This window comes from Treponema bryantii (assembly GCF_900111035.1).
Classification (GTDB): domain Bacteria; phylum Spirochaetota; class Spirochaetia; order Treponematales; family Treponemataceae; genus Treponema_D; species Treponema_D bryantii_C.
In genome coordinates, this window is record NZ_FOFU01000002.1 from 458,274 (window position 1) to 510,403 (window position 52,130).

At 39.6% G+C, this 52,130-nt stretch carries 76 protein-coding genes and 2 pseudogenes (2 of these 78 cut by a window edge); 31 read left to right on the top strand and 47 right to left on the bottom strand.

Annotated elements, in window-relative coordinates; translation table 11 throughout:
- The 9 genes from BMY21_RS05440 to BMY21_RS05480 all read left to right on the top strand — a co-directional run.
- Positions 1-54 carry the 3' portion of a 1-deoxy-D-xylulose-5-phosphate synthase gene (locus BMY21_RS05440; RefSeq protein ID WP_074641614.1) on the top strand. Its footprint begins 1,704 nt before the window's first position, so 54 of the gene's 1,758 nt are visible here — the last part of the coding sequence; the start codon falls outside the window, past its left edge; the stop codon is at positions 52-54.
- A 35-nt stretch (positions 55-89) separates the two neighbouring features.
- Positions 90-1,103 carry a DUF362 domain-containing protein gene (locus BMY21_RS05445; protein WP_074641616.1) on the top strand — a complete coding sequence of 338 codons (1,014 nt, stop codon included), beginning with the start codon at positions 90-92 and terminating at the stop codon, positions 1,101-1,103.
- Between the two features lie 26 nt (positions 1,104-1,129).
- Positions 1,130-1,657, top strand: coding sequence for a flavodoxin (locus BMY21_RS05450; protein WP_074641618.1), 528 nt, complete (start codon positions 1,130-1,132; stop codon positions 1,655-1,657).
- 19 nt (positions 1,658-1,676) lie between these two features.
- The gene (locus tag BMY21_RS05455; protein WP_074641620.1) at positions 1,677-2,324 is read left to right on the top strand and encodes a DUF4405 domain-containing protein; all 648 of its coding nucleotides are present in this window, start codon (positions 1,677-1,679) and stop codon (positions 2,322-2,324) included.
- Between the two features lie 15 nt (positions 2,325-2,339).
- Positions 2,340-3,185 carry a DUF3737 family protein gene (locus BMY21_RS05460; RefSeq protein WP_074641621.1) on the top strand — a complete coding sequence of 282 codons (846 nt, stop codon included), beginning with the start codon at positions 2,340-2,342 and terminating at the stop codon, positions 3,183-3,185.
- 18 nt (positions 3,186-3,203) lie between these two features.
- Positions 3,204-3,557 carry a putative quinol monooxygenase gene (locus tag BMY21_RS05465; RefSeq protein WP_074641622.1) on the top strand — a complete coding sequence of 118 codons (354 nt, stop codon included), beginning with the start codon at positions 3,204-3,206 and terminating at the stop codon, positions 3,555-3,557.
- Between the two features lie 32 nt (positions 3,558-3,589).
- Positions 3,590-4,018 carry an EamA family transporter gene (locus BMY21_RS05470; protein WP_074641961.1) on the top strand — a complete coding sequence of 143 codons (429 nt, stop codon included), beginning with the start codon at positions 3,590-3,592 and terminating at the stop codon, positions 4,016-4,018.
- A gap of 10 nt (positions 4,019-4,028) precedes the next feature.
- Entirely contained in the window at positions 4,029-4,505 is a 477-nt protein-coding gene (locus tag BMY21_RS05475) for a pyridoxamine 5'-phosphate oxidase family protein (protein WP_074641624.1), read from the top strand.
- Between the two features lie 160 nt (positions 4,506-4,665).
- Positions 4,666-6,657 (top strand): hypothetical protein, encoded by a 1,992-nt coding sequence (locus tag BMY21_RS05480; RefSeq protein ID WP_074641625.1) that lies wholly within the window; start codon positions 4,666-4,668, stop codon positions 6,655-6,657.
- Between the two features lie 65 nt (positions 6,658-6,722).
- Here BMY21_RS05480 and BMY21_RS05485 read toward each other — a convergent pair whose 3' ends face one another.
- Both BMY21_RS05485 and BMY21_RS05490 read right to left on the bottom strand, forming a co-directional pair.
- The gene (locus tag BMY21_RS05485; RefSeq protein WP_074641627.1) at positions 6,723-7,736 is read right to left on the bottom strand and encodes a serine hydrolase domain-containing protein; all 1,014 of its coding nucleotides are present in this window, start codon (positions 7,734-7,736) and stop codon (positions 6,723-6,725) included.
- A gap of 12 nt (positions 7,737-7,748) precedes the next feature.
- Positions 7,749-8,309, bottom strand: a complete 561-nt coding sequence (locus BMY21_RS05490) for a TetR/AcrR family transcriptional regulator (RefSeq protein ID WP_074641629.1) — start codon at positions 8,307-8,309, stop codon at positions 7,749-7,751.
- A 133-nt stretch (positions 8,310-8,442) separates the two neighbouring features.
- Between BMY21_RS05490 and BMY21_RS05495 the strand changes: the two genes are divergently transcribed.
- Together BMY21_RS05495 and BMY21_RS05500 are read left to right on the top strand one after the other, a co-directional pair.
- Entirely contained in the window at positions 8,443-9,027 is a 585-nt protein-coding gene (locus tag BMY21_RS05495) for a DapH/DapD/GlmU-related protein (protein WP_074641630.1), read from the top strand.
- A 9-nt stretch (positions 9,028-9,036) separates the two neighbouring features.
- Entirely contained in the window at positions 9,037-9,651 is a 615-nt protein-coding gene (locus BMY21_RS05500; protein ID WP_074641632.1) for a flavodoxin, read from the top strand.
- Here BMY21_RS05500 and BMY21_RS05505 read toward each other — a convergent pair.
- Complete coding sequence (locus tag BMY21_RS05505; RefSeq protein WP_083379707.1) at positions 9,621-9,749, bottom strand: DUF1848 family protein; 129 nt, start codon at positions 9,747-9,749, stop codon at positions 9,621-9,623. The genes BMY21_RS05500 and BMY21_RS05505 overlap by 31 nt on opposite strands.
- 12 nt (positions 9,750-9,761) lie before the next feature.
- The gene (locus BMY21_RS05510; RefSeq protein ID WP_083379709.1) at positions 9,762-10,580 is read right to left on the bottom strand and encodes a helix-turn-helix domain-containing protein; all 819 of its coding nucleotides are present in this window, start codon (positions 10,578-10,580) and stop codon (positions 9,762-9,764) included.
- Positions 10,581-10,700: 120 nt separating this feature from the next.
- Between BMY21_RS05510 and BMY21_RS05515 the strand changes: the two genes are divergently transcribed.
- Genes BMY21_RS05515 through BMY21_RS16035 form a run of 3 tightly spaced genes read left to right on the top strand, consistent with a single transcriptional unit; the run spans position 10,701 to position 13,781 of the window.
- Complete coding sequence (locus tag BMY21_RS05515) at positions 10,701-12,272, top strand: glycoside hydrolase family 43 protein (RefSeq protein WP_218141028.1); 1,572 nt, start codon at positions 10,701-10,703, stop codon at positions 12,270-12,272.
- Between the two features lie 41 nt (positions 12,273-12,313).
- Positions 12,314-13,657 carry a glycoside hydrolase family 5 protein gene (locus BMY21_RS05520; RefSeq protein ID WP_074641633.1) on the top strand — a complete coding sequence of 448 codons (1,344 nt, stop codon included), beginning with the start codon at positions 12,314-12,316 and terminating at the stop codon, positions 13,655-13,657.
- Positions 13,650-13,781, top strand: a complete 132-nt coding sequence (locus BMY21_RS16035) for a hypothetical protein (RefSeq protein ID WP_256210274.1) — start codon at positions 13,650-13,652, stop codon at positions 13,779-13,781. Before BMY21_RS05520 ends, BMY21_RS16035 begins: the two co-directional genes overlap by 8 nt.
- Positions 13,782-13,794: 13 nt before the next feature.
- Here the strand turns inward: BMY21_RS16035 and BMY21_RS05530 are convergent, their stop codons facing one another.
- The 4 genes from BMY21_RS05530 to BMY21_RS05545 are packed head-to-tail and all read right to left on the bottom strand — an operon-like array spanning position 13,795 to position 16,801.
- Entirely contained in the window at positions 13,795-14,643 is an 849-nt protein-coding gene (locus BMY21_RS05530) for a protein-ADP-ribose hydrolase (protein ID WP_074641635.1), read from the bottom strand.
- Entirely contained in the window at positions 14,640-15,512 is an 873-nt protein-coding gene (locus tag BMY21_RS05535) for an SIR2 family NAD-dependent protein deacylase (RefSeq protein ID WP_074641636.1), read from the bottom strand. Before BMY21_RS05535 ends, BMY21_RS05530 begins: the two co-directional genes overlap by 4 nt.
- Before the next feature lie 9 nt (positions 15,513-15,521).
- Complete coding sequence (locus tag BMY21_RS05540; RefSeq protein ID WP_074641638.1) at positions 15,522-15,980, bottom strand: pyridoxamine 5'-phosphate oxidase family protein; 459 nt, start codon at positions 15,978-15,980, stop codon at positions 15,522-15,524.
- A 17-nt stretch (positions 15,981-15,997) separates the two neighbouring features.
- The gene (locus BMY21_RS05545) at positions 15,998-16,801 is read right to left on the bottom strand and encodes a hypothetical protein (RefSeq protein WP_074641639.1); all 804 of its coding nucleotides are present in this window, start codon (positions 16,799-16,801) and stop codon (positions 15,998-16,000) included.
- A gap of 185 nt (positions 16,802-16,986) precedes the next feature.
- On the opposite strand from BMY21_RS05545, the gene BMY21_RS05550 reads away from it, so the two are divergent.
- Complete coding sequence (locus BMY21_RS05550) at positions 16,987-17,409, top strand: Rrf2 family transcriptional regulator (protein WP_074641641.1); 423 nt, start codon at positions 16,987-16,989, stop codon at positions 17,407-17,409.
- Positions 17,410-17,455: 46 nt separating this feature from the next.
- Positions 17,456-17,929, top strand: coding sequence for a YbaK/EbsC family protein (locus BMY21_RS05555; protein ID WP_074641643.1), 474 nt, complete (start codon positions 17,456-17,458; stop codon positions 17,927-17,929).
- Between the two features lie 16 nt (positions 17,930-17,945).
- Here BMY21_RS05555 and BMY21_RS05560 read toward each other — a convergent pair whose 3' ends face one another.
- Genes BMY21_RS05560 through BMY21_RS05570 form a run of 3 tightly spaced genes read right to left on the bottom strand, consistent with a single transcriptional unit; the run spans position 17,946 to position 19,773 of the window.
- Positions 17,946-18,485, bottom strand: a complete 540-nt coding sequence (locus BMY21_RS05560) for a DUF1697 domain-containing protein (protein ID WP_074641644.1) — start codon at positions 18,483-18,485, stop codon at positions 17,946-17,948.
- 39 nt (positions 18,486-18,524) lie between these two features.
- Complete coding sequence (locus BMY21_RS05565; RefSeq protein WP_074641646.1) at positions 18,525-19,304, bottom strand: hypothetical protein; 780 nt, start codon at positions 19,302-19,304, stop codon at positions 18,525-18,527.
- 1 nt (position 19,305) lies between these two features.
- Entirely contained in the window at positions 19,306-19,773 is a 468-nt protein-coding gene (locus tag BMY21_RS05570; RefSeq protein ID WP_177177717.1) for an RNA polymerase sigma factor, read from the bottom strand.
- 288 nt (positions 19,774-20,061) lie between these two features.
- Here BMY21_RS05570 and BMY21_RS05575 point away from each other — a divergent pair, with 288 nt between their 5' ends.
- The gene (locus BMY21_RS05575; protein ID WP_074641649.1) at positions 20,062-20,451 is read left to right on the top strand and encodes a ferritin family protein; all 390 of its coding nucleotides are present in this window, start codon (positions 20,062-20,064) and stop codon (positions 20,449-20,451) included.
- Between the two features lie 8 nt (positions 20,452-20,459).
- Here BMY21_RS05575 and BMY21_RS05580 read toward each other — a convergent pair whose 3' ends face one another.
- The 3 genes from BMY21_RS05580 to BMY21_RS05590 form a co-directional block, all read right to left on the bottom strand.
- Positions 20,460-20,774 carry a TfoX/Sxy family protein gene (locus BMY21_RS05580; protein ID WP_256210276.1) on the bottom strand — a complete coding sequence of 105 codons (315 nt, stop codon included), beginning with the start codon at positions 20,772-20,774 and terminating at the stop codon, positions 20,460-20,462.
- Positions 20,775-20,829: 55 nt separating this feature from the next.
- The gene (locus tag BMY21_RS05585; RefSeq protein WP_074641651.1) at positions 20,830-21,375 is read right to left on the bottom strand and encodes a TetR/AcrR family transcriptional regulator; all 546 of its coding nucleotides are present in this window, start codon (positions 21,373-21,375) and stop codon (positions 20,830-20,832) included.
- An 88-nt stretch (positions 21,376-21,463) separates the two neighbouring features.
- Positions 21,464-23,377 carry a heavy metal translocating P-type ATPase gene (locus BMY21_RS05590; protein ID WP_074641653.1) on the bottom strand — a complete coding sequence of 638 codons (1,914 nt, stop codon included), beginning with the start codon at positions 23,375-23,377 and terminating at the stop codon, positions 21,464-21,466.
- 207 nt (positions 23,378-23,584) lie between these two features.
- Between BMY21_RS05590 and tnpA the strand changes: the two genes are divergently transcribed.
- The 3 genes and pseudogenes from tnpA to BMY21_RS16045 all read left to right on the top strand — a co-directional run bounded on the left by tnpA (position 23,585) and on the right by BMY21_RS16045 (position 24,271).
- The gene (gene tnpA, locus BMY21_RS05595; RefSeq protein WP_074641654.1) at positions 23,585-23,800 is read left to right on the top strand and encodes an IS66 family insertion sequence element accessory protein TnpA; all 216 of its coding nucleotides are present in this window, start codon (positions 23,585-23,587) and stop codon (positions 23,798-23,800) included.
- Positions 23,801-23,878: 78 nt separating this feature from the next.
- Positions 23,879-24,079, top strand: a pseudogene (locus tag BMY21_RS16040) (IS66 family transposase); the annotation flags it as partial.
- Between the two features lie 27 nt (positions 24,080-24,106).
- Entirely contained in the window at positions 24,107-24,271 is a 165-nt protein-coding gene (locus BMY21_RS16045; protein ID WP_256210295.1) for a transposase domain-containing protein, read from the top strand.
- An 876-nt stretch (positions 24,272-25,147) separates the two neighbouring features.
- Here BMY21_RS16045 and BMY21_RS05610 read toward each other — a convergent pair.
- Positions 25,148-25,345, bottom strand: a complete 198-nt coding sequence (locus BMY21_RS05610; RefSeq protein ID WP_074641659.1) for a hypothetical protein — start codon at positions 25,343-25,345, stop codon at positions 25,148-25,150.
- Positions 25,346-25,386: 41 nt separating this feature from the next.
- Between BMY21_RS05610 and BMY21_RS05615 the strand changes: the two genes are divergently transcribed.
- Entirely contained in the window at positions 25,387-25,941 is a 555-nt protein-coding gene (locus tag BMY21_RS05615) for a 2'-5' RNA ligase family protein (protein ID WP_074641661.1), read from the top strand.
- Here BMY21_RS05615 and BMY21_RS05620 read toward each other — a convergent pair whose 3' ends face one another.
- The 4 genes from BMY21_RS05620 to BMY21_RS05635 are packed head-to-tail and all read right to left on the bottom strand — an operon-like array spanning position 25,942 to position 28,300.
- Positions 25,942-26,313 carry an FMN-binding protein gene (locus BMY21_RS05620; RefSeq protein WP_074641663.1) on the bottom strand — a complete coding sequence of 124 codons (372 nt, stop codon included), beginning with the start codon at positions 26,311-26,313 and terminating at the stop codon, positions 25,942-25,944.
- Positions 26,313-26,837 (bottom strand): flavodoxin domain-containing protein, encoded by a 525-nt coding sequence (locus BMY21_RS05625; protein ID WP_074641665.1) that lies wholly within the window; start codon positions 26,835-26,837, stop codon positions 26,313-26,315. The genes BMY21_RS05620 and BMY21_RS05625 overlap by 1 nt, the downstream gene beginning before the upstream one ends.
- A gap of 11 nt (positions 26,838-26,848) precedes the next feature.
- A complete protein-coding gene (locus tag BMY21_RS05630; protein WP_074641968.1) occupies positions 26,849-27,343 on the bottom strand; it encodes a MarR family winged helix-turn-helix transcriptional regulator in 495 nt (164 codons plus the stop codon).
- Positions 27,344-27,382: 39 nt separating this feature from the next.
- Positions 27,383-28,300, bottom strand: a complete 918-nt coding sequence (locus tag BMY21_RS05635) for a ketopantoate reductase family protein (RefSeq protein ID WP_074641667.1) — start codon at positions 28,298-28,300, stop codon at positions 27,383-27,385.
- A gap of 199 nt (positions 28,301-28,499) precedes the next feature.
- Between BMY21_RS05635 and BMY21_RS05640 the strand changes: the two genes are divergently transcribed.
- Positions 28,500-29,048 (top strand): TetR/AcrR family transcriptional regulator, encoded by a 549-nt coding sequence (locus BMY21_RS05640; protein ID WP_074641669.1) that lies wholly within the window; start codon positions 28,500-28,502, stop codon positions 29,046-29,048.
- On the opposite strand, the pseudogene BMY21_RS05645 reads toward BMY21_RS05640, so the two are convergent.
- The 9 genes and pseudogenes from BMY21_RS05645 to BMY21_RS05680 all read right to left on the bottom strand — a co-directional run.
- Positions 29,027-29,470: pseudogene (locus tag BMY21_RS05645) on the bottom strand (GNAT family N-acetyltransferase); the annotation flags it as partial. The gene BMY21_RS05640 and the pseudogene BMY21_RS05645 sit on opposite strands and share 22 nt — an antisense overlap.
- Before the next feature lie 90 nt (positions 29,471-29,560).
- The gene (locus BMY21_RS05650; protein WP_074641673.1) at positions 29,561-30,076 is read right to left on the bottom strand and encodes a GNAT family N-acetyltransferase; all 516 of its coding nucleotides are present in this window, start codon (positions 30,074-30,076) and stop codon (positions 29,561-29,563) included.
- Entirely contained in the window at positions 30,069-30,986 is a 918-nt protein-coding gene (locus BMY21_RS05655; RefSeq protein ID WP_074641675.1) for a helix-turn-helix domain-containing protein, read from the bottom strand. The genes BMY21_RS05650 and BMY21_RS05655 overlap by 8 nt, the downstream gene beginning before the upstream one ends.
- A 90-nt stretch (positions 30,987-31,076) precedes the next feature.
- Positions 31,077-31,250, bottom strand: a complete 174-nt coding sequence (locus tag BMY21_RS15665; RefSeq protein WP_143064165.1) for a nucleotidyltransferase domain-containing protein — start codon at positions 31,248-31,250, stop codon at positions 31,077-31,079.
- 115 nt (positions 31,251-31,365) lie between these two features.
- Positions 31,366-32,904 (bottom strand): alpha-amylase family glycosyl hydrolase, encoded by a 1,539-nt coding sequence (locus BMY21_RS05660; protein WP_074641676.1) that lies wholly within the window; start codon positions 32,902-32,904, stop codon positions 31,366-31,368.
- A gap of 218 nt (positions 32,905-33,122) precedes the next feature.
- A complete protein-coding gene (locus tag BMY21_RS05665) occupies positions 33,123-33,278 on the bottom strand; it encodes an NUDIX hydrolase (RefSeq protein WP_143064166.1) in 156 nt (51 codons plus the stop codon).
- 12 nt (positions 33,279-33,290) lie between these two features.
- Positions 33,291-34,076 (bottom strand): aminoglycoside 6-adenylyltransferase, encoded by a 786-nt coding sequence (locus BMY21_RS05670; protein ID WP_074641678.1) that lies wholly within the window; start codon positions 34,074-34,076, stop codon positions 33,291-33,293.
- 81 nt (positions 34,077-34,157) lie between these two features.
- On the bottom strand, positions 34,158-34,979 hold the full coding sequence (locus BMY21_RS05675) for a GNAT family N-acetyltransferase (RefSeq protein WP_143064167.1): 822 nt from the start codon (positions 34,977-34,979) through the stop codon (positions 34,158-34,160).
- A complete protein-coding gene (locus tag BMY21_RS05680; RefSeq protein ID WP_074641682.1) occupies positions 34,976-35,890 on the bottom strand; it encodes an alpha/beta hydrolase in 915 nt (304 codons plus the stop codon). Before BMY21_RS05680 ends, BMY21_RS05675 begins: the two co-directional genes overlap by 4 nt.
- 186 nt (positions 35,891-36,076) lie before the next feature.
- Here BMY21_RS05680 and BMY21_RS05685 point away from each other — a divergent pair, with 186 nt between their 5' ends.
- From BMY21_RS05685 to BMY21_RS05695, 3 genes are read left to right on the top strand one after another with little or no spacing between them, the layout of a single operon-like run.
- Positions 36,077-36,265, top strand: coding sequence for a hypothetical protein (locus tag BMY21_RS05685; RefSeq protein ID WP_074641684.1), 189 nt, complete (start codon positions 36,077-36,079; stop codon positions 36,263-36,265).
- Positions 36,249-36,686 (top strand): LytTR family DNA-binding domain-containing protein, encoded by a 438-nt coding sequence (locus BMY21_RS05690; RefSeq protein ID WP_074641686.1) that lies wholly within the window; start codon positions 36,249-36,251, stop codon positions 36,684-36,686. The genes BMY21_RS05685 and BMY21_RS05690 overlap by 17 nt, the downstream gene beginning before the upstream one ends.
- Before the next feature lies 1 nt (position 36,687).
- Positions 36,688-37,140, top strand: a complete 453-nt coding sequence (locus BMY21_RS05695) for a DUF3021 family protein (RefSeq protein ID WP_074641688.1) — start codon at positions 36,688-36,690, stop codon at positions 37,138-37,140.
- On the opposite strand, the gene BMY21_RS15675 is transcribed toward BMY21_RS05695, so the two are convergent.
- Positions 37,133-38,602 (bottom strand): alpha/beta fold hydrolase, encoded by a 1,470-nt coding sequence (locus BMY21_RS15675; protein WP_143064168.1) that lies wholly within the window; start codon positions 38,600-38,602, stop codon positions 37,133-37,135. The two genes, BMY21_RS05695 and BMY21_RS15675, sit on opposite strands and share 8 nt — an antisense overlap.
- 16 nt (positions 38,603-38,618) lie before the next feature.
- Entirely contained in the window at positions 38,619-39,284 is a 666-nt protein-coding gene (locus BMY21_RS05710; RefSeq protein WP_074641690.1) for a nucleotidyltransferase domain-containing protein, read from the bottom strand.
- 85 nt (positions 39,285-39,369) lie between these two features.
- Here BMY21_RS05710 and BMY21_RS05715 point away from each other — a divergent pair, with 85 nt between their 5' ends.
- Complete coding sequence (locus tag BMY21_RS05715; RefSeq protein WP_177177718.1) at positions 39,370-39,861, top strand: AAA family ATPase; 492 nt, start codon at positions 39,370-39,372, stop codon at positions 39,859-39,861.
- Positions 39,862-39,893: 32 nt separating this feature from the next.
- On the opposite strand, the gene BMY21_RS05720 is transcribed toward BMY21_RS05715, so the two are convergent.
- Positions 39,894-40,271, bottom strand: coding sequence for a VOC family protein (locus BMY21_RS05720; protein ID WP_074641694.1), 378 nt, complete (start codon positions 40,269-40,271; stop codon positions 39,894-39,896).
- A 148-nt stretch (positions 40,272-40,419) separates the two neighbouring features.
- Here BMY21_RS05720 and BMY21_RS05725 point away from each other — a divergent pair, with 148 nt between their 5' ends.
- On the top strand, positions 40,420-40,914 hold the full coding sequence (locus tag BMY21_RS05725; protein ID WP_074641696.1) for an NUDIX domain-containing protein: 495 nt from the start codon (positions 40,420-40,422) through the stop codon (positions 40,912-40,914).
- A 7-nt stretch (positions 40,915-40,921) separates the two neighbouring features.
- Here the strand turns inward: BMY21_RS05725 and BMY21_RS05730 are convergent, their stop codons facing one another.
- The 3 genes from BMY21_RS05730 to BMY21_RS05740 are packed head-to-tail and all read right to left on the bottom strand — an operon-like array spanning position 40,922 to position 42,467.
- Entirely contained in the window at positions 40,922-41,257 is a 336-nt protein-coding gene (locus tag BMY21_RS05730; protein WP_083379717.1) for a GNAT family N-acetyltransferase, read from the bottom strand.
- A gap of 3 nt (positions 41,258-41,260) precedes the next feature.
- Positions 41,261-41,818: a GNAT family N-acetyltransferase gene (locus BMY21_RS05735; RefSeq protein ID WP_074641698.1), complete on the bottom strand. Its 558-nt coding sequence runs from the start codon at positions 41,816-41,818 to the stop codon at positions 41,261-41,263.
- 10 nt (positions 41,819-41,828) lie between these two features.
- Positions 41,829-42,467, bottom strand: coding sequence for a CatB-related O-acetyltransferase (locus tag BMY21_RS05740; protein WP_074641700.1), 639 nt, complete (start codon positions 42,465-42,467; stop codon positions 41,829-41,831).
- Positions 42,468-42,657: 190 nt separating this feature from the next.
- Between BMY21_RS05740 and BMY21_RS15940 the strand changes: the two genes are divergently transcribed.
- Both BMY21_RS15940 and BMY21_RS16050 read left to right on the top strand, forming a co-directional pair.
- Positions 42,658-42,807, top strand: a complete 150-nt coding sequence (locus tag BMY21_RS15940; RefSeq protein WP_218141030.1) for a ferritin family protein — start codon at positions 42,658-42,660, stop codon at positions 42,805-42,807.
- 3 nt (positions 42,808-42,810) lie between these two features.
- Positions 42,811-43,038, top strand: a complete 228-nt coding sequence (locus BMY21_RS16050) for a hypothetical protein (RefSeq protein ID WP_074641702.1) — start codon at positions 42,811-42,813, stop codon at positions 43,036-43,038.
- 181 nt (positions 43,039-43,219) lie between these two features.
- Here BMY21_RS16050 and BMY21_RS05750 read toward each other — a convergent pair whose 3' ends face one another.
- The 9 genes from BMY21_RS05750 to BMY21_RS05790 all read right to left on the bottom strand — a co-directional run bounded on the left by BMY21_RS05750 (position 43,220) and on the right by BMY21_RS05790 (position 49,481).
- Positions 43,220-44,338, bottom strand: coding sequence for an acyltransferase family protein (locus BMY21_RS05750; RefSeq protein WP_074641704.1), 1,119 nt, complete (start codon positions 44,336-44,338; stop codon positions 43,220-43,222).
- 237 nt (positions 44,339-44,575) lie between these two features.
- Positions 44,576-45,412: an MBL fold metallo-hydrolase gene (locus BMY21_RS05755; RefSeq protein WP_074641707.1), complete on the bottom strand. Its 837-nt coding sequence runs from the start codon at positions 45,410-45,412 to the stop codon at positions 44,576-44,578.
- An 8-nt stretch (positions 45,413-45,420) separates the two neighbouring features.
- Complete coding sequence (locus tag BMY21_RS05760) at positions 45,421-46,008, bottom strand: GNAT family N-acetyltransferase (protein WP_074641708.1); 588 nt, start codon at positions 46,006-46,008, stop codon at positions 45,421-45,423.
- Between the two features lie 11 nt (positions 46,009-46,019).
- On the bottom strand, positions 46,020-46,403 hold the full coding sequence (locus tag BMY21_RS05765; protein WP_074641710.1) for a VOC family protein: 384 nt from the start codon (positions 46,401-46,403) through the stop codon (positions 46,020-46,022).
- 3 nt (positions 46,404-46,406) lie between these two features.
- Positions 46,407-46,946, bottom strand: coding sequence for a DUF1697 domain-containing protein (locus BMY21_RS05770; protein ID WP_074641712.1), 540 nt, complete (start codon positions 46,944-46,946; stop codon positions 46,407-46,409).
- 163 nt (positions 46,947-47,109) lie between these two features.
- On the bottom strand, positions 47,110-47,571 hold the full coding sequence (locus tag BMY21_RS05775; protein WP_074641713.1) for a GNAT family N-acetyltransferase: 462 nt from the start codon (positions 47,569-47,571) through the stop codon (positions 47,110-47,112).
- Positions 47,572-47,579: 8 nt separating this feature from the next.
- Entirely contained in the window at positions 47,580-48,467 is an 888-nt protein-coding gene (locus BMY21_RS05780) for a class I SAM-dependent methyltransferase (protein ID WP_074641715.1), read from the bottom strand.
- A gap of 10 nt (positions 48,468-48,477) precedes the next feature.
- Positions 48,478-48,993: a GNAT family N-acetyltransferase gene (locus BMY21_RS05785; protein WP_074641717.1), complete on the bottom strand. Its 516-nt coding sequence runs from the start codon at positions 48,991-48,993 to the stop codon at positions 48,478-48,480.
- 11 nt (positions 48,994-49,004) lie between these two features.
- On the bottom strand, positions 49,005-49,481 hold the full coding sequence (locus BMY21_RS05790; RefSeq protein ID WP_074641718.1) for an ASCH domain-containing protein: 477 nt from the start codon (positions 49,479-49,481) through the stop codon (positions 49,005-49,007).
- A 128-nt stretch (positions 49,482-49,609) separates the two neighbouring features.
- Here BMY21_RS05790 and BMY21_RS05795 point away from each other — a divergent pair, with 128 nt between their 5' ends.
- Positions 49,610-49,801 (top strand): GNAT family N-acetyltransferase, encoded by a 192-nt coding sequence (locus BMY21_RS05795; protein WP_074641720.1) that lies wholly within the window; start codon positions 49,610-49,612, stop codon positions 49,799-49,801.
- 21 nt (positions 49,802-49,822) lie between these two features.
- On the opposite strand, the gene BMY21_RS05800 is transcribed toward BMY21_RS05795, so the two are convergent.
- Positions 49,823-50,194: a nuclear transport factor 2-like protein gene (locus BMY21_RS05800; RefSeq protein ID WP_074641722.1), complete on the bottom strand. Its 372-nt coding sequence runs from the start codon at positions 50,192-50,194 to the stop codon at positions 49,823-49,825.
- A gap of 137 nt (positions 50,195-50,331) precedes the next feature.
- Here BMY21_RS05800 and BMY21_RS05805 point away from each other — a divergent pair, with 137 nt between their 5' ends.
- Positions 50,332-50,619, top strand: a complete 288-nt coding sequence (locus BMY21_RS05805) for a DUF5680 domain-containing protein (RefSeq protein ID WP_177177719.1) — start codon at positions 50,332-50,334, stop codon at positions 50,617-50,619.
- On the opposite strand, the gene BMY21_RS05810 is transcribed toward BMY21_RS05805, so the two are convergent.
- The 3 genes in view from BMY21_RS05810 to BMY21_RS05820 are tightly spaced (at most 24 nt apart) and all read right to left on the bottom strand, a layout consistent with a single transcriptional unit that may run on beyond the window.
- Complete coding sequence (locus BMY21_RS05810) at positions 50,620-51,021, bottom strand: GNAT family N-acetyltransferase (protein WP_074641723.1); 402 nt, start codon at positions 51,019-51,021, stop codon at positions 50,620-50,622.
- 23 nt (positions 51,022-51,044) lie between these two features.
- Positions 51,045-52,010, bottom strand: coding sequence for a serine hydrolase domain-containing protein (locus BMY21_RS05815; RefSeq protein WP_074641725.1), 966 nt, complete (start codon positions 52,008-52,010; stop codon positions 51,045-51,047).
- Between the two features lie 24 nt (positions 52,011-52,034).
- Positions 52,035-52,130: the final stretch of an excinuclease ABC subunit UvrA gene (locus BMY21_RS05820; RefSeq protein WP_074641727.1), read on the bottom strand. The gene runs 2,277 nt beyond the window's last position; 96 of the gene's 2,373 nt are visible here — the last part of the coding sequence; its start codon lies off the right edge, out of view; the stop codon is at positions 52,035-52,037.

Genomic DNA, 52,130 nt, shown 5'->3' on the forward strand with positions numbered 1-52,130 from the left:
TGTGGAATGACGACCGAGCAGATTGTGGAAGATATAAAAGCTTTATTGAAGTAAATGGCGGTTGTGCCCTAAATATTCAGGAGGAATTTATGAAAACAAGAAGATTTGTATTTTTTGCTACACTTTTGCTTGTATCGGCAATCAGCGGTCTTTTTGCAAAGCCAAACCCAAAGGCAGCAAGCTACAAAACACACGAAGCAGCGGCAGGCGACAAGTCCGCTCCTTTAGTTTATTTTATCCGCGACATCAGCCCGGAATCTCTGGTAAAAGTTTATCAGGCAACCGGCTACAAGACCAGCGGCAAAACAGGTGTAAAGGTGAGCACTGGCGAAAGCGAAAATTCAAATTACCTCCGTCCTACCCTCATCAAAAATCTTGTAAAGGATGAATTGAATGCGACCATTGTAGAATGCAACACTGCTTATGGCGGAAACAGAAGCAACAACATTGATCACATGAAAATAGCCCGTGACCACGGTTTTCTGGATGTTGCAAACGGCTTTGACCTGCAGGACGCAGAGGGCTACATGACAATCCCTGTAAAAGGTGGTGTATGTCTCAAGGAAAATTATGTCGGAACTCATTTTAAGGATTACGACACCTATCTGATTCTTTCTCACTTCAAAGGTCATGCAATGGGTGGCTTTGGTGGGGCAATCAAAAATCTTTCAATTGGATTTGCTTCAGGAATGAGCTGCAAGAAATCTGGAAAGCTCAACATTCACTCTGCAGGCCGTAGTGTTACAAGATGGACCAGCTGTCCTCAGGATGAATTCCTTGAATCAATGGCAGAGGCAGCAAAATCAGTCTGCGATTACATGCAAGATGGAAAAGGCATTGTCTGCGTAAATGTGATGAACCGACTTTCTGTAGACTGCGACTGCGATTCAAATCCTGCAGAGCCAGACATGCACGACATTGGAATTCTTGCAAGCCTGGACCCGGTAGCACTGGACCAAGCCTGCGTGGATTTAGTCTACAAGGCAAAAGATTCAGGAAGCCTTATTGAACGCATTGAAAGCCGTAACGGAATCCACACGCTGGATCATGCGGAAAAAATCGGTTTTGGTTCCAGAAATTACCGTCTGGTAGAAATCAAATAACTAAAAATATATTCAGGAGAAACAAAATGAAAAAACTTATTCTTACACTTTTAATTGGAGGCTTTATTATGACAGGAGCATTTGCAAAGACAGCATTCGTTTACTTCAGTGCGACAGGAACAACAGAACGCATGGCAAAAAATGCCGCTAAAGAAATGGGAGCTGATATTTTTGAAATCCAGCCGGTGCATAAATATACCGACGCTGACTTAGACTGGCATGACAAAAAATCACTTTCTTCGATTGAATGCAACGACCCAAAAAGCCGTCCTGCAATTGCAAATAAACTCGATATCTCAGGCTACGACACAGTTGTGGTTTGTTACCCTATCTGGTGGGCTTATGCTCCAAAAATTGTTTACACCTTTGTAGAAAGCCAGAACTGGTCGGGCAAAAAAATGATTACTCTTTGTACCAGTGGCGGCAGCGGCCTTGGTCGCAGCGGCACAGATTTGTCTAAGTTTGCAAAGGGCGTAGACTTCAAAGGCGGAAAAGATTTTACCCGAGGCTCTGCTGCAGACGTTAAGAAATATATTGAAGGTTTGTTGAAATAGGAAAAATAGGAGTAAAATAATGACAAAACCCCAGCGCTTAAGAATGACTATCGACATTACAATGACAATTCTTTCCATCATACTCATGGGCGGAAACTATTTGTTTCCGGCAGACATCGTGCACGAAATCTTAGGCGTGGGGCTTTTTGTCCTGTGGGCTGTCCATATTATTTTGAACCGTCGCTGGTACGGAGCTATCTTCAAAGGGAAATATAACCCCTACCGCGTAATGCAGACCATCATCAATTGCTGCATTTTGATTTGTACAATCTTCCTTATGATAAGCGGAATCATCCTTTCAAATCACATCTTCACATTCTTGAACATTCAGGGAGGTCTTGGCTTTGCCCGCATTGCGCATCTGCTTGCCAGCCACTGGTATTATCTGTTTATGTCGCTGCATATCGGACTGCATGTTGGACGCCTCTTTCAAAATGTTACGGCAAAAATCATTCCGCGTATTATTCTTGCCCTGGTCTGCGCTTACGGCATTTATGCATTCATCGCCCGCGGAGTATGGAAATATCTTATCCTCCAGCAGCAGTTTTTCTTCTTCGACCTGGAACGCGGCTACATCCTTTTTGCTATTGATTATATTTCCATTATCATTTTGTTTGCAACACTCTCGCACCTTTTGGCAAAGAGTTTGAAAAAAAGTAAACTGTAATTCAGAGGTATTTTTGTGATTATCGAAAATCAGACTTTTGATGAAGAGAGAGCTTTGTACGGCCTTAAGGACCTTACTGTAAAAAACTGCCGCTTTGATGGTCCTGCTGACGGTGAATCCGCTTTTAAGGAATGCCGTAACATCGACGTGGCCGGCTGTTTTATGAATCTTCGATATCCCTTCTGGCATGTAGAAAAAGCAAAAATCACCGATACAAACTTTACAGAAAACTGCCGGGCTGCCCTCTGGTATGATAAAGATATTTTGATTGAAAACAGCAGACTCGGCGGAATTAAGGCAATTCGTGAATGCGAAAATATCAGCCTGAAAAACTGCAGCATTAATTCTCCAGAGTTTGCCTGGAAAAGTCAAAAGCTGACAATTGAAAATGTCACAATCGAAGAATCTGAATATCCCTTTTTTGAAATCCGTGATGCAAAAATTACTGGTTTAAAAATGAAGGGAAAATATTCTTTTCAGTATGATGTAAACATCGAAATTACAGATTCAGAGCTGAATACAAAAGATGCCTTCTGGCACACAAAAAATGTCACCGTTAAAAACAGCATTGTAAAAAGCGAATACCTGGGCTGGTATTCAGAAAATCTCACTCTTATAAACTGCCGCATTATTGGAACTCAGCCTTTCTGCTACTGCAAAAATCTCGTGCTCAAAAACTGTACAATGGAAGATTGCGATCTTGCTTTCGAACGCAGCACCATTGATGTAGAAGTAAGCGGAAAAATCGACAGCATAAAAAATCCTCTTGCAGGAAAAATCACAGCAGACTCAATCGGCCAGATAATTCTGGAAGAAGAAATCTGCGATAAATCAAAAACGCAAATTATCTGCAAAGAATAAAATATCAGGAGAAATAAAATGGCAATTACAGTAAATCTTCGTTACACAGGAAAAAAGGGAGCGGCTCAGGCCTTTGCACGCGAAATGATTTCCAGCGGCACCGTCGAAAAAATTCGCGCAGAGAAGGGAAATCTTCGCTATGAATATTATCTACCTTTTGAGGAAGAAAAAGCCGGCAGCAATGACAGCAGCGAAACCATCCTCTTAATCGACTCCTGGGAAAATCAGGAAGCAATTGATTTGCACCACGCAACACCAATGATGAAAACAATTGCCGAGCTTCGCGAAAAATATGACCTTCATATGACAATTGAGCGTTTTGTTTCTGATGATAAAATTCCTGAGCAGGATAAAGCTTTTATAAGAAGTTGATGTTAAAAAACTGTTTACGCTATAATCATCATATGTTTAATTACATCTGGCCGCTTTTAATCATTGTTTTTTCTAATACACTTTATCAAATCTGTGCTAAGGGCATTCCCCAGCAGATGAACACTTATGCAAGCATGACAATCACATATGCTGTGGCAACACTTTTTTCGGCTGCTGCTTTTTTTGTTACCACAAAGGGCGGAAACATCCTAAAAGAATTTTCCCACACCAACTGGGCTACAATCGTTCTTGGAATTGTAATTACAGGACTTGAAGTGGGCTTTATTTTTGCTTACAAAGCAGGCTGGAAAGTAAATACCCTTTCCGTTACAACAAACGCAATTCTTGCCATTGTGCTGATTGTTGTAGGCCTTATCAGTTATCATGAAGTAATCAGCTGGAGCAAAGTTCTGGGTGTTGCAATCTGCCTTGTGGGATTGTATTTTATTAATAAGAAATAGGAGTACGCAAATGTTCAGGCCAATGAGAAGATTCAAGCAGCAGATTTCGGATAGCGAATGCAAAGAGATTTTGAAAAATGAAAAACGCGGAGTTCTTTCCCTGCTCGGCGATGATGGCTATCCTTACGGACTTCCTCTTTCTCATCTTTACAGCGAAGAAGACAATAAAATTTATTTTCACTGTGCAAAGGAAGGCCACAAAATTGATGCCATAAAAAACTACAATAAGGCAAGCTTCTGCGTTTATGACCAGGGTTACCGAAAGGAAGGCGAATGGGCACTGAACATCAACAGTGTAATAGTCTTTGGAAAAATCCGCCTTGTAACAGACCCGGACCTTACCCGCCAGATCTGCATAAAACTGGTTTATAAATTCACAGACGACCAGGCCTATCTTGAAAAAGAACTCACCAATGCCCTGCCGCGTGTTCAGTGCCTTGAACTTGAAATCGAACACATGACTGGCAAGCTGGTGAATGAGTCGTAAAGCAGAGTTCTTTGCAAAAGGAGAACTCAAGCCAAACTTTGAGGCTAAGTGTAACCATCATTGTGAGAACCACAATTAGATAATCGTCTTTCATAACAAATGGAAATATTTGTATAGATTTATTCTTTTTTTTAAACTGTTTTAATATTACCATTATATCATGGTTGAGTTTCTTAAATTATCTGCAGTTTCAAAAAAACGACATCTCGAATTAGTTGAAGAAAAATCTGATATTTATGATTCCCCTGAAGTCTACGGTTTGAACTATCAGGAAAAGATTCTCGGAGGAAACGGTTCATCAGCTTCTCCTTATAAAATTGAAGTAAGCATTCAAAATACCAGCGGAATTGATTTCGAAGGAATTATGCGCCTTGAAATTGAGGCAGACGGTAAAGCTGATTTTTATCTCCCGGGCTTTATGTATGGTTCAAACAGAGGAGACAAGCCCTGGAAAGTAGACTGTAAATTTCCCCGGCTTAATTCTGCTTTCACAAATCCTTCAGATTCTGATTGTCCGCTTTCTTCATTTTATATGGTAAGGGGAGACAGACTTTCTCACCCATGTGCCTTGATGTACATAAATGGAAACTCTCCAAAGATTCGTGGCTTTCACACTTCTCCATATTATTGCGAGAAAGATTTTGTACAGTATGGCGGCTTTACCTGTAATTCCAAAAGGCAAACTGTCGGCTATACCTTCGGTTATGAAAATGCACCCTGGCTTTTTATTCAGTCACATACAATTCTTCCAAGACAAACTTCGAAAAACTATTTTACTTTGCAGACAAATCAAAAAATTACACAAATCTTTGATGTTTATGATTTTGATGCAGCTTCGGTAACAGATATTCACAAGGTTATCAGAAATGTTTATGAGGCATATCACGAAGCTCCACGCCAATCGGCATCTCTGGAAGAAGCAATAAAAGATTTATCACTGGCGGTCTGCGATTATGCTTGGCTTCCCTCTCAAAAATGTTATTCGGGTTTTGTAAGAGAAGCAGGATTTGATCAGAAGGGCAAGGAAAGTTTTTCTTATAATGTAATTCCTTCTATTTCCTGGACCAATGGAATTGTTGTTGCCTACCCGCAGCTTGTTGCCTCTGCTCGTCTAAATAATAAGAAAATGAGGGAACAAGCTCTTGAATGTATTCAAAATATTGTTGATAACTCCCTGAACAAAGCATCATCGCTTCCGTATGAAACTTTCGACGGACAAAACTGGACCTGTCACGGCTGGTGGTATGGCGGAATGCACAGCGGAGGACACTCGGCTTATCTCGACGGTCAGTTTACTTATTATCTTTTGAAGGCTTACCAATTTGAAAAAGAAAATGGAAGGATTCACGATGACTGGCTCACCTTCTCTAAAACTGTAGTTCATGCTCTTGAACGAGAGATTAACCGTGTGGGTGAATATCCTTTTGTTTACTCCGAGACTGATGGAACTGGTATTGAATATGATTCTCTTGGAAGCTCATGGGCACTGGCCGCAAGCATTCTCTTTGCCTTGATTACAAATGAAACAAAGAATCTTCCTCTCTTTGAAAAATCTCTAACACATTATTACGAGACTTTTATTGCAAAGCTTGAATGCTATGGAAGCCCACTTGATACAGACAAGGCACCAGATAACGAAGGCGTGCTTGCTTTTATAAGGGCAGCAAAGCTTTTTCATCAGCTTACAAAAAAACAACTTTATCTTGATTATATAGAAACAGCCTTGGACCAGGAATTCTCTTACAAGTTCTGTTATAACGGCCGTATCGAGGTTCCGCCTCTAAGTAAACTCAAATGGAATTCCTGTGGTGGCAGCATTACTTCAGTCTGTAATCCTCATATACATCCTATGTCTTCATCAATTATTAGTGAGATGGCTTACTTTATTGAGCATGCAAAAAAAGATTCCCGCACAATTGAATATATCAAAAATCGCATGAAGGATACAATTTTATGGGGCTGCCAGACTTATAATCATTTTGATGGAGAATTTGATTACGGCAAAAAAGGCTGGATATCGGAACGCTTCTGTTACAGTCAGGGCCTCGTTGTCGAAAAATATAAAGACGGAAGTCCTTCTTCAACCTGGTTTGCTTTAATGCCTTGGGCAAGCAGCAGCGTGCTGGAAGGGTTACTGTATCAGCAGCTTTAGCAGTTGAAAGGCTCTTCCTCTTATTTTTTCACGCCAGCCGCGAGTACCTCGAAAAGTCTTACTATTTATTCCTGAACCAGCCCAAAATACTTTTCAAAGACTTCACTGCACTTTTTCTGTTCATCGTTAAGGCAGATTGTAAGCGAGCGCTTTGTATCTCGGTTGTAAAAGCTGAAAAACTGCACGCCAGGATCAAAGCCCTCAAGAAAAACGATGTGCGGATTTTCTTTGCGCAGCCAAAATCCAAGCCCATATAGTCCGTCATCACCTTCAATACAAGGGGACCAGGCATCTTCAATAAAAGGAGAAAGGGTGCTTTCCGGATTCAGCTCAGGATCAAGATTATGCCAGAATTGTGCCATGTCTGCAATTGTAGTAAACGCGCCGCCGTCTCCGCCACCAGTTACGGGAATTCCGTAAATGTTACTGCGGCCGTTTTGCTGATAGCCGGTTGCGCATACAATTCCATCAGGGGATGTCTCATCAAGCCTAAAAAAGCCCGTACTTTTCATGCCAAATTTTGTAAAAATATGCTGCTTTACAAATGACGGAAAACTCATGCCAGAGACAGCCTCAACAACAGCCGCAAGAAGCACAAAGCCGCCATTAGAATACTTGAAGACACCGGCAGAAGAATAGGGTGCCTGTTGTTTTTTCCACATATTTTCAATCAGAGGAAAAAAATCTTCCGGTTTTTCGTAGTGATAGTTTGCATTTCCACACAGGGCTTCTTCAAAATCATCTACAAAATCTTCATCAAAATAATCCGGCACACCTGAAGTGTGATTCAAAAGACTGCGCACCGTCACTTTTTCAGAAAGCCAATCGAGCGAACCGTATTTCCCGGCTTTTGCGGTCAAAAGTTTTTTCACGCTGTCATCAAGATTGAGCTTATTTTCTGCGGCAAGAGTCAGAATTGAAACAGCCGTAAAGCCTTTTGTGCCAGAAGCCGTGCCATAGCAAAAGCTTGTGCTATTCTGTATGCGGAAGTTTTTGTTTGCAAAACCATAGGCGCCGTATTCGTAAAGCTTAGTTCCTTCGTATACACCAAAAACACCTGAAAAATTTGTAAAACTCATAATACCTTTTCCTTATTTAGCGTATCCCTTCATCCCTTTTTCCAGAAGAGTCGTCGCAAGCTCAATCATTTCTTCTATAGGAATCTTACGGCCGTCGGCGACCCACTGGCGGTAAAGCAAAACTACGCAGTTATTAAAGGTCAAAAGGATGTTGCACACACTCTGGTCCAGACCTTTGAGAGGACGAGATTCTGCAGCCTGCTTTGTAACCCGATTCTGCATTCTTTCGCGGATATAATCAAAACGGCTGTCGCAGGTCACACGCTTGAAAAAATCATCCTGAGCTTCCATGTATTCAAAAAAGGCCCGCACAAGTTTTCCGGTTTCCTTGAGCTGATTAATTCCCGAAACAATCGCGCTGTATTCGCTGGAATGCTTAGCCTGGATCTCTGCAAGCACATCATCCACACAATTATAATGAAGATAAAAAGTATTGCGGTTGATTCTGGCCACCTGGGTGATTGCCTTTACTGTAATTTTTTCATAAGGCATTTCGCAAACCATCTGCTTAAAAACACTCTGAATTGCTTCCTTTGTTCGGACAATGCGCGGGTCGAGTTTTTCTTCAGCCATTTTTACCTCCAGAAAAAATGTTTTATAGGCATTATTGCAACATCTGTCGTTTAAACGACATTATACCATAACCTGTTCTTAATAAAAAGACATGTGTCGCTTATAATTAAGATGTAAAACCAAGGAGGAAGCTATGGACTACACCCCAGGCTATGTTTATGAACTTATGGAAAAAGGCGGACCAACAGATGTTCGTGAGCCTTATTTTAAGGAAGCTGTCAGTGAGATGATGCGGGCCAGGAAACTCTGCGCAATTGCAAATGCAAAGATGCCCGATGACGAAAGTTACGTTTCTGACCTGGAAGAACTTTTTGGCCGCAAGTTGGATGATGTTCGCATTCTCACACCTTTTATCTGCGATTTTGGAAACCGCGTAAAGTTCGGGAAAAATGTCTTCATTAATCACTCTGCCATTTTATCGGCATCCGGTGGAATAGAGTTTGGCGACGGAGTTTGCATTGCGCCTGGTCTTCGCATTGCTACAATAAATCACGACTTTAATGAGCGACACACAAAATACACCTACGGTAAAGTCACAATCAAAAAGAATGCCTGGCTTGGAATGAATGTTACAGTTTGTCCCGGCGTTACAATCGGCGAATATGCAGTGGTTGCAGCAGGAGCTGTAGTCACAAAAGATGTTCCGGATTTTGCGGTAGTCGGTGGGGTGCCTGCAAAAGTTATTAAAATGCTTGATCCTTCAGAACAGAAGGAATAGGAGGGACAGATGAATCTGAAAAAAACACTTATCGGCTTGGGAATAGCAGCTTGCCTTGCAGGTTCGCTATTCGCACAAAACAAAACTTCAAAGGAGACTAAAATGGGAAAATCACTGGTAGTTTATTTTTCGCTCGCAGGCGATCAGTATAACGTTGGAATTATAAAAGAAGGAAACACTTCAATCATCGCAAAGTTCATTGCAGAAGAAACAGGCTCAGAGCTTTTTGAACTTGAAACTCAAAAGCCTTATCCGACCGACAGCTACAGCCGCCTGACTCAGATTGCAAAAGATGAGCAGAACAAAAAAGCCCGCCCAGCCCTCAAAGCTGATATCGACATCACCGCATACGACACAATCTACATCGGATACCCGAACTGGTGGGGAGACATACCAATGCCGGTTTACACATTCTTAGAAGCCCACGACTGGAAGGGAAAAACAATCATTCCTTTCTGCACCCATGAAGGAAGCGGACTTAGCGGAACAGAAAGCCGAATCCGTTCAACCTGCAAAGGCGCAACCATAGAAAAAGGCCTTGCCGTTCAGGGAAAGGTAGCCCAGACTAACAGAAGTGTTGCTAAAAAAGCTGTTCAGGATTGGCTTGCAAAATTGGGAAAATAAGGATTTCTTACAAGAACAAAACCTTCCTTAATTCTATTTGCAAGCCACTCGGGAAAGAAAGCCGGAATGTCTGTGCGCTGACCGGTAGTTAAAATCATAGCATTTCCCTTTTATCTGCTTTTTTCAATTTGTATCCAGCTGGAGCTTCGACGAAACTCGGTTGGAGTTAAGCCCGTTTCTTTTTTAAACTGCCTCATAAAATGAAACTCGCTTTTATAACCGCATTTATTAGAAATTTCTGTAATAGAAAAATTGCTTTTAGAAAGAAATGATTTTGCTTTTTCAATCCTTCCTTTTATAACATCATGAATTACGCTTACTCCAAAAGTATGGGAATATAGGTGCTGAAAACCTGAACGGCTTAAGTTCATATAAGCTGCCATTTCATCTATACCTGAGAAAAGAGCAGGCTCTTCAAAGAGTCTGGTTCTTAAATAGGTGAGTCTGTCATTCTTACCGGCAAGAACATCTGGAGGTTGTATGATTTTTGATTTAGCCTGTTGTGCAGTTTTTAGGAAAAGAACAGAAGTAAGAAGAATTTTTATTTCTTCATGATAAATATCAGCAGAAAAATGATTATAAGAAATTTGATGAATTAAAGAGGAGATTTCTTCAGTACTGCCAAGAAAAACAGGAGAGTCAAATACAATCCCTCTTTCAAGAAGTTCTGTCTTATCCTCTTCTGTCATATTAAAGAAAAACCAGTCATCTTGATAGTTTTCTTTAGCTCCTTGATACATGCAGGGAGTCTTTGGCTGTAAAAGTACATAGGAATGTTTTTTTACAAGGTTTCGCTTTCCGTTTATATAGAAGATTGCATCAGATTTTACCAGCAGAAAAAGCCAGGCGCCAGGACCTTCGGGTCTATCCATTCTAAAATCTTCTTCGTGAGTATAATTATAGCCTATTGCACCGATATTTATATTCATACCAAAATTATACACTAAAATGCAAATTCTGCACAAAATGTTATAAAAAATAGATTAAAATGCAATTGTTTTAACAAGTTTTGACCTTATTATGTTGATTATGCAAGGAGGTCGAAAATTATGACAAAAATCTATAAATATCTTTTTTCTGTGATAATATTAGTTCCTCTTTCTTTTGGCTGTTCCTGCAAATCGCATGTTACTTCTGGGAATGAAAATCAAAAGGAATCTGACAATACTGACCAAGGAGAGCTTACTGTGAAAATAAGCAAAAATAACTTGAAATTGACAACAACAGCAAATCCTATTTCTGCAAATGTATTTTGCGCAGATCCTACAGCTGTAGAATATGAAGGTCGACTTTATGTTTATGGCACAAATGACCATGAACAGTATTTGAATGCAGAAAAAAATACCTACGAAAAAATCAAGTCACTGGTATGTTTTTCAACTGTTGATATGGTCAACTGGACTTACCATGGAGAAATCAATGTAGGAAAAATAGCACCCTGGATTACGAACTCATGGGCACCTTCAATCTGCTCAAGAGAAGAGGATGACGGGCTAACCCACTTTTACATGTACTTTTCCAACAACGGCCTTGGTTCCGGCGTTATTACAGCAACATCACCTCTAGGGCCATGGACTTCTCCCTTAAATAAAGCTCTTGTTTATCCTGGAGTAAAATCTTCGACAGGCGATACTCTTACAGACTGTCCGAGCCCCTTCGATCCTGGTGTTTGCATTGATGAAAATGGAGATGGCTGGCTTTCTTTTGGAGCTGGAAGAGCAAGTGATGGTACAACAGAATTTCCTGGAAGTGCAAGAATTGTAAAACTTGGAAGTGATATGATTTCCATCGCAAGTGATTTTGTTGAAATCAAGGCACCATATCTTTTTGAAGCAAGCGAACTGAATTATATAAACGGCACATATGTTTACACCTTCAACAACAGCTGGGATTCCCGTGACGTATGGTCAACAACAACTGCCAGTTCTTCTTCAGCCTGTTCAATGTCTTACATGACAAGCAAAACTCCATTAGATACAGACAGCTGGGTTTATCAGGGACATTATTTTAAGAATCCTGGAGAAATGGGTCTGACCTGGGGGAACAATCACACCCATTTGCATAAATATGCAGGAAAATGGTGGCTTTTGTATCATACAATGATTCTTGCGGAAAAAGCAGGAATTGAAGGCGGCTTTCGCAGTATGTGTGTAGATAAGGTTACCGAAAGTATAGATGAAGAAAATGTAAAAATTAGCAATTGTCAGGGAACAAGGGAAGGTGTGAGTGCGCTGAAGAATCTTAATCCTTTTGAAACTGTAGCAGGAACAACCATGTTTACCTGTGCAGACATCTGGTATGAAGATATTCAGGACCCTTCATCAATTGCTGTAAAAGCAGCAAAAGACTGCGGCTGGATTATGGTAAAAAATGTAGATTTTGCTGACGGTGCATCAAAAATCACAATTCAGGCAAAAGGCAGCGGGGAAATTCTTGTTTATGCAGATTCACATCCTGAAACAATAGAAGATGAATCTAAAGCCTTAGCTGTAATAAGCTTTAATGATGCTTCTTATAAAACTGTAGTGAAAGACTTTTTAAGCACTGTGGAAGGACTTCATAACCTTTATTTTGTGATGAGTAAAAAGGATATATGCTTCAAAAACTGGAGCGTAGAATAAAAAATGCCATATTGTAATCAGATGTTTTATGGAGGTTTATTATGAAAAAGAATTTAATTTGTTTTAATAGTATTTTGTTTTTTTTATTTACATCATGTGCTGGAATTTCTCCAACTGTAGAAAGTAATCCTTATGTTTATGTAAGTGTAGATGATAATGATTATGAAAACATGGAAGCCCTTCAGCTTACAAAGGTGATGGGAAACGGAATCAATCTTGGAAACACCATGGATGCTTGTGGTGGCGGTTGGATTGGTTTCAAGAAAGATCCTTTGGAATATGAACATTGCTGGGGAATGCCTGAAACACAAAAAGTAATGTTTACAGCTTATAAGGAAGCAGGCTTTGATTGTGTACGAATTCCTGTTTCCTGGTTGAATGCTATGGATATTGCAAATGGGGATTACACAATAGATTCAAGATATATTAATCGTGTGGCTACAATTGTAAACTGGGCACTGGAGGCAGATTTATTTGTAATTCTTAATGATCATCATGATTATGAATGGTGTGCACTTTTTGGACCCGAAGAAACCCGGGAAGAAGCTTACAGAGTTTTTGATGCAATCTGGGATCAGGTTGGAACATATTTTAAGGATTATTCTTACAAGTTAATTTTTGAAGCAGCTAACGAACAATGGGGAGCCGGATTCTATCATGCCTTTTCAATTGGTGGTAAAGATTATACTATTGACACAGAAGTGAGTGAATGGTCTTCTTCTGCAGCTGACTTTACGGCCTTCCAGAATAAATGTTATGACATTATTGAAGAAATAGGTCAGTATTATGTAGATAAAATCCGTGCACAGGGTGGAAAAAATGATAAACGCTTTCTCCTTATGCCAGGTTATGACACTAGTATGACTTATACTGCCGATAGACGTTATAAAATGCCAAAGGATTCTGCAAATGAAGATATTAAAAAACTTCTGGTATCTGTTCATTATTACGGACCTGCTGCTTATTCAATTCTTTCTGAAGATGCCGGCTGGGCAAATGTTGCAAACAGCTGGGGTACTGCACAGGAAGTAAAAGAGCAGAATGAAGATTTTGCCCAAATGCAGCGTTTTACAAATGAAGGATATGGTGTAATTGTAGGCGAATATGCGGTTGCAATGCTAAAGCAGTCTGATGGAACTTATGTCAGAAAAAATGATGATATCAAATGGATGACAAATGTTCTTGATAACTGTGATAAATATAATTACTGCCCTTTAATCTGGGAATGTAATGATTATTTCAAGCGTGGATGGAAACGAGTTAAAATCAGTGACTGGGAATCACAAGACGTTAAGTGCGAACTGGGTTTTGTAGATTCAGACGTTGCTGACCTCTTCAAAAGCCGCAGTTACGCTGTAGAAAAAGCAGCTCTTACGAATGAATAACTTCCACTCTGATTATTATATGTATGAGCGACTGGGCTTTGTACAGCTGGGCACAATTCCAAAGGTATTTAGAATGAAGGACGGACATTTTGAAAATATCTGTCCTTATTATCATGAATTGTAAACGACGTCCCGTCCTAAAGTAAAAGCCCCTGATAAATCTCCAGATCCTTATTTCCAAAGACATTGAAGACAACCTTCTTCACGCTGGAATCTGGATTTTCTGCCAGCCACATTTCAATCGTCTCAACTGCAATCTGAGCGGCAAGGTCAGCAGGGAATCTGAAAACTCCGGTTGAAATGCAGCAGAAAGCGACCGATTCAAGCTGATTTTGTGCCGCAGTTTCAAGGCAGTTTTTGTAGCAGTTTGCAAGCAGAATCTTTTCGCGGGGTCCCACGCTTGTGTAAATAATGGGGCCAACAGTATGAAGCACATAACGACTTGGAAGATTAAAGGCCGGGGTGATTTTGCAAAGTCCGGTTCCTTCTTCGTGCCCCTGCTTTTGCATCAGCTCGTAACAGGCAAGCCTGAGCTGAATGCCCGCAAAGGTGTGGATACAGTTGTCGATGCAGATATGAAGGGGCGCAAAGCATCCAAGCAAAGCAGAGTTTGCAGCATTAACAATCGCATCAACTTTTAGCGTAGTGATGTCGCCCTGCCAAAGATATAGCTGCCCGCGGTGGTTGAGTTTATCGAAACCACCTGTTTCACGTACTGGCTTTAAATCCGCTATATTCGTAATCCCCCGCTCTTTATTAACCTGCTGCAGGTACTCATCCTGTATTCTCAAAAAGTCTTCGCTAATGGAATATGGACCACGAATATTCATCAAAGCCCGGAGTATATCGCACTGACTTTTTTCATCATCAGGAATCACAAAGCCGCCTTCATTTCCGGGCACAAGCCCCAGCTTAAAGCCTGCACTACCCTTATCTTCTTTGAGGAGTTCTGTTATCAAATATAATCTACGTTCTGCCTGTGTCATAAGCTTTTTAAAACCTCATAAATGTCATTATTCACGCATATGCTCTGCTTTTCAATCTCCCGAGGAACCTCTGCTTCTCCTTTATTTATGCAGATGTAAGTGGCCTTAGGATTTGCATAGGTCATCTTCCAGAAAGGATATTTGATAATGCCCGGAGTATTACCACCAACACCAAGCTCCAGATAAACAATCTTTCCGTCTTTATTCTTATTCAGAAAATCTTCATAACGGCCAGCTGCCCTATTCCAGCCTTCATCTTCCACAAAAGTGTCGTCAGCGCGAAGGTTCATGCTCATAGGCTTTCCGCACACAGGACAGCGGGGAACCAGTTCAGAAGGAACAGTCATTTTTATTCCTTCAAACCCATTTTCCGGGAGTTCAAGGCTGCCGTCATCCTGAATTACAAAGCCCTGTTCCCTGATCATTTTTTCAACAAAAAGCTGATTATCGTAAGTTTTCTTGTGACAAGGCTCCGAGCACTGCCAAAGACCGTAATCCCCCTGAGTATAAAAGAGTCGTGACTTATCAAAACCCGTTTTCTGAAAGCAGTGGTCAACATTAGTCGTAAGAACAAAATAATTTTTATTCTTCACAAGTTCAAAGAGTTCTTCATAGACAGGAATCGGAGCGTTCATGTAGCGGTTAATCATTATGTAGCGGCTCCAGTAAGCCCAGTTTTCTTCAAGAGTTTTGTAAGGATAAAAACCACCGGAATACATATCATGAAAGCCGTACTTCTTTTCAAAATCAGCAAAATATTTTTGGAAGCGAAGTCCGCTGTAGGTAAAGCCTGCAGAAGTAGAAAGTCCCGCTCCAGCACCGATGAGAATTGAGTCTGCATTTTGTAAGATTGATTTGATGTTTTCCATTCTCCACCTCTATAGATTAAAAACAACAGGCTTAGAAAAAGCTTTATTCTCTTCAAGTCCCTTAACATGACCAAGATTGTTCAGACTGCCGGAAATCTCAGAAAGATAGAAAACCTTGAACAAGGAATGATTTACATCATTTTTGTACAGCTGGCGAACTATGGAAGATTTTTCCATAATCATTTTCTTAACCGTAAGATTTTCTTCAAAGACAACCCTTGCACTCATGCGAATCCAGGCTGTATCAATTTCATTCTCCATAAGACGGGAGCCACAAAGGTCAATATAAGGATTCACAGAAAGCTCCTTGAACATATCCTTCTGGCTGTTTGTGCAGAACCACAGCTTTTCATCATGGACTACCATGTACTGAACAGGCCTCACCTTTGGCTTCCCATCCAAACCGATTGTTGCCAGATACTGTAAGCCTACTTTATCAAGATATTCTGCAATTTCTGTAACTGTCATTCGTGGCTCCTTTTAAATTATTTTACTGGGAAAAACATTCCAGCCGACATATCAAGATAGTTCAGACCTGAATATTTTGGATATGCTGACTGCACTGCCGCCTTAAAGCCAGCAGCATCAACATTTTTGATTGCGATGTTTTTAAGCCCTTTAAGGTATTCTATCTTCATTTTAACATCATCCAGATTTTCCACAACATAATGACTTGTTAAAACGAGGCCGATTTTTTTCTGAATATAAGATTCCAGTACGGAAATGAGAGCGTCGGCATGAGCTTTTCCTGCGACAATTGAATGAACATCGTGTCCCAGCATGTGAATATAAACCACATTGATTTCAGGAATGAAGATGTCGAATGCTTCCTGAGTGCGGGTAATTTTCATTTCCACACCGCAAAGGGTCAGGCTGTCATCTTCAATAAAATCCGTAGTCGTATAGATTGATTTATCGAAAGCTTCCCCAAATGCTCCCGCGAAGTTTGAAACAAGCCCTGCCCCGCCACCGTTGTGATTGTAATCATCGGCATTTTTTGTCGAGTAGACCTTGCTTCCCTTCATAAAAGAAGCGCCCGCTCCGTGATAGGCGATTACAGCACCTTCATATTTCAAGCCTGTGTCGGAAATGTATTTTTCCAGCTCCTTAATGTTATCAAAAAAGCATGGGGATTCAATCATAAAGCAACGGCCGTCTTTTTCAACAAGAAAACATTCGTCAGAAATCAAGTCATTAGTCTTGAATGCGTGAAGCTTGATTGAACCAAAATCATAGATTTCCATTACGCCCTTTGAAAGCTGAACTGATGTGAACTGTGTCTTTTCCATAAAATTACCTCGTTAAGTTTTTATCTTAAAAGCAGGTGATCAAGCTGATTAAAAGATATGTTTTGCTTTTCTGTTGTAACTTAAATTTTACAACTATGAATAATATAGCGTTGTAATTTATAAATGTCAAGTGATGTTATTTATTTTTTACAACAAATCTGATATACTGAAGCAAGGACAGGATTATGAAACTAAACACAAACCTTACAGTTGCCATTCACACTATTCTCTGCATTGCTTATTTTGAAAAGGATAACAAGGTCACTTCCGACTTCATTGCGGGAAGCACTGGCATGAACCCGGTAATTATCAGAAAGATTTTAGGAAAACTCCAGGCAGCTGGAATGGTAGAAACAAAAGCCGGGGTCGGAGGCTCTACCCTTTCAAAGAAAGCCGAAGAAATTACCCTTTTGGATGTCTACAAGGCAGTGAGCGAAGAAAAGGAGAGCGAGCGTTCTGTTTTTAATTTTCATGTAAATCCTAATTCAAAATGTCCCGTTGGCAGCAAAATCCATGCAGTTCTAGACCATCCATTAGATAATGCCCAAAAGGCTTTGGAAGAAGAATTGAAAAAAACAACAATTAAGGATTTGATGGGAAAGCTATAATCTAGTGCCCTATCTGAGTAATAGGTAAACAAGGATATTTAGATATATGATAAATGAAAAAGTTTTAGACTTCCTCAAAGCTAAGGGATATGCAGACAGACTCACCGAACACAAAGAAACAATCGATACCGTAGAACATGCAGCACAGCAGATTGGCTGTTCTGAGGCGGAGATTGCAAAGACGCTTTCATTTATTGTGGATGAAAAACCTGTTATCGTGGTAATGGCAGGTGATGGCCGTGTGAACTCGTCAAAGTTCAAAGCTCTCTTTCATACAAAACCAAGCATGATTCAGCGAGACCAGGTTGAAGCAATTACCGGCTTTGCTCCCGGCGGAGTCTGTCCTTTCAATGTTCCAAAAGAAATCCCCGTATGGCTCGATGTTTCAATGAAGAGATTTGAATACGTTCATCCAGCAGGCGGAAACTCATTTACTTCGGTAAAACTAACTCCCTCTGAACTGGAAGAAGTATCAGGCGCCACCGGCTGGTGTGATGTCTGTAAGGGCTGGGAAGAATAGAAGAAAAAGCCAGATTTTACAACTCCGCAACCTTTCGAAGAGTGTTTGCCGTACGGATTGTAATCATCTCCCCGATGCCAGGAGTCGCAGTCTTTTTCCACCAGTTGGCCTTTGCATATAGTTTGCGATCAAATGACCAGAAGGCCGCATTTCCGCAAATTTGGACTTTTTCTAGTTCTGCAGACGGCTCCCCGATTTTATCGGCCACTGTTTCAATACTGTTTGGAGCAATGGCAAAAATCAGATTGTCATAAATATCTTTGCTGTCACTTCCCCACCAGGATGGTGCTTTTGAAAGAAGACATTTCAATTCATCCTGAGGTATCACAAAAACTGGAATCTCAAGATGAAAAGTTTCTAAGATGATTGTACGAATTCTTTCTGCAAGTTTTACTACATCTGTCTCATCATCAGAAAAAATCACATTCCCGCTGTTCAGATATGTTTTTACATCTGCAAAACCTTTTTCGCCAAGGGCAGTTTTCAGTTCAGGCATGGAGATTTTATTTTTCCCACTGATATTTATTTCGCGAAGTAAGGCAATGTATCTGGTCATTTTGCTCCCCTATTTTCTTTCCTAACTACAGGCATTTTTTTATCTTAAAATAAAATCAGTAATACAATCATACCAGTGAACATAGGTTTCTCCGTTTACAGAGAGCCGTTCATTTTCAGGAAGCTGTTCTGTCCATAGTTTTTTGTAACGGTCCAGGTGCCAGTCATTTTTGTTGAATCTTCGCCACAAAATTGTTCTGCCGTTTTTATCCAGATAATGTTCAGATAAAATATTCTGATTATAAGAGCCAAGGTCTACCACACAGACTGTATCATATTTTTTCCCGCCAATGGTAACCTCGTATCTTCCAACAATATCCATTACAGGGTTTTGATTCTGGCAAGTAACTTTATCATACTCTTTTTTTATGAGACCTTTCGGTGATAGCTGAGTTTCATGACCACAATTATCTTCGCCATAACCCCAGTTTTCTACGAACTCTTCTCCATCCAAAAAAGTTACATAGTGCTTTACACCATCAGCCATATAGCTTGTTGCAAGATAGCGGCAATGTGTGTCTGTAAGCTGGGCAACAAATCCCCGCACACTTTTTTCTTCCGGCTTTGAAAACTGATATTCTTCAGCAGTAATTTCAACACCTTCAATTCCATGAACTGTTGCCCTGCCAATAACCTTCATGTCGTAGAGATAATCACATTTTCTAGATGGTAAATCATAAATCCCCCAGCTGATTTTTTCGTTTAGCTTTGGAATCAAATGCCAGCCCATCAATTCTTCCCATTTTAGAGAAAAAGATTTTTCATCTGATTTTTCAATTTTATATTCTGGAAGATATTCCGGTAAATTATTATTTTTCATATTAATACTTCTCCTTAAACTTTTTCTTAGCACTATGAAGCCTGCTTTTTACAGTTCCAAGTGGGATTCTAAGTTTTTCTGCAATCTCTTCTTGTGTCATTTCTTTCCAAAAATAAAGATACAGAATCTGCTTTTCTTTTCCGCCAAGTTTTTCTAAAGTTTCCTGCACCGATTGAATTTCTGTAAAGCCCTGCCTGCCTGGCATAAGTTTTGTTTCCAGCAATTCTTCTACAGGAAGCTCAAGAACTTTTGCTTTTTCACGAAAATAATCGTTGCATTTATTTCTCGCAATACTGATTATCCAGGCTTTGAACGATTCCTTATTTTTTAATTGATTAAACTTTTGCATTGCAGTGATATAAACATTCTGCAGAATATCGTCTGCATCTTCTTTCACGCAAATTTTAAATCGAACAAAGCGTTCTATTGAAATCCGTTCCCGAGAAATCAGTTTTTCAAATTCACTCACATTTTTTTCCTCCGTCTTAGAAGTAACCGGTTCGTTAATATAGACGAAGTTCAAATCAAAAAGGTTCATTTTTGTAACTCTATTACATGATTTATTATAACAGATAATTAGACACAAAACACTGAATTAATCTTGGCTTTATGATAAAATAAAACATCAACTGGAAATAACTATGGCAAGCATTTTGATAAAAGACACAAGTCGTGAGCAGCGTGAGCATATTGTCCGCGAATCACTCGGCGATGAATACGATGTTGGCTGTGGAATGAATTAGTAAAGGTCGCTAATATGGAAATCAACAAAAAAGATATGAAAGTCCTGCTCAAAGCCCAGCAGGGAGAACTGGATGCCGTTCTCATGTATAATGCTTTGGCCGAAGTTGCAAAACACCAGAAGGACAAGGACACTTTCCGTCAGCTTGCAAAGGAAGAAGGCCACCACGCCTCAGTTTTTCATAAATTGACTCAAACAGAACTTACTCCAAAACACACAAAAGAAATCCTCCTTCCTCTACTCTACAGAATCTTCCCAAGATGGATTTTATATCCCGCAATCGCACAGGGCGAATATGCTGCCGTAAAAAATTATGCACCGGTAGCCGAAAAGTTCCCCGAAGTTGAAAGCGTAAAAAATGACGAAAAACGTCACGGAGATACGGTGAAAGGGCTTTTGCAATAAAAAGAGATTTAGGCTTTCTTGGGTTTCTTTTCCGGAAGTTCAGCATACATACCTTCCAGCAGTTCCTGAATCAGTGCCTTATCATCAAAACTATCGAATACATGCATCAGGGTTTTTGATTCTTCATACGGGTATCGCAGTTCGGAATCTGCAAGCAGTCTGTCCGATGTCGGCGTTCTCTTTAAAAACAGCTCATCACCGCAAATATCCCCTATAAGCTTACCCTTAAAATATACAAGGTATCCGCCCATCATAGATTTTATGACAATCTCACCAGCTTCGGAAAAACATTCGCGAACATATTCATTAAATTCTCTTATCATTTTTTACACCAAGTCCATTCATCAATAAACTTCATTTCTTCTGTATGTCCCATAACTAGCGGAACTTAATCATCTTCTGATAATTTTCTACAACTTCTTCCGGGGGCATTTTCATGTCGGAATTAATCCACCATTTGATTGTTTCGCAAAAGCTCCCGGTAAAGAATTGTATAGCAAAGGCTTTTGGAACTTCGGAATGAGGCATTAATTCATCACAAAAAGTCTGTTCAAGGTAATCGCGAAAATATGAAGTAAAAAGCTTTTCAGTTTCACCGTACATGATTGCCTTGATATTTTCCTTGTGATCCTGCAGGTGATACAAAATATGTGTAAGGCGATTTGCGAAACCCTTTCGTCCTTTTGAAAAATCGTGGCTTTTTTCCGGAGCTAAGTCTTTTGAAAAAACATGGGCAAACATTTCCCGGCAGATTTCTTCCAGCAGTTCTTCCTTTGTTTCAAAGTGAGAATAAAAAGTGCTGCGGCCTATGTTTGCTTCGTCAATAATATCCTGAACTGTAAGGGCTTCGAATTTTTTCTTTTTCAAAAGCGTAGTCATTGCCTGATGAATTGCGATTTTTGTTTTCTGCTGGCGTCTGTCCATTTTGTTGTTACTCCAGAATCATCATAACACGACATGATAGTTTTATCAAACTAACTGTTCAGTATCTTACAAAGTGTATGAAAAAGTCTTAATCTCTATCTTTATAAAAGAGCAGCAGGAAGGCGCTGAAAACTACAAGTACAGAACCACAATTGTGGAAAAGGGCGCCCCAGACTGCATTCAAAATGCCAGAAATTGCAAGTGCAACTGCTGCAAAATTGATTACCATAGAAAGGCAGAGATTAAATGTGATTCGTCCCTGAGTTTTTCTGGAAATCTTGAAGAGATAAGGAACTGCATCAAGGTTGTCGTGAACAATTACTGCGTCGGCGCTTTCGATTGCAACGTCGCTGCCGATTCCGCCCATGGCAATGCCTGCAAAGGCTGAACGCAGGGCAAGAGAATCATTTACCCCGTCACCAAACATTGCAACTTTATGTCCCCGGGCTTCCTGATTTTTGATGTAATTCATTTTATCTTCCGGGGAACAGCTTGCCTTAAAATCATCAAGACCGATTTGTGCTGCAACATAGCGGGCAGAGTTTTCGTTGTCGCCTGTGAGCATAACGGTGCGGATGTTCAGAGCTTTAAGCTGCGCTACCATTTTGCGGGCATTTTCTTTGAGGGCATCCTGAATGAAGATTATGCCAAGAAGTTTTGACTCGCAGTAAAGGCCGACAAGGGAAGATGCCTCGAGGTCGGGAGAGATGTTGGAGAAGGAAGCGTCGTTTGTGGAAGGAGCATCTGAAGTTTTTCCGGCATCCTTAAAATCCCTCTGTACTTTTCCCACCATATATTTTTTCCCGTCGATTTCAAATTCAATTCCGCTGCCTGCAAGAGTTTTGTGGTTTTTAATTTCATAAAGGCCGCTTTTGTTATAATCCATAATCGCCTTTGCAAGCGGATGGTTTGAAAGCGCCTCACCCGATGCAGCAATTTTGATCAACTCGTCCTCGCTGATATCAGACAGAGTTTGAACTTTAACAACAGCCGGCTTTCCTTTTGTAAGGGTTCCTGTTTTATCAAAAACCGCAATGTTAGAAGAAGCAATTCTTTCCAGTGCTTCACCCGACTGAATCAAAAGTCCATGCTTAGAAGCATTTCCAATTCCTGCCGAAATTGCAGTTGGAGTTGCAAGCACAAAGGCGCAGGGGCAGAAAACAACAAGCACTGTTACAGCGCGGGTAAAGCCCAGCCAGAAATCATTATATGTATTGCCGATTATAGTACCTGCAATAATTGCCGTAGTAAGAGAAACTACAACAAGCCAGGCCGCCCATACGTTTGCCTTGCGAACGATTTTTGCCTTCTGTACATCTGCAGCTTCTGCAAGCTTAATCATTCGCTGAAGAGAAGAGTCGCCGGCAGTTTTTACAGCTTCAATCAAAATACTTCCGTTTTGATTTATAGTTCCGCTCATCACAAGGTCGCCCGGATTTTTCTCAACAGGAATAGATTCACCCGTCATTGCACTCTGGTCAATGCTTGTGCTACCTTCGATTATTTTGCCATCAACAGGAATAGACTCCCCTGCCCTCACCTGCAGAATGTCTCCAAGCTTTACCTGATCAGCTTCAATGATTTTTATCTGTCCATCCACAAAGAGATTTGCTTTTTTAGGACTGAGCTTAATAAGCTTTGAGATTCCCTTTTTTGCACGGTCCGAAGTAAAATCTTCCAGAATGGAACCAATCTGCATGATAAAGGCAACCTCGCCGGCAGCAAAAAATTCTTTAAGAATCAGAGAACCAATTAAAGCCAGGGCAACAAGCACATCCGCAGTAATGTCGTGGTCTTTTACGACTCCAACAATTGCCCCAAGAACAATCGGCACTCCACATAAAACAATTGCAATCCAGGCCGGATCAAAGCCTGCAATCTTGTCTACATTTCCGGTCCAGCTGAAAGTTAAAGAAGTAGCAAGCGCCACTCCCGAAATTATTACAAAAATAAGCCTGAGACTGTCGCTCTGCTTTTCGTACCATTCTAAAATATTTGACATTGTTCGTTATCACTATATTGCGGGAATTCAGGATTTTTAAGAACAAAAAATCTACTTTGTAAGAAAATGAACAAAAATTAAAATTTGTTCAGTAAGTCATTAATTTTATAATTTCCGATGAGGCTAGATTGAAAGTAACCGTCAATTCTCATGTATTTTCCAAAAATAAATCTTTGAACTAAACTTCTACGCAAGGTGGAAGAAATTATGAGATCAAATTACAGTCGTGAAGAACGTCAGAAAATTGTTGAGGAATACATTCAGTCAGGAAAATCACAGACAGTATTCGCTCCAGAATACGGCATTAAACCAAATACTTTGTCTGCATGGGTGACTAAATACAAATCTGCAGAAGCATGCCAGGCTGCAGATGTTCATTTCGTTGAATTAAAATCAACCTTCATAAAGGAAAACAGAACTTGATAATCCGTAAGGCTGGAATAGAGATTGAAATTCCTGGAAACAGTAATGCGGTAATTATCCGGGAAATCCTTACAGCAATGGCTTCTTGAAAAGAAACAGAAGGAAATGATTCTTGATTCCTCAAAGACAAAGGAAGCTGTAAACTACTGTTTAAACAGATGGGAAAATCTTGAAAACTTTATAAAATATCCTGAAGCAACTTTTTCGACCAATGCGGCAGAACGCAGCGTAAAAAGCTGGGTAATGGCAAGGCGAAATTTCCTTTTCAGCGGTAGCGGTAATGGAGCAAGAGCATCATGTTTTATTCTGTCCCTTATTGAAACTGCCAAGCAGAATGGTATTGCTCCTGAAGATTATCTCAGATGTCTTTTTGAAAAAGCCCCTTATGCTGAAACTGAAAATGACTGGGAAAAACTTCTCCCTTGGAATATTGAAATTACGCCTTATAAAATTCGTGGAGAATGGATTTAAATTGTGGTATAATTCTGTAAACGTAAATTCAATTTGCGGATACGGAAAAATGGGAATGATCATGGAAACAATTTTACACATGATAATAGAGCAAACAAAAGAATATCCCATGCGGATGATCTGCAGACCGGAAACGAAGGATTTTATTGCAAGCGACCGTGGGTCACTGGCTCACGCAAGAAACTTTACCAAGCCCTATGGCTGGATCAAAGAATCAGGCACTCCTCCCGAACCGCATTGGGATTGTATACTCATGACGGATAAGGATTATGAACTGGGTGATGAGGTAGAAGTAAAGATAATCGGAGTATTTAAGAGAGCTGACTTTGATCATAAATACATAGTTGCCGAATCAGAACGAGACATCGACGATTATGCGGAGCTGTCACCGGATGAGAAAGAAGAACTGCGCAGACTATACCCGCGTGTAGGTGATGGCGAAGGCTGGTTTGGAAAAGAAGAAGCTGATTATTGTATGAAGAACCACAGAAAGACACTATAGAGTAACGGACATTAACTTCCGGTTTAAATGACGATGGGGATTTGTGGAGATGATAGAGACGCACAAATTGCAATTTGTCAGGATGATCTATGAATACATCATCAGCAGGACCATGGCAAACAAAATCACAGACAAAAAATTCTGGATTGGTGGCAAAGAGTTTCAGATTGTGGGAAAAGTAAAATAGAGAAAAGCTTTTTATGCTGCACCTTTGGGTGCAGGGCTGCTGACATCGCCAGGGGGATCCGCAGTAACGATGTAATCGACAGAAGCGTTGCAAGGATCGACATGTATCAAACGCTTGACACCATAAAAGTGGATACAGTCAATAAGAACGTTTATGAAATCGTGAGCGAAATACTGACGCTTTGATATCAACAAATTCCAATTTGTCGATATGTTCCTGCATGGGCGAACACACCACTAGAAAGATCCTGCTGATAAATAAGATAACCGCCTGTGTCATATCTGAATAATTCTTTTCCACTCGTATTTTCTGCCTCAAGTACATTTCCGAATATATCGTATACAAAACGGTTTTCACCTTCATCAGAATACTGAATTGTACGCATACGATTGAAATTGTCGCTGCTATCATTATAGAATAGTACGTATGTTTGATTCTTCCCTGATTACATATGCTGTGTCTCTCCACTTTTCGCAAAAGGTAAATGAAATTGTTATCTCGACTTTACATGCCATTGCGGATGAAACCGAGAACCGCTTTATGATTGAAAAAAAAATTCCACCGCATATTACAATCGGAGCTTTTCATGCAGCCAGAGAAGAAGAAGCAAAACTACTGCAGTTTGTAGAAGAGTTTTCGCAAGGACAGAAGGCTGGTTCGGTACAGTTCAGGGAGGTCGGCAATTTCAACGGCAAAGTCCTTTTCCTGAAACCGGAAAAGAATCTCTTCCTTTCCGAGATAAACAAGGAGCTCCATACTCTGCTACTTCCGGAATTTGAAAAGGCAGAAAACGGCTACTATCTGCCGGATATCTGGTTTCCACACACAACCCTTGCCACAAGATTGAATCAGAGTCAGTTTTCCGCAGCAAAAGAAATCGCAAAGAAAATCTCGCTCCCACTGGAAGCTGCCATCGAAGAACTTGCAGTTTACCAGTGCTCGCCGTTTTTTGAATTGAAGAAATTCGGATTGAGCAGATAATTAGCGCAAAGCCTTATTCACAGCATTCTTTATTATTCCGCTGGAAACTGTTGCTCCGCTGACTGCATCAACATCCCAGGTATTCTGCTCTACCATCTTATCCACAATTACGTCTGCCGGATGACCAAGCCCGCATTCATGACGCAACAACTCGACCCGCTTCAGCTTATGATTTTCAACCAGAACCTTTACATCAACTTTTACAGGACCGAGTTCACTGTGGCCTTCAAAGCTCCCGTCCTCAACAGTTTCCATATCAATGTCTTCATTTTCAATTTTCGCAAGACTCTTTTTCATGGAAGCTGTTAAGGAAAGACATCCTATTGCTCCTAGTACGACTATCCCAAGAAGAACGTAAAATAATTTTTTCATTACTTCAACTCCGCAAGAATTGGCTCGATGTATTTTTTGTCGGAAATATCGTAGGAATGAGAAATCATCTGGGCCATGTTCTTTTCTGCTTCGCTTGCGTCTTTTTTATTTGCTAACATTGTTGTAAACATTTTCATCATGAACTTAGAAAAACCGCTCATTTTCTCGTAATTGAAGCCACCAGGACAATAAAATGTTTTCAGGGAATCCCATTCTTCATCGGTAAAGTTTCTGCGCATTGCAGCAGGGATATCAGGACTTTCTGCAGGGCTTCCTCCAACTCCATAAACAATGATTTTTTTGCCCGCAGCAGAAAGTTCCGGAATCTGATTTTTGAACCAGGCAAGATTTTTAATTCCACCCGCCATGAACCAGCCGCCAAAAATGATTGCATCATAATCAGAAAGTTTGATTTTTTTAGCCTGTTTGAATTCCAGGCATTCTGCCCCACTCGCCTCGCTGATCCACTCTGCGTACCTTTTTGTAAAGCCTGTCTGACTTGTGTAAATTACGATTGTTTTCATTTTGATTCCTCCTAAGCTTGAATGCCTGCGACACCGGTCACCCCGCCAGTCGCTCCTGTTAGATTTTTTTCCATTCTGGAAATTATTTGAAATACATTTTTGATTTCATCATCAGAAATGCCCTCATATAAAAGCTTTAAAAAATCCATCTCTTTATTCTGATATTTTTTTGCAAGCTTTTTTTGCTTTGAAGTAAAATAAATCCGCTGCTTGCGTTTATCATTATCATCCTGCTTCAGAACAAGGATTTCTTTTTTTACGAGAGCGTTGAGAATCTCTTTTACGTTCTGTCTGGAACAGCCCATTGTTTCGGCGAGCTCATTTGCGGTAGGAGCCTCTTTTGAATATAGATTCATACAAGCCAGAAGAAACCACTGCTTACAGGTAATCTCTTCATAAAAAGAATCCCCCGCTGCCTGCAGTCTGTTCATAAAAGCAAAGAGAAGCCCGAACAATCCAAACTGAGGCGGCATCATATTAAGAATCTGATCATTTGTTATCTGCATATATGCAATATATTGCATAATATTATAAATGTCAAATTTTTATTTCTGGAAACGAAAGGCTTCTTCCAGTCTTGGTGTTTCTATACCAAGCTCTTGTGCATCATTTATAATCTGCATAACAGAGTAGCCAACCTTGTAGTGATTATAAGCCAGTGCTTTATACGCAGGCCCAGATTCCTTGTATACAAGATTTTTCATAAGACAGCCAACAAAGCCTGCCGGTAAAATATTCATGGCTTTTATCAAAGCATCTGGATGGAAACCTTTTGCCTTTACGTAAGGCGTCATCTCACGAATATTTAAAACCATCTGGCCAAGGAGCTTTTTTGACGATGCCACAGCTTTAAATGAACCAGCCTTTAAAACTTCTGCTTCCATTGCTGCATTTGCAACATAATGATTCAAAAGCCATTCCTCTATGTTTTTCTGAACTTTGACTTTAAATCCTGCATCAGAAAATATTTTTTTAACAAAGGATTCACGCTCAGAAAGTTTTGCGCCCGCCTGCCCCAGCTGAAAAAAGTTATACATAATTCCACCCAAAGCATTACCTTCATAACCACCGCCTGCTCCAGGAAAACCAAAAACAATCTGATCCGCTGGAAAATCTTTTACCGCAGCCTTTACCTCAAGACCATAATTACAGAAAAAAAGTACTGTAGCATTTTTTGCAAAACTTTTTACCTGCAAAAGTGCACCTTCTACCTGTTCTGGATTCACACTTAAAAGAATCAGATCGTAAGTTTTATCTTCTTCAACTTCTTCTTTCAGGTTTATCTGCCAGTTTTCTTTTATCTGTTTTTTTGAACGGGAATCATAAATATCAAGTGAGACTGTGTTACCGTAATCTTTGATCCGTCCCTTACGCACAAAAAAATCTACCTTGTGACCTGCATTTTCTAAAGCCCATCCATACTGAGTTCCAATTGCTCCTCTTCCAAAAACTAAAATATTCATCCTGACCTCCTCGTCATTTGCAATGTGATTAAACTAATGTTGATTTTTCAACACTTGTTGAATAAAATATAAATACGATTGTGTGAATCTACAATCATCAAAAAGCAGCAGCTGTTGAAAATTCAACATTTCTTGTTTTTTGTTGAAAATCTAGATTTTAGCAATTCTAAAAATCTCCAGCCTTACGGAGGCCAGAAAAATGGACAGACGAATCAAGAAAACTCAGGAAGCAATTTATTCAGTTTTCATAGACTTATTAAAAGAAAAAGGTTTCAACAAGCTTTCTATCAGTGATATTTCAGAAAGGGCAGACATTAACCGCGGCACCTTCTATTTTCATTTTTCCGACAAATATGATTTATATGAAAAGTGTATGGATTTTTATGTTGGCAAACTCTTAATCAGCTGCAGTAATGATACAGAAATCAAACTTAATCCAAATGCCTTTTTGCAGATTTTCAAATACCTGAAAGAAAATTATGACATTTACCGCACCCTGCTTTATGCCGATGGGCTTAGTATTTTTCACAAGAAATTTCATAATGCAATAGAAGGACAACTGAAAAAAGCAATCAACAAGATGCCAGAGGAAATCATCCTGTCACAGGAAATTGCATCGGAGTTTATAATCAATGGCTTTACAGGAGTCGTTGAATGGTGGATTAATAATTCTATGCCTTATAGTCCTGAAATTATGACAGAGAAACTGAACGGGATTTTTTCTCCCTATACAAAATATATAGTGTAATTTTTCCAGATAGTTTTGATGATTTGAACTTCTCTCCCCTGATAATTTCCAGGGCCCTGATAGATTTGGGTGAATCCGCATTTTTCAAGGACACGCACAGAGGCAAGATTTTCTGCAAGGCAGATTCCGTAGATTTCTTTGATATTGAGTTTTTGTGCCATCGCAGGAAGAAAGGCTTTTACTGCCTCCGTTGCGTACCCTTGCCCCGTAAACTGTTTTGCAATGTGATAGCCGATTTCCCCGGAGACATCATCAATCTGGCAAAGCTGAACATAGCCGATATTTTTGCTATCATCATTTGTGATTATTGGATATACAAAAGGGCCGTCATCGCTGTCATATCGTGAAATCAAAAACTCAATTGCAGCGCGCGCTTCTTCAACAGAATCATAAACTTCATCCGGGACAAAACGTCTGGTGTCGTCGTCCTGAGAATTTTCATAGACGGTCTAGGCCATGTTCGGGGAGAAAGTTGTGATTGTAAGACGTGGGGTTTTAATATTCATAAGATTTTACTCAATTGGTATGCGGATGATATGTTTCTGATTCTTGAAATCTCCAATAATCTGGCCACCGTTTTTCAGCATGTTTTTTACGGTAGGCTCGTTGCTTTTCATCGGGAACAGCTTAATTTCTTTATATCCGATTTCTTTACATTTTTTCAATAACTCTGTGAATAAAATACTTCCGTATCCTTTTCCTCTATATTCCTTAGCGATGCCGTACCCAAGATTTCCTGCGCCGACAATCGTTTCCAGATACTCGGATGACGAATGCCTGACTCTGCCGTAACCGACAGGAATACCGTCGATATATAAAACATATGTGGTATATGGAATCCAGCCTTCCGGCAAATCAATGCCTCTGGAATTGTTGTCCGTTATCCGCAGCCACTCTTTATACTCGTCATAGGACAGGTCATATGCCGGATTGGTAAAACCGTTTTCCACAGCAGAAATTCCCTGCAGCATATCATATTCAGTTTTTCCCATATCCAGCGATAACTGTTTTAATTCTATATTATGCATAATCTTTTTTATACTCTAGAACCACATTCCCTTTCAGGTCACAATAATTTTCGCTAACCCAGGTTTGAAGTTTTTCTTTACTAAACTGGGTGGATTCAAAAATCGATGTGTCGGGTTTAAGGATAATCTGGGTTCCGTGCGGGATTTTAGAATCATTAGGTTTGCTTGTGACGGAATGCTGTGGAACTCCACGGATGAAATCCTGTTCGTATATTTTCCCATTTCGCCAGACAGTTATTGTAAGCTTTTCGCAAAGTGAGTTTACAAGCTTAAGGTCATCAAAGGGCAGGTCTCCCATCTGGGCATACTCAACCTTTGTAATCGGTTTGCCTGAAAAAAGATTCTGCAGGATTTCTTCGTGAATCACTCCATCGTCATCCAGCTTTATTCCGCGGCCATCATCAAAAATCCTAAGGCAATTATCCGGTAGCAGACTAAGCTCAATTTTTGAACAGAAGCCCCCAGCCATTTCTTCAAAAGAATTACCAAGAATCGTGAAAATCATTTTGTGCATGTCATCGCTTAAACTCATTTTTTGTTTCTCCATAGATTTTGCTTCACAATTTGCAAAAAGTTCAAACTCCGGAATTTCGTACTTCTGCAAATAGTTTCTAATATTTTTTGGAGAAGAGCCAAAAAGACTTTTGAACGATCTTGAAAAACCTTCGTGAGATTCAAAGGAATATTTCATGGCAACATCAATCACTTTCATGCCATCCAGCAAATCCTTTATGGAATATTGCAGCTTCCTGATTCGCACATAACCGGTAATCGGAATGCCGTAAAGATCCATAAATTTTCTGCTGATATAAAAAGGACTGTAGCCCATAAAATCTGCGAGTTCCTTTAACTCAATTTTGTTTTCAATGTTTTTTTCAACATATTCAAACAGCGGTTTAAAATCATCCATAAAGTCACCTCCTCCAAGACTTTATGAGATGATTATACCCCGGAGGTAATTTTGCTTCTTGATAATGTTTGCCATTCCGCAATTTAATTTTCACCCCTCAAACACTGCTCTGCCGGCGCCCATCACATCAATATCACTATTTTCCGTCGCTTCACCACGCAAGTGACTTCCCTGCAGGCCCACATAAAGGAGCCGCTCGCCAAAAGCTTCTTTGCATCGCGAAATCAAGTTTTTCATGTAGTTATCAATATTTAAATATTCCATAATTTTATCTCTCCATAAAAAACTCACGGACCTTAGCCAGCTCTTCTGCGCTTCCGCATTTCATTGAAATATGGTGGACTCCTTTAATCATTTTTGCCTCTTGTTTCCATTTGTATTACGCCAAATTTATTATCACTGCAGTTCCACCTTCAACTTTGTAGCATCCATTCTTATATTCTGCGCCTTTTCCTGTAATATGCAAAACTTGGCCCTCTTTCATTTTTACCTCACATTTCTTTTGCGAAGGATTGATAATAACCATACAGGCTTTTCCATCAACAGCAGTTCGTTTATAAACAAGAGGATATCCAGTTTCAATAAAATCAATTTCACCAAGATTTTGAAGTGCCGGAGTCTGCATTCTTAAGCTGATTAAAGCATTTACTTCATGCCACAAAGATGATTTATCTGCCATCTGCTGTTTTACAGTAGGGCGATCCGGAGCCGGATCCTGAGGAATGTAGAGCTTCTTTTTTTCAGCAGAACTAAAACCGGCATTTTTAGAAGAATCCCATTGCATTGGAGAACGCGCACCGGTCCGACCATAGCCGCCTTCTTTTGAAACAAGACCTTCAACATAACGCATTCCAATTTCATCACCATAGTAAATAAATGGAGCGCCGGGCATAGTCAAAAGAAAAGCAAAAGCAATTTTCATTTCTTGAGGATTTAAACTTCTTGCAAGACGGTCCATATCGTGGTTTCCTGATGGAATACAGATTAAACCTTTTCGTTCAGATTTTTCGTAATTCTCCAGATATTTTTTTACAAACTCTTTTACATCACCTTTTCCACGACTGGAAAAATACGGCTCCCGGCAGCGGAATAAATCATTGTAGTGAGAAGGTCCAAAATGAAGCAGAAAATCCATGTGAAAACCACCCTGCAAAGATTTATCGGGTTCACCCCACTCACTAACCATTGCTGCAGATGGAAATTCCTTATCAAGAAATGCGCGTACATTTTTCCATAAACGAATAGTACCTTTTCCATCTTCATCATTTTTAACAAGCGAGCCTGCCATATCAACTCTAAAACCATCGGCACCAAGATTCAGCCAGAAGCGCATAACATCTTTCATTGCTTCAAGAGTTGCCTGAGGTCCCGGATCATCAAAACTTTGCTGCCAGCTTTCGCTTGGTTTATAAAATCCATAATTTAATGCAGGCTGATGAGAAAAAAAGTTTACAACGCAGGAACCATCTCTGTCAGAAATGCCGCGAAGAGAGCCATAACCGCTTGGTTCTTTCCAGATTGAATCAGTCCAGATGTAACGGTCAGTAAATTCATTTTTCTGGGCTTTCATTGATTCTTTGAACCATTTGTGTTCTACGGAAGTATGGCCTGGAACTAAATCCAAAAGCACATGCATGTTGCGCTTATGTGCTTCCTTAAAAAGTTTTTTCAAGTCAGCATTTGTTCCGTAGCGGGGAGCCACTTTTTTATAATCACTAACATCATAACCGGCATCGCCAAAAGGAGAATCAAAACAAGGATTCATCCAGATTGCAGTACAACCAAGCTCTTTAATGTAATCAAGCTTAGAAATAATTCCATTAAAATCGCCAATTCCATCTCCATTAGAATCCATAAAACTCTGCGGATAAATTTCGTAAAAAACTGCAGTATTAAGCCATTCCGGTTGTTTTGTCATTTTATTTCCTCTTTTTTGCTTCTGGTATTTTCTTGCGGGCAGATTTTATTGTAACATCAGATTTGCTGAAGTTCTATATAATATTCCATTTATAAGATGAAGTTACAGATTGTAGTATGTTTATTCAGTAAATCGTAGATTAATGCTACAATGATGGATTTTGTATCCCGCAATTGCCCGGGGCGAATCCGCCAGTGACATGGGCGTTCTTCTTTGAGCTAGCGCAACACGGTCTGCTCAGGAGTTTCACCTTCTTCTATGCCGCCACCTGGAACCGAAAAGAATTTCCTGTCATTATTTGCATCTTTATAACACAACCGTTCCATCAGGATTTCTCCATTACGGACAACAATGGCTACACTTCTGTTTCTCAATTCCAATTCCACCTATTTTAAATCTTCATAATATTCCAGCAGCATTTCCTTAGAAATTGAAATAGGCTGACCTTCGAGTTCTTTGTAAATTAAATCTGTTAGTCTGAGCAAACTTGTCCACATGGCGTCCGGTGTGTCTTCGGTAATAAAAGTACTTTTGATTTTAGCAATTTCATCCGGTGGCAGCTTGTCCATTTCGCGGTTTAATTTACTTTCGAGTTTGTAGCGGTCACCGAGCAGGTCAACATACAAGGTTCTGACATATTCAATAATGCCTCGTGCCCTGAGCAGAGCCCCTCGATTAATTGCAACAGCGGCCTGCATTAAACGATGCCACACCAGACTACAGATAAACTCAATATCTTTTTTCTGTTTGTCACCAAAAATTGCATCGTCCATCCACTTGCGGGAATCAATCATTTTTTGTTCTACAACGCCAGTCTTATCATACAGCACCTTGAACGCCGGCTTCATTGCAGCGGCATGCTCATAACAGCCAAAACCAAGATCAATTTCCAGCAAATTGGAAAGCACAAAAACCTCAAGTCGTCTCTGCTCAATCTGCCCGTGGTAAATAATTTCATATTTTCGGGAAACCTTCTGATGAAAATAATCCATCACTTCTTTCATCGAATCATTTGAATCAAGCGCAACAACAAAATCCAGATCGGAATGGTCATCCGTAAATCCCACAGCCCCGGAACCAACCTGCACCAGTGCAACAATTTTTTCACACGCCTTTGCAATAGAAAGAATAAAATCAAAAGTCTCTTGTCTGTCCTGAACAGTAAAAATCATATTTGTGTTTCCTCATTTCAATAGTACAAAATCTTTGGATTGTTTGCTATACTTGAGAAAGCGCGTTCTTGAGCTTAATTTTCACTCATCATCCAAAATATTTTTAACAACCTTTGTAATCTCTGATTCGCCGCCTTTATGATTCCAGATAAACTGAACATCGCTGCCAGCTGCAGGGAGCTGCTTCAATCCATCTGCAAGTCTGCACGGAATTACAAGCTCCCAGTAACGAACGTTAAAGATTTCTCCATCCACAGATTCCACAACGCCAAGATGCTGATTAAAAATCTGCATAAAGCCTTCCTGAACTTTAACCTTGCGATAGGCAGGAAACTCTTTGCTGATTTTTTCAAGTGCAGCAGAATCTTCGATTTTTTCAAAATTCGGGCTTTCTTCAAAATGACCTTTGTACGTCGCAAACTCGTCACTCAGCGGATAACACAAATACGCATCGTAGCAATTGCCCTCTGCATCTGTAATTCCAAAATCCTGCAAGAGCTTAAAACCAAACTTAGGATAATAACCTGGTTCACCACAAAGAATTATTCCCGCAAGCCCCGCTTCTTTTGTAAGACGAATTGTTTCGCAGATCAGCGCACCTCCAATATTGTTCCCTTCCAGAGTCGGTTCAACTGCAAGTGGTCCAAGCATTGCAACTTCGTTCCGCACGCCATCCTCGCCGACGATCCATGCCCTTGTGTAAAAAGCAGCACCCACGATTTTTCCGTCCAGCACGGCAACTCGACTGATTTCCGGCAAATAATCCGCCGAAGCCCTTATAACCCGAAGCATGTTATGTTCCACACAACCCGGAAAATATTTATTCCAGAAACTGCGCATAGTCATGAGTTCAGTGTTTTTATAATCTTCCACCTTTTCCGGACGAATAATTAAATTGGTCATTTTTTCAAATTCCTTATCCATTCCATTCGCCACGCCAAACATTTTTCTACTATCGAACTTTTTATCGCTGTCTCATAGCCGTGGCAGGTGCCTTTCATATCATGAACTTCAACTGGTACACCCTGGGCCTTCAATTTTTCTGCAAACTCAATTCCTTCGTCGTGGAGGCAGTCGTATTCTGCAGCTTCAATATATGTCGGAGGGAAAAATCCCAAATCGTCAATTCCAGAAATTGATGCATACCGTGTCTGGCTGCTATCCTGACCTTTCAAATACATATCCCAGAAAAGTTTATCGCAATTCGAATCCCAGATTGGAGTGTCGGTAAAGTGTTTCATTGAAGTTGTACACATTCTTTTATCAAGGACCGGATATATTAGCATTGCACCTTTTGGAAGGGGCTGATTTCTATCGTGCAGCATAAGAGTAACCGCAGCCGCAATATTTCCTCCGGCACTGTCTCCGGTAACGATGATTTTTTCTTTGTTGATTTTCATTGATTCTGCATTTTGCAAAACCCACATATAAGTGTTGTAACAGTCTTCAATCGCAATAGGATAACGGTGTTTAGGCAGCAATCTGTAATCGGGCATGACAACCTTACATTTCAATTGGCGGGCATACCATTTTGCAATCTGATAATGAGCAGCCGATGCCCTCATCAAAAATCCACCGCCATGGAAAAACATAATGCAGGGAAGCTCACCTTCATATTGACGCGGTTCGATTACCAAGGTTGAAAGCTTTGCTCCATCATAACCTGGAGTAGAGTATTTTTCCACCATTACATAATCATCCGATTTACATTTTATAAAACCGTAAGCAAAGTTCACCATCGGATATAAACGCCCAACCATTGAGCCGCTGTAAATTGAGATGCTTTTTAATTCTTTAGATATTGGATATTTCATGATCTATTTTTTATATTTTAGCACAAACCTCCTTTTTCTGGAAACTCATGTCCTCACTCCGGCAACTTATGTGAATTATTATTCCTTTTGAGCTGAGGCTGTTTTATATTGGAGTCATCAAACAAACGGCACGGAAGTGTAACTACACGAAAAGTGTCAACGCACAAAAGTGCAAGGAGTAATAATATGAAATTGAAATCAAAGGCTTTCATCAACCTGGTATTTAAGGCTGTAGGACTTGCTATGGGAGTAGCTGTTACAGTGTTATGCATCATTAAAGAAATTGAACCAACAAGTGCTTTTATTATGACAGGCATCGGCTTGACATGTCTCGGGATTTCACAGTTTACTTTAAGTAATGAAAATAACGATTAATGTTGAACCATCAGCAGCAGAAACTTCTCTACTTGTAACCTGTAAAGAACTTACACCGCAGGTAGAGAAGCTTCTTGCTGCAATCAGGATTCTAGACAAACAGATTACCGCTAACAAAGGCGACGCTGTTTGTCTGATTAATCTGGCTGATGTTTTTTATATAGAAGCTTTAGAACGTAAAACTTTCATCTATACCGACAAAGAAGTTTTTGATTCAGAGATGAAACTTTACGAACTGGAAGCAGCTTTAGCTCAATACAATTTTGTCAGAGTAAGTAAAAACACAATCTGTTCACTTAGCAAAATCAAAACTCTAAAATCAGAAGTTGACCGCAAAATCAAAATCACAATGGAAAACGGCTACCAGATTATTGCCTCGCGCATGTATGCCGATGAACTCAGGAAAAAACTTGGAGTATAAAATGAAAATAATTCAGAAAATCATAAATGAAACTTTAATCACCTTTGGAATACTAACAGCGATTTTTGCAATCCTTACCTTCTTTATCGGGGACCAAGCCGCCAGCGTTTCTACTCTTTTTACCTGCGGAAATCTCGCAATTCCGGTAAAATCAATTTTCCAGTTTTTTATTCTTTCTTTTCTGATTGCATTATTAAAGAACTTTATATATTCAAACTATATGATTAAAAAACTGCCACGTGTATTACGGCAGATATTTTTATTTGTTCTATGTTTTATTCTTTTAGTGTTTATGATTTTAGTCTGTGGATGGTTTTCAACTGATTCAAAACTGCCTTGGCTTTTAACAGCCCTTGCCTTCGTCTTAAGTTTTTCATGCACCATTATCATCACTACCCTTCTAGAAAAAAAGGATGATGACAAAATGAACAGCGCTTTGGAAAAGTTTAAATAATATCAAAATCCGTTCTGATATTCATCACAACATCAACTTCATTCAAGATTTTTATAAGGCGTTTATCAAGGTCTGAGTTGTTGTCGCGGTAATCAATTTCTGCATATTCTTCGCGAGCTGGAAATGCGAGTTTTTCTTCTTCAAGGCTGAACTGGGCATGAACGGTCGCCTTATTTCCACGGGCATCCAGGCGAATCCACTTTTGCAATTCTGGAATATACACAGTGTTCAGAGCATGGATGATATATCCATCTCTGTCATCATCAGCGCGCGTTAGTTTCTGATAACTGATTCCCGAAGGAATTCCATTTCCACGAAGCAAGGCCGCAAGCAGACAAGATTTTGTCCAGCAGATTCCGGTTCCGTTTTTTAAAACCTCGGCTGCATTTTTTGAAACAACCTTTGCCTTTATATCCCAGGAATGAAGAATTTCATCACGGACAAATTCGTAAGCCCGCTTTATGTAGTCAATCTGTGAATCTGATTTTTCCTGAAGCTCTTTGATTTTGGCCTCAATCATCGGATGAGAAAAATTAATGCTTGGAGTTTCTTTAAGGTATTCACTCAGATTTTCATTCATCTCAAAAAACTCTTTAGCCCGCTCGCACACCTCAACCATCACTTCGGCTGAAGGTAAATGCATGCTGTCTATTTCTGATGTAGTAACTGGTCCGGTAAAAATCTTTCTGGCATTTGCGAACACTCTGTCTGCCGGAAAGAAGATATCCTTTTGGGAAGCCATAATTAAAAGCGGAGCCTTGAATGCTGCCATCTCTTTTTTGCTATATTCCTTTGGAGGCTTCATTTCCATTTTGTAGGAAGACATCATCAAATCAAAAAACTCGCGCCAGGTCTCGTCGCCCTTTCCGCCCATAGTTTCGATTACGACATCAAGAGTTTTTTCTGACGGATTGGAATAATATTTTATAAAAGGCACGACCATCTTTCCAAGCATTGGAAGAATCGGCCCATGAGCTATCCCAGACGGCACAAGAAGTAAGGCAGAACTAACTCTTTGAGGATAATATTTTGCAAAGGACAGGAACATTGCAGAGCTATAAGACGACACAACAAAAGAGATTTTTTCTTCGCCATAATGATTCAAAACCTCATTAATCCAAAGACCATATTCATCTTTCCTGCGGCTGATATTTCTGTAAGGCTCGCTCTTCCCCGGCATTCCGATAACATCGGGCGCAAGAATACAGAAGTCTTTGAGCAGCGGTAAAAAGAGTTTGAGATTAAGAGTTGTGATTCCATTACCACCGTGGATTGTACAGATTCTCGTTTTATCTTTGTCTCCAACAAGAAGGCAGTGAGTTTGGCCAAAGGAAGTTTCGAAATAATCTTCGGAATAAGGCACGTCAAGTGAAGCGAGAGTCTTGTCGTAGAAGGCTTGCATCTTGTTCAGGCTGTCCTGATTTTTATATACAAATTTTCCGTCCTTTATTCTGCCGCTCATAAAATAATCCTGTTCTTTATTTTATTCTTGCAAATGCCTTCTGGCACCAGGTGATAACAGCTTCATAAGTTTTTTCAAAATCATAATCATCAGGCAGTTCCGGAATACAAAGCATTTCGCGGTCCTGTGCCGACACGGTTGCCTTCAAGTCACTCTTCTTCAAAAGAAAATTTCCGCTTTCTAAATAATGAAGATTCTGAATTACAAAGTACAACTGTTTACAACTTGCGCGAAGTTTGTTGCGACTTTTTTCTTGCCCACCATGAATGTAGCGATGGCAGTTTTCGTGATAAAAATTTCCAAGACTGATTTTTACATAATTCACTTCGTCCTGTCTTGTTGCTGGAGGAAGCAGATTTTCAAGTTTGCCGAATAAATCTTTTGTCGTATATTTAAGCTGCAAAGCTTCCAGAGGATTCCAGTTTGCTAAATCATCCTTACCGCAAATAAAACCGCAAGATTTTTCACACCAGCCAACATCTTTGAGAATATCCCGGTAAGTTTTCATATCTTCAACTGAAAATCCATCAATAACAATCATCACATCTATATCACTGTTTTCAGTCGCCTCACCACGCAAGTAACTTCCCTGCAGACCCGCATAAACAAGCCGCTCACCAAAAGATTCCTTGCATCGCAAAATCAGTTTTTCTAAGTAGTTATCAATATTAAAGCATTCCATCACTTGCTCCAATGTTACTTTTTTTTCATAGTACAAAATCTTTGGATTGTTTGCTATACTTAAACTTGTCGAAAAAATGGACTCTATGAAAGTAATAATCTTAAACGGTCCGATGGGAGTTGGAAAAACTACCGTTGGAAAATACATTGCAGAAGCTACTCCGGGAACAGCCTTTATTGATGGCGACTGGTGCCTCGACCTTCATCCATTCATCGGAAATCGCGAAACTAAAACCATGGCCGTGGACAATATTCTTCATATGATTGGAAACTACAAAAAGTGTTCTGAATGCAAGATGATTATTCTTGTCTGGCTCATGGATCAGGCCTGGGTTTATGACGCAATTATTGAAGGAATCAAAAAACTGAAACTTGAAATAAAATCTGTCACTCTAACATGCAGTAAGGCTACACTAACCGACCGCTGGCAGAATGACAAAGTATGCCCCTGGCGAACAGATAACTGGCTAAAAATCAGCACAGATTCACTCCCCTATTTTGCCAAGCTGAACAATACTCTCGATACAAGTAATCTTTCGATTAAAGAAGTTGCTGAGAAAATAATGGCAGCAGATTAGTACTGAAGATGATTCAGACTGCAATTGGTATTTTATCTCTCCATAAAAAACTCAACCTGTTCTCCAAGCGGACCGTAACAAAAGGCCATGCGGATTGGATAAGGCGGATTTGAAGCGATGACTTTATCATTCGGTTCTATAAAAACGTCATAACCGGCAGCCTTCACCTTCACAGTAATTTCATCAACATCATCAGTAAGAAGTGCCATATGACGGATAGCGCCAAGGCAGTGAGTTCCATCGGCATTAGTGAAAATCTCAAGCAGGCCGTTACCTGTATCAATCATCATACCCTCTGCCCATTCACGTATAATCTTCAAACCAAGAATATCTATATAAAACTTACGAACGTTAGTTAGTTCTTCAGCTGTTCCGCATTTCATAGAAATATGGTGTATGCCTTTAATCATTTTTGCCTCTCACTCTTATTATAACAGAAAAGCACGCTCTTAGCACCGTATAATTCATTTCTGGATCATACCTGCATTTTTTAGCTGCTCTTCCCTTCGAACTGCCGTATTGTTGAATGTTAATATAAATTATCTTATATTTAAAGATATGTTTTTTAAGTACTGTGGTGAATGTGGACATAAACTTGATGATATTAAATGTGGCGATGATAATTGTCGTATCTGTCCATCTTGTAAAAAAATATACGGAAATAATCCATTACCAGTTGTTGAAGCTTTAGTTGTCAATGAATATAACGAAATCTTACTGTTAAAGCAAAATTATATTTCCAACACCAAATGGACTGTTGTTACAGGTTATATGCAGGATGGAGAAACAATTGAAGAAGCTGTAGCCAGAGAAGTAAAAGAAGAAACAGGACAGATTGTGACAAACTGTAAATATATTTCAAGCTATTACTTTGCTCCAAAGCACCTGATAATGATTGGTTTTATTGCTTATGTAAAAAAAGAGCAATTTGCAGATTCTGCAGAAGTTGATGATTTAAAATGGTATAAAATAGAAGAAATAGATAATGTAATTGCACGTGAAAATAATTGTTCTGGAATGCATTTTGATATGTGCAAGAAATACTTGTGTTAATGGTTGTTTAGACTTCCTCTCTATACAAAATATATCTAGGTCCTTCTTCTCCCATAGTGCCAGTAGCTTTGAACCCACATTTTTCTAAAACCTTCTGTGAGGCAGTATTGGTAAAATCAGTTTCCGCTTCTACAGACTTCACTTCTGGATGATTAAAGGCCCATTTTATTGCAAGACTTGCAGCCTCTGTTGCATACCAGTCCCACAAATCCGGGTGGTCAATGCACCCCTGAAGCATTTCTTTATAAGCCTTCTTCAATTCTGGATCTTTTTCTGCAACTATCTGATTTTCCATTTGCTCTTTATTTGCAGGATATATTTTTACTCGTTTACTTTCTATCATTTATTACTCCCAATGATACTCCATTTCTTTACAGCGACTGCAGGCATCTTCAAAGCCAAGTTTTTTATACAGTGGATATCCCATTGGAGCAGCCTTGAGTTCAAGAAAATCAAGATTCTGTGTTTTACCAAAATCCATAATCTGTTTAATTACATTGCCGGCAATTCCCTGGCGGCGTTTTTCAGCAACCGTGTAAACGTTCATAATGTTTCCGACACGCCCATGAGGAAATCTAGGATTGGCAGGTTTTTCCTGAATCAATAAAAAAGCAATTGAAATGATTTTTCCATCTTCCTCCACCGCAAAAACAAAACAATCGCGGTTCAGATGATCTTTAAGATATTCCTGAAGCTGGAAAGTTTCAGAGATAATTATACGGATCCGTTCTGCAAGTTTTACAACATCCATCTCATCATCAGAAAAAAGCACGTTACCACTATTCAGATATGTTTTTACATCTGCAAAGCCTTTTTCTATAAGTGCAGTTTTCAAATCCGGCATGGAGATTTTATTTTTCCCACTGATATTTATTCCGCGAAGTAAAGCGATGTATCTGGTCATTTTTTATATCCTACTTCCTTTTCTTCAGCTCTCGTCTCACCATTTCCAAATCACTACTTGTCAGAATTGGAATCAGCTTATTGATTTCCTCAATAGATTTATCCCACCAGCAGAACTTTTCAAGAAGTTCAATCATTTTGTCATCAAAACGTTTTTTTATTGTGCGGCAAGGATTTCCGACATTGATTGTGTATGGCGCAATGTTACTTGCAACTATGGCATTCGCTCCGATTATGGCACCGTCGCCAATATGAACGCCCGCCATGATTACGGCATTCTGCCCAATCCAAACATCGTTACCGATGACAGTATCTCCCTTGAGCGGCAAATCTTTTTTCAACGGGGCATCCATGTCCCAGCCTTCCAGCGTGTAGAAAGGAAAAGTTGAAACTGCATTCATCTGATGATTCGCTCCATTCATAACGAATTCCACACCCGCTGCAATCTGACAAAACTTCCCGATAATCAGCTTGTCACCGTTCCATTCATAAAGATGAGTCACATGACTTTCAAAATCGGAATCTGCAATATAAGTAAAATCACCAACGATAATGTTTGGATTCTTAAGAGTGGGTTTTACATAAATCTCTTTGTCATAACCAGCTATAGGATGAATTGTCATTGGATTTGGAATCTTGCCGTCTTTCATTCTGAAACCTCAATTCAATTATAACAGAAAAGTCCCCTCAAATCACTGAATAAATCTCAGATTAGTGCTAAAATGCTCACATAGGAACTTTTATGGAAATCTGCAAAAAAGATATAAATGTCCTGCTCAAAGCCCAGCAGGGAGAACTGGATGCCGTTCTCATGTACAACGCTCTGGCCGAAGTTGGATTTTGTATCCCGCAATCGTACAGGGCGAATATGCTGCCGTAAAAACTTATGCTCCGGTAGCCGAAAAGTTCCCGGAAGTTGAAAGCGTAAAGAATGATGAAAAGCGTCACGGAGATACTGTGAAAGGATTGTTAAACAAAGAACAGGATTAGAGCATGGTCGAACTTAAACCACTTGAAGCCTCTGATAAAGAGCAGTTTATAAAAGATAATCAGGAAGCCTTTAATTATGGCGCGCTGGAAGAATTCGGAATGCGGGATAATCATTTTGAAGAAGACGAACAGATTATCTCCAGAGAAACAATAGAAAACTCAATTGCAGAAGGCGAAGCCTACCGCATAGTTGTTGACGGCAAAAATGCAGGCGGTCTGGTGCGAAGTTGAAAAGCTTCATCCTGAAGTAACGCTCTGGGAAACCGTTACACCGTATTTTGAAAAACGCAACATACACTTCTACGTAAACCGCTGCGGCTTCCACATCGTGGAGTTTTATAACAGCCATCACCCAGACCCAAATGATCCCGACAGTCAGGAAACTTTAGACGAGCAGGACGGCCAGCTTAAGTTATCCTTGAACATTGTCATTCCCTTCTATTTCTTTAACCTTTTCGGGCTTTTTCTTACTGATTCCCAATACAGCCCATCTGAAGAATGGAATGCGGCTTATAATCTCGTTCAACGCATAGCCCAGTGCAAAACTTGTCGCAAGGCTCAAAATGTAAATTGCCCATACAGGAATGCTTTCAGACTTTCCGATTAAAAGAGCCACAGTTGAAAGACCAAGATAATGGAAAACGTAAAGTCCCCAGCTTCGCTTATTGAACCATTTTGTAACATTATTTTCAAAATTAAAGAAGCGGGCAAAAACTCCGATTATGGCAAGACTCATAAACCAGGCAAACAATGTGAAAAGCGGACTTCTGTTTATAGGAACGTCGGCGTAATTCTGTCCGAAATAAACGATACAGAAAGAAAGGCATAAACCGCAGGCAACCGTCGCAAAAAGCGGAAACCATTTTTTCACTCTCTTAATAACTTCGTCGTGAGAGAAAATAAAGTAACCAAGGAAGAAGACGCAGCCGTAAAGGCCGAAGCGGTAGACAACTATAAGAGGCGTATTCAAGATCTGAGCAGCACCCCAAACAAGAGCGCCCAAAAGAATCAGGACAATCACGTTAGTTTTTTCGCATAGCTTCCAGAGATGATCCTTTTCAATTTTTCTTACTAAAACCAGAAGCAAAGAAAGTAACCACAAAACCTGAATGTACCAGAGAACTCCCGTTCCGGAAAGAGCCATAATCAGGTAACGGAAGAAAAGAGGTGCCTGGTCGAACTCTCCGCCGTATCCACCCAGACTCATGTTTACATAACCCTGAATAAACTGAAAAGCCAGAAGTCCAATTGTAGAAGGTACCAGAAGCTTTGTTGTTCGGCTTCTCACAAATTCTTTGTTTGTATGATTTTCAAGATATAGGCGCGAACTGATTCCCGATACAATAAAAAGCAGCACCATCATCCAGGGATAAACAATGTACATAAAAATATCAAACCACTGAACGTCCATGGAAGTAATTTTTCCAACAACACCAGCAATTCCTTCTGCGTTGTACATGTAAAAAAGATGATAAATAACGACAATCAGAACTGTAACCCATCTGATATTATCAAGCCAGTGCTTTCTCATTTTCTCCTCCAAAACTCCGTTTGCAATAGTATAACAAAGGTTGCAATTATTTACAAAACCATCACATAAATCTGGCAGGGATTGGCTTCGTCCCAGAGAAGAGGGAATACTTCGAGTTCCTTCGATGGAACTCTTTCATAACTCCCACTCGGTAAGAGCTTCAAGTACTTTTCTTGCGATAGATTGTTTTTCAGCTGAATCTGTAATCTCCAAAATCATATCGAACATATGTATAAGCTATTCAACAACTACTTCATCCCCGGACCGCACATAACTCAACTGGTCGCCCATGATTTCTTTCATCTGATTGAAAACTGGAAGGCCAGTGCAGTGGCAGGTTGCAAAGTGAGCTTTATAGGATTTGAGTCGATTTGCGATTTCTGTGACTTCGGAAGTGTCGGACTCGGAGAACTCGGTGCGCTTCATAAGATGGAAACCACCAATTACGAGATCTGGGAGCATTGCGCTACCAAACTTCCGTTCAAGCGTTTCCATCACATTCAGAATGCCGTTGTGCGCACAGCCACAGAAAAGGATTTTCTTTCCGTCAGCTGTCAAAAGCAGATTCTGTTCGTGGTGAAATTCATCCTGTATATACTGTCCGTTGCAAAGCTCACGGAGACGCTTGTTTGTAGAAGGAAGTGGAAAGGCACGATTATCAACAGTGAAAACCTGAAGCTCGTCATCAATTTTTGTATCACCTTTCAAAAGCTGAATCTGAGGCAGCGAGAGAATCTTTTTATCAATCCCGATATAACGGAAGCCCTGCTCTTCCCCGTCGAAGGCATAATATTCCCCACCTGCATTATGTTGCATGTAAATTTTTGCTTTATGATTAAGGTGAACAAACGGCAGGATTCCGCCCGAATGATCATAATGTCCATGACTCAAAATCACTGTATCAACAGCAGTCAAATCTACGCCAAGCATCCGGGCATTACGAATCACTACCTCGCTAGGACTTGAGTCAAAGAGAAGCTTATGATTATCAGTTTCAACATAATACGAAAGCCCGTGAGCTGCCTCGCAGCCGCTATCGCCTGATTCATTTTCTACAAGATTTATGATTCGCATTTAGTTTCCTACTTTCTGGTTCCATTTCTGTGAAAAAAGAAGCCCAGATTTATTCTTACTTCCTTGCGGTCGATGTCAGCGTTTGTATAGCAGCAGGTATCAAAGCCGATGAGTTCAAAGCCCTGATGAAGATAAAAGCCAATCGCGTTTGTGTTGCATGATTGAGTTTCCAGAATGATTGCACGGCGGCCTTGTGCCACGGCAACTTCTTTTGCTTTGTCCATCAGACGTTTTCCAAGCCCCTGTCCGCGAAGCTCTTCTGTAATCCAGAGCTCTGTAACCATCAATCTGTTTGACCATTCTTCTGGGCATACTTCTATGCAGGCAAGCATTTTGCCATTATCGCCTACTACGCCATAAGCTTCTGCCTTTTCCCAATGATCCTGATACAGGCCATCCGGAAAATCATATTCTTCTGGAGTATGAACAACAGTCTTTTCAAAACTCTTTTTCACCAGTCGAATATTACAGCCGTCATTTTCAAAAGGCGAAATTTCAAGATCATAATAAGAATCAGATTTTGTTACGAGGGGAATTTGAGTTCCCTTCCACTGCTCTTTCGGTAACGGAATTATTTCCAGCTTATTATTTGTCATAATAATCCTCTTTATTCTGTAAGCTCAATCTGATTGCCTTCAATAGCCACGATACAGCTTTCGTAATAACCATCGCCAGTTGTTCGCGGACCGCTTATAACTTCATAACCGTCGGACTTTAGTTTTGCTGTCAGAGAATCAACCTTTTCTTTACTGCCCAGGCTAAATGCCACATGGGCATATCCCGTCCGATTCAAGTGTTTTTCATTATCAGTCATTTCAGGTTTGTGCATCAACTCAAGCCTTGCACCGTCTTCAAAAGAAATAAAATATGAACGAAAATCAGTTTTAGGATTATGATAACCAGCATTCGAAGTTCCATTCAGATAGTTTACAAAAAAGTCTCTGGCTTTTTCTAGCTCGTTTACATAAAGGGCAATATGCTCAATTTTCATTTCTTACATCTCCGCAATTTTCTTCAGAGTATTCGCTGTCCTGATTGTGATCATTTCTCCAATTCCAGCGGCAGCAGTCTTTTTCCACCAATTTGCCTTTGCATATTGTTTTCTGTCAAATGACCAGAATGCAGCATTCCCGCAGATTTCAACCGTTTCAAGTTCTGCAGTAGGCTCGCCGATTTTCTCAACAACCGTTTCAATCCGATACGGTGAAATCGTAAAAATCAGATTGTCGTAAATGTCTTTGCTGTCAGTTCCCCACCAGGTCGGAGCTTTGGTCAGCAGTGTTTTAAGTTCGCTCTGGACAATTACAAAAACAGGAATATCGAGAGAAAACTTTTCTTGAATCAGAGTTTTGATTTTATCAGTCAGAACGATTGTGTCAGCCTCATCATCTGAAAAAATAATATTTCCGCTATTGAGATAAGTAGAAACTTCTGAAAAGCCCTTCTCTATCAAAGCAGTTTTCAGTTCAAACATTGAGATTTTATTCTTTCCGCTGATATTTATTCCTCGAAGCAGTGCAATGTATCTGGTCATTTCCCTATTATTCATACTTTATTATAAACTTTTTATCATGCAATTTAACTTTTCGCGTAATTCCGAAATGTTGCTGATATTCTTTTCAAAAGGTATATGAATAAAAAGAAATTTACAACTTAATTATTTCAAAATTTTCACAATTGCTTTTCATATATCCCTCTTAAGATTTCCTCTGCATACTGAAGTGATAAACTTTTACAGAGCTGTCCATCTCTTCATTATCAATCTTAAAACCACATTTCTTGGTATAAAAGTTTACATTCTTTTCTTTATCGATTGGAGTGATTAACTCGATCTTTTTCCAGTCATTGTATTGAGTCTTCATAAACTCAATTAATTGATGACCTATGCCCTTGCACTGGAACTCGGGAATCACACAGAGGCAGCCGATATAATAAACTCCATCTCCTTCATCTTTTACCGAAATAACGCCAATCGGTGTCAAATCATGATACGCAATATATTTTGAAATTTCGATGATTGATTTTTTCATTTCTTCAACCGAGCGGCCATACGCTGGACACACTCCATAGCGAACACAATCTTCATAAAATGCATCGTTGTAAATTTTTATGAGGATTTCTGCATCTTCGGGAATTGCTTTTCTGATTTGTAAATCCATCACTAATCTCACTTACTTACATAACCAAAACAGAAAGTCATGGCAGCAGCATAAACCAAATTCAACTCGTCGCGGTTTCTGAAGATTTCGTTCAGTTTGATTTCTTTTTCAAGATATTTGGTTGCTTCTTCTTCCGAAAATCCGAGTTCCATAAACCAATTTATTTTCTTTGATTTCTGTTCATCGCTAAGTTCCTCTCCAAAACCATCAGATTGTAATGAGGTGTAAATAGAATCCTGATCTTCATTTTTTTCATCTGCGAGAATAATCCGAACGCTGTCACTGATGCGGGCCTGAATATTTTTGATATTATTCCGTGCCATGATGACAGGCATTTTCATTCCGATATTTCCATCTGTTTTTGTTTTTTCATGAATGCGTTCAAACAGGATTTGCAGAAAACCAAGGTCTGTGATTTTACTCTTTTTAATGCCATCGATATAAAGAAGGGCGTTTACCGCATTCCAGTTTGATTCGCAGGCAATAATCATACCGTCATTTTTTGTGATGCGTTTCATTTCTGCCAGCACAGCATCGGGTTCAGGAATGTGCATCAGAACGCTATTACAAATTGCGATGTCAAAAGTATCATCTTTTTCTGGAACGTTGTTTGCTGATGAAAGAATAAACTTATGATTAAACGGGAGTTCCTTAAAAATCTCTTTTCCTTTATTGATTAGTTCTTCAGAAATATCAACTCCAGTGTAGGAACTACCGTTCGGTAGCAATGACATCAGCACTAGCCCAAGATATCCGTAACCACAGCCAAAATCTATCACATCAACTTTCTTCGTAATCTTCCAGACCTTTTCAATAAGAAACTGAAGATAGTCAATATTCAGATAAAGAGAGCGTGTCAGTTTTAAATAATCAAACTTATCATCCCAGTTTTCCATTCTAAGCCGCCTATAATGTTTTCATATAAAGAACTTCGTCTTCAACAACTTTTCCCATTACAGTCTTAGTAAAAGATTTTACATAGGTCATTCCATTTCGCTCAGCAACATGGCGGGACGGAAGATTGTCGGACTTCATGTAGGAAATAATCTGTTTGATTCCCCTACTCTTTGCAAAATCTGAACAGGCACGGGCTGCTTCAGTTGCATAACCTTTTCCACGGAATTCTTTTCTTAAATGATATCCAATCTCGGGGAATAAATCATTTTCCACCTGCTGCATTGTGATTCCACAGTCGCCGATGAATTCGTCTGATTCTTTTTCAAGCACAGCCCAAAGGCCAAAGCCATATTTTTTGTAATTGTCGATATTCCATTTAATCCAGTTCTCAACTTCTTCCCTGGAAAAAGGATGCGGATAAAATCTCATTGACTGTGGATCCGAAAGCACAAGTGCAAGCTTTTCTGTATCATCCAAAGTGAGTTCGCGTAATTTTAGACGTTCTGTTTCGATTATGTAATTCATTATTCTTCCCGTTAAGCTACAGTATCAACATATACAACTTTGAACTCTTCAAAGACAACTTCTATGTCTTCAGAAAATTTCCAGCCAAGACTTTTATATTCTTCTTCGAAAAAAGACTTATGAACTTCCCGCCAGTATTTCAAAGTTTTATCACCTTCACCTTCGATATATGCGTCTTCTTCAGTAATTTGACTGAATTTTTTGATTGTTGATTTTACTGTCTGCAATACGCAACATTCAGTCTCATCAAAATTTGTTAGTATCCAGTAATCCCCAGGTTTTGAAAAATCTTCATTATAGTACTCACAAATTTTTACACTTGCTGTAGTTGCCCGTTTTATTCCTTGAATTACTAAATTATAAAGATTATCTGTCTGTACTTTTTCATCACAAAAATGATCTACTATCGGAAAGGCTTTTTCTGTCTTTGCGGGGTCTTCGCCAAGAGACTTCAAATAATTATTCCAAACTTGATTAGGTGTACTCATAACTTTTTTCCTCTTAGTCTACCATGTAGACTAGCATTAGAGTTATTATATCATATAATCATAGTTTTAATACTCTGAATAAATATGGTAAAATGTTCATAAATAAAGTACTGCTAGAGGGGTACAAAATGTTATATGTAAAAAAAGCAAACCTTGAAGATATCGAAAAAGAATGGGCTTTTGTGCGCGATATGCCGGAAGACGAGTTCTATCTTCGTGTAAACCGCGACAATCCAGCCTCTCTAAAGGTAATGCAGAAGAACGGTGGCCGCATCGTAAAAGAAGATGACGAGCACTATTATGTGCGAATCAAAAAATAATCTAATAGAATACGTCGACGGTCATGCCTTAAAGGGCTTTCCAAGATTCATTTTACGTCTCCAGCCTGGAGCTTCTCCATCATCTGCCCAGTATTCATCCAGTCTGGAGATTTTGTCATTCACCAATTTTATAAAGCTCACAACATGGCAGGATATTTTTTTATCTGATGAATAAACATGTCCGGCTAAAATTACTTCATCTTTATTTTCAACCAAACGCTCAATTTCGCCTTCCCACTTTCCAGGATAATCGCAATTCACTTTTACATATTCTTCAACACTAAACTGTTCGTTTGTACAATGCCAAAAAATTGAAGCATCCTCAATAAAATATGACGGTAACTCTGCTCTGTCCTGCGAAATCACAGCTTTCCAAAAAGATTTAATGTTCATGCTATTCATCTATATCCAAACTGATTTTATTATAAACTCGAATCACAATTTTTGTCACTTCGCCGTTACATTTTTGTATCCAGAAAGCGGTGTAAATAAACCTTTTTCTGTGTTACCTTATAACCAACGAGGTGAATATGATTTTAGGTGAAGAAGTTATCTGGCGCAACGATACCCCGCTCTGGTCCATGAATTACTACGGCCGTGTAACAGGTGAGCCCTTCTCTGGAGATTTTCTAAAGGCGGCACTTTTTGAAGTTCCGGCTGATAAGCCATACCGTGGTCCAGACATTTTCCGGCAGGGCGACTACACCTACCACTGCCAGACCAATAGCGACTTTACCTGGTTCCAGGGCTACGAAGATATCTTCTATCTGGATACCAGGATTTACGAATTACATTTCCATGGCGGAATTATTGTTTAATTATAAATCTTTGATCAAATGAAATTTCTTGTTCCCATCAGGAATATCGTTCAGTTCGCCAATGATTTTGTAGCCGTGCTTTTTATAGAACTCAGGAGCCTGCCAGGACATGGTATCAACATGAACAGAATGGCAACCTCGATTTTTTGCTTCTGATTCTGCAGCTTCGAGCAGTTTTGCACCAAGCCCCTGCTTACGATATTTCTCATCAACCCAGAGAATATCAATATGCATCCAGCCCCAATAAGTACCGCCAAGGATTCCGGCAATTACATTTTTGTTTTCATCATATTCAACAATATTCAAAAGAACATGATTATCCGGTCCAACTTTTTCATCGTTGAACTTTCGCAACGCGTCATTTACAAAATTGATTTCTTCTTCGCTTGGATTAAAATTCATTTCCTATAAATCCATCCTCTCATCTATTTCAAAGCTTTTAAGATTACATCTGTAATAATCGGAGTATAGAATTTCGATCTGGGTGAATCCTGTGCCTGCAACACAACTACCATATCATGCTCGGGATAAACATGTAGTTCCTGACCACCACGACCTAGTCCCCTGTAGCCGCTGCCGTCCTCATTAATCCACCAGTAATAACCATAATTTTCAATATGTGAGCTTGTAGCTTCATTTACATATTCAGCCGTAATAATCTGAGCGTTGTTTAACTTTCCATGATTCAAATAAAGAAGACCAAACTTCGCAAGGTCGATTGCAGAAAACTCAATGCAATCTTTTACCTGTGTTAAGTCATGATAAACAGTACTGGACGGCGTCATAATAAAAGGGTCACTGTCAATTCCAGCATACGGAAACATATATTCATTTAATATATCGTATACCGTTTTCCCGGTTAATCTTTCAATACAGGCATTCAACAAATAAATATCTGTCACCTTATATTTAAAGACTGTATTCGGTGTATCCACAATATTCAAATCCGCAATTGCTTGCAGCCAGTCTTTTGAACGTTTTAACTGCTCACGCATCGGGTCATTCAAGTGAGGTCCATTTCTCCAATAAAATCCGGATGTCATTGTCAGTAATGTTTTTAAGGTAATCAATTTATGAAATACATTTGCCTCATCATTAAAATACTCCGGCAAAATCTGAGTAACTGGAATATTGAGGCTTTCAATCAAATTATTTTTAAGACATATTCCTATGGCTGTCGATGTGACACTTTTTTCTATTGAATGTAATGCATGCTTTGTTTCTCTATTACATTTTTCACCGTACCATTCATACACTATTTTTTGATTTTTTATTATAAGAACACTTCTCATCAATCGATATTTGCGGGCTTGTATGAAATCATCAATTGAATAAATAAGATTCTCATCCAATCCGTTTTCCAACAATTTGCCTTCTGGCAGTTCAAACATATTTACCTGTACTCCATTACTTTTTTACTTTAGATATCCGCCAATAATAGAATTTGAATTCTCTTTTAATGATTTCGGAGTTCCTTCCGCAATTAAATAACCACCTTCATTTCCGCCTTT

Bases quoted from the DNA above. Each gene is read 5' to 3' on its own strand.
- BMY21_RS05445 (WP_074641616.1), top strand. From the start codon at position 90: ATGAAAACAAGAAGATTTGTATTTTTTGCTACACTTTTGCTTGTATCG.
- BMY21_RS05450 (WP_074641618.1), top strand. From the start codon at position 1,130: ATGAAAAAACTTATTCTTACACTTTTAATTGGAGGCTTTATTATGACA.
- BMY21_RS05455 (WP_074641620.1), top strand. From the start codon at position 1,677: ATGACAAAACCCCAGCGCTTAAGAATGACTATCGACATTACAATGACA.
- BMY21_RS05465 (WP_074641622.1), top strand. From the start codon at position 3,204: ATGGCAATTACAGTAAATCTTCGTTACACAGGAAAAAAGGGAGCGGCT.
- BMY21_RS05470 (WP_074641961.1), top strand. From the start codon at position 3,590: ATGTTTAATTACATCTGGCCGCTTTTAATCATTGTTTTTTCTAATACA.
- BMY21_RS05475 (WP_074641624.1), top strand. From the start codon at position 4,029: ATGTTCAGGCCAATGAGAAGATTCAAGCAGCAGATTTCGGATAGCGAA.
- BMY21_RS05480 (WP_074641625.1), top strand. From the start codon at position 4,666: ATGGTTGAGTTTCTTAAATTATCTGCAGTTTCAAAAAAACGACATCTC.
- BMY21_RS05485 (WP_074641627.1), bottom strand. From the start codon at position 7,736: ATGAGTTTTACAAATTTTTCAGGTGTTTTTGGTGTATACGAAGGAACT.
- BMY21_RS05490 (WP_074641629.1), bottom strand. From the start codon at position 8,309: ATGGCTGAAGAAAAACTCGACCCGCGCATTGTCCGAACAAAGGAAGCA.
- BMY21_RS05495 (WP_074641630.1), top strand. From the start codon at position 8,443: ATGGACTACACCCCAGGCTATGTTTATGAACTTATGGAAAAAGGCGGA.
- BMY21_RS05500 (WP_074641632.1), top strand. From the start codon at position 9,037: ATGAATCTGAAAAAAACACTTATCGGCTTGGGAATAGCAGCTTGCCTT.
- BMY21_RS05505 (WP_083379707.1), bottom strand. From the start codon at position 9,749: ATGATTTTAACTACCGGTCAGCGCACAGACATTCCGGCTTTCTTTCCC.
- BMY21_RS05510 (WP_083379709.1), bottom strand. From the start codon at position 10,580: ATGAATATAAATATCGGTGCAATAGGCTATAATTATACTCACGAAGAA.
- BMY21_RS05515 (WP_218141028.1), top strand. From the start codon at position 10,701: ATGACAAAAATCTATAAATATCTTTTTTCTGTGATAATATTAGTTCCT.
- BMY21_RS05520 (WP_074641633.1), top strand. From the start codon at position 12,314: ATGAAAAAGAATTTAATTTGTTTTAATAGTATTTTGTTTTTTTTATTT.
- BMY21_RS16035 (WP_256210274.1), top strand. From the start codon at position 13,650: ATGAATAACTTCCACTCTGATTATTATATGTATGAGCGACTGGGCTTT.
- BMY21_RS05530 (WP_074641635.1), bottom strand. From the start codon at position 14,643: ATGACACAGGCAGAACGTAGATTATATTTGATAACAGAACTCCTCAAA.
- BMY21_RS05535 (WP_074641636.1), bottom strand. From the start codon at position 15,512: ATGGAAAACATCAAATCAATCTTACAAAATGCAGACTCAATTCTCATC.
- BMY21_RS05540 (WP_074641638.1), bottom strand. From the start codon at position 15,980: ATGACAGTTACAGAAATTGCAGAATATCTTGATAAAGTAGGCTTACAG.
- BMY21_RS05545 (WP_074641639.1), bottom strand. From the start codon at position 16,801: ATGGAAAAGACACAGTTCACATCAGTTCAGCTTTCAAAGGGCGTAATG.
- BMY21_RS05550 (WP_074641641.1), top strand. From the start codon at position 16,987: ATGAAACTAAACACAAACCTTACAGTTGCCATTCACACTATTCTCTGC.
- BMY21_RS05555 (WP_074641643.1), top strand. From the start codon at position 17,456: ATGATAAATGAAAAAGTTTTAGACTTCCTCAAAGCTAAGGGATATGCA.
- BMY21_RS05560 (WP_074641644.1), bottom strand. From the start codon at position 18,485: ATGACCAGATACATTGCCTTACTTCGCGAAATAAATATCAGTGGGAAA.
- BMY21_RS05565 (WP_074641646.1), bottom strand. From the start codon at position 19,304: ATGAAAAATAATAATTTACCGGAATATCTTCCAGAATATAAAATTGAA.
- BMY21_RS05575 (WP_074641649.1), top strand. From the start codon at position 20,062: ATGGAAATCAACAAAAAAGATATGAAAGTCCTGCTCAAAGCCCAGCAG.
- BMY21_RS05580 (WP_256210276.1), bottom strand. From the start codon at position 20,774: ATGATAAGAGAATTTAATGAATATGTTCGCGAATGTTTTTCCGAAGCT.
- BMY21_RS05585 (WP_074641651.1), bottom strand. From the start codon at position 21,375: ATGGACAGACGCCAGCAGAAAACAAAAATCGCAATTCATCAGGCAATG.
- BMY21_RS05590 (WP_074641653.1), bottom strand. From the start codon at position 23,377: ATGTCAAATATTTTAGAATGGTACGAAAAGCAGAGCGACAGTCTCAGG.
- tnpA (WP_074641654.1), top strand. From the start codon at position 23,585: ATGAGATCAAATTACAGTCGTGAAGAACGTCAGAAAATTGTTGAGGAA.
- BMY21_RS05610 (WP_074641659.1), bottom strand. From the start codon at position 25,345: ATGCGTACAATTCAGTATTCTGATGAAGGTGAAAACCGTTTTGTATAC.
- BMY21_RS05615 (WP_074641661.1), top strand. From the start codon at position 25,387: ATGTTTGATTCTTCCCTGATTACATATGCTGTGTCTCTCCACTTTTCG.
- BMY21_RS05620 (WP_074641663.1), bottom strand. From the start codon at position 26,313: ATGAAAAAATTATTTTACGTTCTTCTTGGGATAGTCGTACTAGGAGCA.
- BMY21_RS05625 (WP_074641665.1), bottom strand. From the start codon at position 26,837: ATGAAAACAATCGTAATTTACACAAGTCAGACAGGCTTTACAAAAAGG.
- BMY21_RS05630 (WP_074641968.1), bottom strand. From the start codon at position 27,343: ATGCAGATAACAAATGATCAGATTCTTAATATGATGCCGCCTCAGTTT.
- BMY21_RS05635 (WP_074641667.1), bottom strand. From the start codon at position 28,300: ATGAATATTTTAGTTTTTGGAAGAGGAGCAATTGGAACTCAGTATGGA.
- BMY21_RS05640 (WP_074641669.1), top strand. From the start codon at position 28,500: ATGGACAGACGAATCAAGAAAACTCAGGAAGCAATTTATTCAGTTTTC.
- BMY21_RS05650 (WP_074641673.1), bottom strand. From the start codon at position 30,076: ATGCATAATATAGAATTAAAACAGTTATCGCTGGATATGGGAAAAACT.
- BMY21_RS05655 (WP_074641675.1), bottom strand. From the start codon at position 30,986: ATGGATGATTTTAAACCGCTGTTTGAATATGTTGAAAAAAACATTGAA.
- BMY21_RS15665 (WP_143064165.1), bottom strand. From the start codon at position 31,250: ATGGAATATTTAAATATTGATAACTACATGAAAAACTTGATTTCGCGA.
- BMY21_RS05660 (WP_074641676.1), bottom strand. From the start codon at position 32,904: ATGACAAAACAACCGGAATGGCTTAATACTGCAGTTTTTTACGAAATT.
- BMY21_RS05670 (WP_074641678.1), bottom strand. From the start codon at position 34,076: ATGATTTTTACTGTTCAGGACAGACAAGAGACTTTTGATTTTATTCTT.
- BMY21_RS05675 (WP_143064167.1), bottom strand. From the start codon at position 34,979: ATGACCAATTTAATTATTCGTCCGGAAAAGGTGGAAGATTATAAAAAC.
- BMY21_RS05680 (WP_074641682.1), bottom strand. From the start codon at position 35,890: ATGAAATATCCAATATCTAAAGAATTAAAAAGCATCTCAATTTACAGC.
- BMY21_RS05685 (WP_074641684.1), top strand. From the start codon at position 36,077: ATGAAATTGAAATCAAAGGCTTTCATCAACCTGGTATTTAAGGCTGTA.
- BMY21_RS05690 (WP_074641686.1), top strand. From the start codon at position 36,249: ATGAAAATAACGATTAATGTTGAACCATCAGCAGCAGAAACTTCTCTA.
- BMY21_RS05695 (WP_074641688.1), top strand. From the start codon at position 36,688: ATGAAAATAATTCAGAAAATCATAAATGAAACTTTAATCACCTTTGGA.
- BMY21_RS15675 (WP_143064168.1), bottom strand. From the start codon at position 38,602: ATGAGCGGCAGAATAAAGGACGGAAAATTTGTATATAAAAATCAGGAC.
- BMY21_RS05710 (WP_074641690.1), bottom strand. From the start codon at position 39,284: ATGGAATGCTTTAATATTGATAACTACTTAGAAAAACTGATTTTGCGA.
- BMY21_RS05715 (WP_177177718.1), top strand. From the start codon at position 39,370: ATGAAAGTAATAATCTTAAACGGTCCGATGGGAGTTGGAAAAACTACC.
- BMY21_RS05720 (WP_074641694.1), bottom strand. From the start codon at position 40,271: ATGATTAAAGGCATACACCATATTTCTATGAAATGCGGAACAGCTGAA.
- BMY21_RS05725 (WP_074641696.1), top strand. From the start codon at position 40,420: ATGTTTTTTAAGTACTGTGGTGAATGTGGACATAAACTTGATGATATT.
- BMY21_RS05730 (WP_083379717.1), bottom strand. From the start codon at position 41,257: ATGATAGAAAGTAAACGAGTAAAAATATATCCTGCAAATAAAGAGCAA.
- BMY21_RS05735 (WP_074641698.1), bottom strand. From the start codon at position 41,818: ATGACCAGATACATCGCTTTACTTCGCGGAATAAATATCAGTGGGAAA.
- BMY21_RS05740 (WP_074641700.1), bottom strand. From the start codon at position 42,467: ATGAAAGACGGCAAGATTCCAAATCCAATGACAATTCATCCTATAGCT.
- BMY21_RS16050 (WP_074641702.1), top strand. From the start codon at position 42,811: ATGGTCGAACTTAAACCACTTGAAGCCTCTGATAAAGAGCAGTTTATA.
- BMY21_RS05750 (WP_074641704.1), bottom strand. From the start codon at position 44,338: ATGAGAAAGCACTGGCTTGATAATATCAGATGGGTTACAGTTCTGATT.
- BMY21_RS05755 (WP_074641707.1), bottom strand. From the start codon at position 45,412: ATGCGAATCATAAATCTTGTAGAAAATGAATCAGGCGATAGCGGCTGC.
- BMY21_RS05760 (WP_074641708.1), bottom strand. From the start codon at position 46,008: ATGACAAATAATAAGCTGGAAATAATTCCGTTACCGAAAGAGCAGTGG.
- BMY21_RS05765 (WP_074641710.1), bottom strand. From the start codon at position 46,403: ATGAAAATTGAGCATATTGCCCTTTATGTAAACGAGCTAGAAAAAGCC.
- BMY21_RS05770 (WP_074641712.1), bottom strand. From the start codon at position 46,946: ATGACCAGATACATTGCACTGCTTCGAGGAATAAATATCAGCGGAAAG.
- BMY21_RS05775 (WP_074641713.1), bottom strand. From the start codon at position 47,571: ATGGATTTACAAATCAGAAAAGCAATTCCCGAAGATGCAGAAATCCTC.
- BMY21_RS05780 (WP_074641715.1), bottom strand. From the start codon at position 48,467: ATGGAAAACTGGGATGATAAGTTTGATTATTTAAAACTGACACGCTCT.
- BMY21_RS05785 (WP_074641717.1), bottom strand. From the start codon at position 48,993: ATGAATTACATAATCGAAACAGAACGTCTAAAATTACGCGAACTCACT.
- BMY21_RS05790 (WP_074641718.1), bottom strand. From the start codon at position 49,481: ATGAGTACACCTAATCAAGTTTGGAATAATTATTTGAAGTCTCTTGGC.
- BMY21_RS05795 (WP_074641720.1), top strand. From the start codon at position 49,610: ATGTTATATGTAAAAAAAGCAAACCTTGAAGATATCGAAAAAGAATGG.
- BMY21_RS05800 (WP_074641722.1), bottom strand. From the start codon at position 50,194: ATGAACATTAAATCTTTTTGGAAAGCTGTGATTTCGCAGGACAGAGCA.
- BMY21_RS05805 (WP_177177719.1), top strand. From the start codon at position 50,332: ATGATTTTAGGTGAAGAAGTTATCTGGCGCAACGATACCCCGCTCTGG.
- BMY21_RS05810 (WP_074641723.1), bottom strand. From the start codon at position 51,021: ATGAATTTTAATCCAAGCGAAGAAGAAATCAATTTTGTAAATGACGCG.
- BMY21_RS05815 (WP_074641725.1), bottom strand. From the start codon at position 52,010: ATGTTTGAACTGCCAGAAGGCAAATTGTTGGAAAACGGATTGGATGAG.